The following is a 57,671-nucleotide window of genomic DNA, read 5'->3' on the forward strand; positions in this document are numbered from 1 at the left end:
ACCCTCCCCTCCACGAAGGATTGAGGTCGTTTTACTGACCTGTTCCGTAGGCGATTTCTACATCAGATCCTTTTGGCGATACTCGTACATAACCCTGCATCTCTTGGTGCAGTGCTGAACAGAAGTCCGTACAGTAGAATGGGAACACGCCTTCTTTTTGAGGCTCCCACTTAAAGGACAAGGTTTCGCCGGGCATAATAAGCAGTTCTGCATTATTAGCACCCTTTATGGCAAAGCCGTGGGGTACATCCCAGTCCTGCTCAAGATTTGTAATGTGGAAGTACACTTCATCTCCCACTTTCACACCTTCAATATTATCCGGAGTAAAGTGACTTCGGATGGCGGTCATGTAAATGTGAACCTCATTGCCGTCACGCTCAACTCTTGCCTGCTTTTCGCTGGTTATAGCATCTGGGTGACCATTATCTTCAAGCTTGTAGAACCGCTTTTGGTTCTCAATCACTTTCTCAGCAGCAATACCCTGCGCATAGTGCGGCTCTCCCTCTGTTGGGAAGTCGAGCAAAAGCTTCATTTTTTCACCGGAAATATCGATCAACTGTGCAGAGTGGAACATCTCAGGACCTGTAGGCAGGTAACGATCCTTGGTAATCTTATTCAGAGCTACCAGGTATTTACCATCAGGTTTCTGACTGTCTCCACCGGGAATCATCAAGTGACCGGGAGAGTAATACGTGTTGATACGGTCGACAACTTCTGTCTTTTCAATATCCCATTTTACAATCTCAGAAGAGATAAAAGCAGTGGTATAAGCATTGCCTTTGCCGTCAAACTCGGTGTGTAGCGGTCCGAGGCCCGGATTCTCAACTTCACCGTAAAGAATAGAATCATAGTTAAGAACAGGAACGCCCATTACTTCACCTTCAAACTCTTCGTTCTCAATTGCTTTTTTCATTTTAGCAAAAGAGTGTACCGGAATAACAGTAGAAAGCTTACCACCGGCTACTATGTACTTCCCTGAAGGATCTACATCAACCCCGTGCGGAGACTTAGGAGTAGGCAAGAAATATACTAACCCATCAAGTTTGCGAGGATCAAGAACGCGTACTTCTTCAATTGTTTCGCTTTTGGCAATACCGCCTTCTTCGTGATCAATATAGTTGCGGACGTGCTCACCGGGCATCATGGTACCTTTACCCTGTTTCACATACTCCGCAGCTTTCTTCCAGTTTACCGCTGCAATAAAGTCCTTATCATTCTTAGAAGCGTTAATTTCCAATAGTGTATTTGCTTCTTCACTGTTGTAGCTTGTAAAGAACGACCATCCATCAGAAGGACCTTTACCGGCATGAGACAAGTCATAGTCAAAGCCCGGCATCAAGATCTGAAAGTCTATATTCATCTTACCTTTATCAGAAACCTTAATAAAGGAGAGTGTACCCCTGAAGTTCTCTTTATAAGAATCAATTGGCACATCCATATTCTGCATATCTTTATCATCCATCGGGATACTAAAGCGTGTTGCTGCAGAAATGTACTCCGTATTAGGAGTTACAAAAGGGGAAGCGTGGTTACCTGCAGAGTTGGGGATCTCAATAATCTCCTGCGTCTTAAAATCATCAAGCCCAATACGTGCTACACGAGGTGTATTGTTCTCATTGATAAAGATCCAACGCCCATCGGTTTCACCGTTAGTTTGAGACAACTCAGGGTGGTGCGCATCGCCCCAAGGTACAAATCCGTGCGAGGTGTTCAGCATCGCCTTGGTTTCTTCACTGTACCCGTATCCATTTACAGGAGCCTGAGAAAATACAGGAACCGTAAACAGGTGACGCCCGGAAGGCAGCCCGTAGATTCCCAATTGTCCGTTATATCCCCCGGAAAAGAATCCGTAGAATTCGTCATGTTCACCCGGAGCAACATATACTTTTGATGCTGCGTCATCTGATGAACCGATCTGTTGACCGTTCTGGCATCCTGCCAGCAACACTCCTGATACTACCAGAAGAGGTAGCGCCCAGGTGCCTATTATTTTATGTATGGTATTCATAGTAGTTATTATTTGTGTTTGATTAATTGAGATAACTCTTTGTTTAAAAGACTCTTAAATTTCGTCCACATCCTGGTTCTTATTCATATACCGCAGAAACTCTACAATAGACCGAGCTTCTTCTTGGCTCAGATTCTGATTCGGCATCGGAGTCATAAATTCAGCCAGCTTTTTCTTTGCTTCGGGATGTTTTTTGACCATTTCGGCCGGATTCAAAATCATATTCATCACATATTCGGGTGTTCGCTCCTCCGTAGTATTACGTAGTTGAGGGCCCACATATCGCTCGTCCATTTTGTGACATGCCGAACATTTGGTCTCAAACATATTTTGACCTTTTTTTGCCAGCTCTTTATCGATCTCACCCAGATCTAACTTTTCTGTTACCGGACCTATACCATTCTTTTGCTCAAAAGAACTAAGTCCATTTTCATTTTCTTGTGATGACTGATCGGATGCCTGGTCGCCATTTCCGGAACCGCCGCAGCCTACGAACAGTACACTTGCCATTATGGCCAATCCTATTATTTGTTTAATGCTATATTTCATAACTACCTGTTGCTGTTTGTAGATTTAAGAGTACTTTATCTTTTATTGTTATTGCAAACAACTTCTGTGCCAATCTTTGTGTTTACCTCAGATTAATCTAAAAGAAGTTTTCTGCAGATGATTATTGCATCAATGCAATACTTTTCAATTTAAAAGAGTGTACATTTGCAACACCCTTTTACTAAATCCATTCGAACCCGCCGTCCTCAGTAATCCTTAAATTTTGTTTCTTACCCTTTTCAGCCAATTCAAGCAAGTTGGTGTCTTCTAACATCTGGCGAATACCGTCGCGCGTTCCGGCCCACTTATCGTGCAGGGGACAAGGTTTTTTAACACCGCAGCCCGGCAACCCTAATGCACATTCGGTAAAGAGCTCTGTTCCATCAATAGCTGCAACGATCTCGTACAAACTCACTTCAGAGCCTGCTTTGGTAAGTCGCACACCGCCCTTTGGACCTTTGTGAGACTCCATCAACCCTGCACCAGTTAGCTCCTGTAAAATCTTAGTTAAAAAATGAAAGGAGATATCCAACTGATCGCTCATTTCTCGAATAGAAGTATATCCATCTCCTTTACAGGAAGCGAGAAAAAGCGAGGACCTCAATCCATAAACACACGCTTTTGATAACAGCATTTTTGTTAAAAAGGGTTTAAGAGTATTTTGTCTTAATTTAAAGCTGTTTTAGTAAAGCCCCAAATATTTTTTTCGTTTTTTTCTGTACCCACTCTTTTTAGCCTCGAATCAATGATTAACAAAAAGCCCTTCCCGACCGGCTTTATGCAGCGTATGCCCTTATTTCAATCCATATTTATTAATATAGTTCTTGAGTTGTATTCTGCCCAAACTTTATTTAAGATATAAGTGTCTTAAATTCCTATTTTGTGTTCCGGGACTTTTCTTCCCTCCCTACGGACTAAATAATTACTGACCGTAGCAACAATCAGAACTTTAATCTCAAATATTAATAACGAAATGACTACTGAAAACAAGAACCGTTCTTGGGCCGAGCCCTATCGGATTAAAATGGTTGAACCTGTTAAAATGATCTCACGTGAAGAGCGGGAAGAAGCCATTAAGGAAGCCGGGTATAATACTTTTCTTCTACGGTCCGACGAAGTATATATCGATCTACTTACCGACAGTGGTACTTCTGCAATGAGTGATCGCCAATGGGCCGGCATGATGATGGGTGATGAAGCCTATGCCGGAAGTAGAAACTTTTATAACCTGGAAGAAGCAATACAAGAATATTACGGTTATGACTATGTTGTGCCTACCCACCAAGGCCGTGCTGCTGAGCATATCATCTCACAGCTCTTAATTAAAGAGGGAGACTACGTCCCCGGAAACATGTACTTCACTACCACCAAACTGCACCAGGAGTTGGCAGGGGGTACTTTTACCGATATCATTATTGATGAAGCCCATGACCCGGAAAACGAACACCCTTTCAAAGCAAATGTGAACCTGGAAAAGTTAGAGAACCTCATTAAAGAAAAAGGGGCAGACCGTATTCCATATGTATCTATTGCCACCTCGGTAAATATGGCCGGCGGACAACCGATCTCTATGAAGAATCTAAAAGCCCTGCGTGCACTGACCAATAAATATGATATCCCCATCATTCATGATATGACGCGCGTAGCCGAAAATGCTTATTTCATTAAACAGCGTGAAGAGGGCTACGAAGATGTCCCGATAAAAGAGATAGTTCATAAAATATGCTCACTTACCGATGGAGCAACAATGAGTGCTAAGAAAGATGCCCTTGTAAACATAGGCGGGTTCTTGGCACTCAATGACAAAAAGCTCTACGAGCAGGCTCAAAATATGGTAGTAGTTTATGAAGGGCTCCATACCTATGGCGGAATGGCGGGCCGTGATATGGAAGCCCTGGCTATTGGTATTACGGAATCGGTAGATGAAGATCATATTCGAGCCCGAGTAGGACAGGTACAATATCTGGGCGAAAGGCTGATTGAGATGGGCATTCCCGTCGTTCGTCCGATAGGCAGCCATGGGGTTTTCCTTAATGCCAAGAAGATCTTGCCACATCTCAGTCAAGATGAACTTCCTGCACAAGCACTGGCTGCGGCTCTGTATGTTGATTCGGGAGTACGAAGCATGGAGCGGGGCGTGGTTTCGGCCGGACGAAATCAGGAAACGGGAGAACACAACTACCCAGCGCTTGAACTGGTACGGCTTACTATACCTCGTCGTGCTTATACCCAGGCACACATGGATGTAGTTGCAGAATCTGTCGAAGCAGTGTATAAGAATAGAGAAAATGTATCCGGACTCGCATTCGACTATGAGCCGGAATACCTACGATTCTTCCAGTCTCGCTTCAAAAAAGTATAACCCTTTTATTTACATCTGATAATAATATGCAGCCGAGCAGCTATAGCTCGGCTGCCTTTTTTTGTACCCTTCCTAAACTTTATTTCTTATTGAGGCCCAATCGTTTAAGAAATTACACCCTTCTGCCGATAAGCATATCTCTGAATTAATAAACTGGTACTTTATTTGGGGAGGAAGCCTCCCAGCTCTATCATAACGAACCGAATATTTTATCTTAGCAAACTTATTCATTTCAATGAATTTATTCTTACGAATTTTTCTGGCTGTTGTAATCGTACCATTCTTAACTTTCTGCAACAATAGCACCAGCCCTTCTCCCGAACCCACTTCCGGCACTTTAAAAGTCATTACTGCCACCGGCGGTGAAGATTTAGATGCAGAATATACTGTTACTGTAGATGGGCAATCTCTCACAGTCTCTTCAAACGATACCATTCGTGTTGATCTAAGCAAAGGAACCTACAGCACCGAACTCAGCGACATCAATGCCAACTGTGAAAGTAGTAGTAACAACCCCGATAATGTAATTATAACGCTTGGAGATACGACCGAAACAAAATTTGATATCGACTGTAAAAAGATGATTCGTAATAAAATTGTCTTCTCCTCTGATAGAATGTCAAATGATAACGACAGAGACATTTTCATCATGAATGCTGATGGGGCAAATCCAACCCGCTTAACAACAAGTACTTATACTGATGAATTTCCCACTATTTCTAATGATGGCACCCAAATTGCTTTTCACAGCTACAGAAATACCGGATCATACAATGTTTATATCATGGATGCGGACCAAACGAACCTCCGAAAAGTAACCAATATTGAATCACACGTATATGGTGCTATCAGCTTCTCACCCGATGATTCTAAGCTGGTTTTTAAAAGTAATCATGAAGGTGATATGGAAATATATAGTATCAATGTAGATGGAAGCGGCTTAACAAACTTAACTAATCACCCGGCTATTGATGAATCTCCCGAATGGTCACCAAATGGCAATAGAATATTGTTTGAGAGCTATAGGAGTGGAGAAAAACAGCTACATACAATGAACCCGGATGGCACTGGGGTTAAACAGCTAACAACCACGAGTTTTACAGAAGCAGCCGAAACCCCTTCATGGTCTCCGGATGGAGAAAAAATTGCGTTTTCAGGATATCGAAACGGTCAACAGGATATCTATACTATGAACAAAGATGGGGCCGGAATTACTCAAATAACTAATAACCCCGGGCTAAATATTAATCCCGCATGGTCTGCAGATGGTACAGAAATTATTTTCACAACAGATCGTGACGGACAGGCAGAAATTTACAAGGTCAATGCGGGTGGCTCTGGCATCCCCACCAATATGACAGCAAGCCAAGCTGCAGATGTATCAGCAAATTGGAGCCCGGTTGGCAGCTAATATATTTTCTAACAGAATTACCTGCGTAACACAAAAGCCCCAATGCCATTACAAGCATTGGGGCTTTTTTATTTCTGTTAATCATATAGTTTATCCCAACGGTTGCAGCCGAGCGGAAAAGTGTCGCAGTACCTCCGGCCCTTCTACAATCTCGTAGCCCGTAAGTTGGTCACGCTGTTGATAAGCTGCAATTATCACCTCGGCCAAGTAATCAACATGACTTTGGGTATACACGCGCCGCGGAAAGGCGAGCCGCACCAGCTCCATGGCCGCGGGTTTTTCCGAACCGTCCGGCTGCTTACCAAACATTACCGAACCAATTTCTACCCCGCGTACGCCACCCAGCAGATATAGAGCATTATTAAAAGACCACGCCGGGTACTCCAGTGAATCAATGTGGGGCAACATCTCTTTGGCATCGATATACACCGCATGTCCGCCGGTAGGCTGAACAATAGGAACCCCCGCTTCCATAAGCTTATCCCCCAAATACGCAATAGAACGCACGCGATAGCGCAGATAATCTTCATCCAGGGCCTCATATAAACCGGTAGCCACTGCCTCCATATCGTAACCGGCCATGCCGCCATAGGTGGGAAATCCTTCTGTGAGAATCTCCAGGTTTCGACACTCCGATGCCAACTCATCACTATTCAAAGCCAAGAACCCACCGATATTTGCCATTCCGTCTTTCTTGGCACTCATCGTACAACCTTCAGCATAATTAAACATCTGCCGGGCGATATCTATGGGGGATTTATCCGCAAAACCTTCCTCCCTGCTCTTAATGAACCAGGCATTTTCTGCAAAACGACAAGCATCAATAAAGAAGGGGATACCGTGGTCGCGGGCAATCTCAGACACTGCCCGTATATTTTCCATACTCACCGGCTGACCGCCACCCGAATTATTCGTAACGGTAATCATAATCACCGGGATATTTTCAACACCAACTTCCCTAATGGTTGCTTTTAGTTTTTCCAGATCCATATTTCCCTTAAAAGGATGTTGGCTGCGGGGCTTTTTACCTTCTTCGATGACCAGATCGCGTGCTTCGGCTCCCGCATGTTCTACATGGGCCCGGGTAGTATCAAAATGCGTATTACTGGGGATCACATCACCCTCAGAAGCGATAGTAGTAAAAAGAACATTTTCGGCCGCACGTCCCTGGTGCGTGGGAATAAGATGCTCAAAACCGGTGATATCATGCACAGCCGACTCCAACCGGTAAAAGGAAGAGGACCCGGCGTATGATTCGTCGCTGGAGATCATCCCCGACCACTGTTGAGACGACATCGCCCCGGTACCGCTGTCGGTCAACAGATCAATAAGCACATCATCGGCCCTTAACAAAAAGGGATTATACCCCGCCCGGGCAAGCAGCTCTTTTCGTTCGGCCATTTCAGTGAATCGAATGGGCTCAACAGACCGAATTCGAAAGGGTTCAATAATAGTATCCGATTGAAATTCTTTAAGCTCCATAGCAAGTATTTCCTAATTAATATTTTTGGGGATTTTGCAAAATGATTTCTTCTTGTCATTCTGAACTCGTTTCAGAATCTCTTTTGTGTTTGTTAGTGTTTAAACGCAGATCCTGAACTAAATTCAGGATGACAAGCTAAGCTTTACAAAGGGCCCAGTTTTGAATTTCCAGCATCTCTAAAAAGAGAGCCACTTATGTAATTAACATTGATAAATAACAAAATTTAAGGTAAAATAAGATAAAATACTCTTAAATACTTAATTAGTTCTAAAATGCTTGATCCTTTCTTCAAACCCAAAGGGGTTGCCATCATCGGTGCCTCTCGAAATCCCCACAAATTAGGGTATGGTGTTGTTCGCAATCTTAAAGAGTACCACTACCAGGGAGAAATATATCCTGTGAATCGATCGGCCACCGAAATACTGGGCGAAAGCTGTTATTCCAGGGTGGGCGAAGTGCCCGACCCCGTTGATTTAGCTGTGCTCATTGTTCCCGCCACCGTTGTGCCCGAAACACTCAGAGACTGTGGCGAGCGGAGCATCAAGCATGCAATTGTAGTAAGCGGTGGATTTAGTGAAACGGGAGAAGAAGGAGAAAAGCTGGAAAAAGAGTTGCAGGCTGTCGCAGATGAGCTGGATATTCATGTCATTGGACCAAACTGTATTGGCACAATCGATACCCACACCCCGGTAAATACTACTTTCGTGACCGGCATGCCCGAATCCGGGGAAATTGGGTTCTGCTCGCAGTCGGGGGCAATGGTAGCCTCTGTAATCGACTGGGCAAGAGGGGCGGGCGTGGGTTTCTCGCGTATCGTAAGCCTGGGCAACCAAGCCGGAGTGAATGAGACACAGATGATTGAAGCCCTGCGTGAAGATCGTCAAACGAAAGTAATTACCGCATATATTGAAGGGGTATCCAACGGAGAGAAGTTTTTAGAATCAGCAAAAAAGGCGGCCTTGGAAAAACCTTTTGTAGCTCTTAAAGGAGGTCGGGGAGAAAGCGGAGCCAAAGCAGTAGCCTCCCATACCGGTGCCCTGGCCGGTAGTGCTGAAGCCTACGAATCTGCATTTGAACGCAGTGGCGTACAACAGGCCGATACTATGGAAGAGATGTTTGACTGGGCCCGTGCCCTGGCATGGCAACCCCTGCCAAAGGGGAAACGCGTAGCTGTGTTAACAAACGCGGGCGGACCAGCAATTCTGGCTGTTGATGCCCTTGAAAGTGCGGGAATGGAACTGGCCGACCTCACCGAAGAAACCAGAGATTATTTACAATCGCGCCTGCCCAAAGCAGCAAGCATTAAAAATCCCGTGGATGTGTTAGCCGGATCGGGACCCGGCACCTATGCCGTAGCCCTCGATGCTATTCTTACGGATGAAACCGTAGACTCTGTGGTCGTTATCCAAGCGCCACAAGATTGGTTTTTGCCTGCTAGTTTAGCTGAGGTGGTCGGCGAAGTAGCCAGCACGCATGACAAACCGGTTATTGCTTCTATTATGGGCAAGGCCTCTGTGGAAGAGGCACTCAATATTTTACACAAACGAAAAGTACCCAATGTCTCTTTCCCCGAGCGTGTGGCATCGGTACTGGCAGCAATGGTAAAACGCAAAGAATGGCTGGAAATGCCCAACGGCACTCCTGATCCTTTTGAAGATATCAACACAGAATCCGCCCAAGCGTTAGCCAACCAACAGCAGTGGCAGCAGTTACTCACTGAGTACGGTATCGCCCTGCCGCCTCAAAAACAGCTGTCATCAAAAAACGAAGCTATTACATTTGCTGATAGCATTGGCTATCCGGTCGTTCTTAAGTTAGTCTCCGATTCTATCTCGCATAAGACTGAGGTAAACGGAGTAAAGCTAAACTTGCACAATGGCCGGGAAGTTGAAGAGGCGTGGAATGAGATAGCCCGTTCTGCAAAAGAAGCCGGGGCTACGATGGATGCCGGTATGGTGCAAAAAATGCTAACAGGTGGACAGGAAGTAATAGTTGGTATAAAACGAGACCAACAGTTTGGGGCACAGGTACTCTTTGGTACGGGCGGGACGGATGTTGAGCTCTTGAAAGATGTGGCATCGGCACTGGCGCCCCTTAACCGCCAGCAGGCCGAACAGCTTATTGATGCTACCCGCGCCGGCACAAAACTGAGGGGATGGCGCAATCAACCGCCGGCTGATCGTGAAGCCGTAATCGATTACTTGATGAGACTTTCACAGCTGGCAAAAGATCTACCACAGGTTGATGAGCTGGAGATCAATCCGCTTTATGTGCTTCCAAAAGGACAGGGTGCATATGCCGTTGATGTTCGGGGATTCCTGGCCGAATCAATGCCTGAGGAACTCTCTGTATAGGCAGAGTGTCGAACTAAGAGATGATAATAATACTACTAATAGTACGAGCGAGACGCTCGCACTATTAGTGTGTTTATAATAACTCAAATAAACCTGTCAGCACCTCCTTCGGTTTACACTACAAGCCCTGCTACCGGCAGAACCACAAAGAGTCCATTAGATCCTACGCGGACCTATATAAGGAGATCCTGAAACAAGTTCAGGATGACATTTCTTTTAAAAGGGTTTAAAACGGGGGTCTGGGGCGAAAGCTTGGGAAAGATGCTTTAGGACAATGACTAATGAGGAAGAGCACTCCCTGCTTTAGAACTGCAAAAAGACCACAATCTAGCTTTCCCCAGCGAAGTCCTACGAAGCTATAGCGCAGGAGGGCAGTTTTTTCGTCTATTTTTTGCTGACAAAAAATGGACATGCCTATAATCAGCAGCTCATTCTAATACATAACATTGGTATGAGATAAACGTGGTCATCCTCCTTCGGTTTCCGTTGGTAGCTCCATCTGCGTTATAGCCACAAAGAGGACTTTTTTGCTCTATCAACGTCTGTCATCGCGAGCGGAGTGAAACGAAGCGCGGCGATCTCCCTGTCATAGCTACTTGATGTGTTAAAGGATATCCTTTAGATCCTACGCACACCTATGGCCTCGGGTTCGGTGCACTTCCCGATCTAAGAATAAGAGACTGTCACGGTCTCCCGAAAAATCACCGGAATCCCTCGCAGTGATACTGCTTTTAATTTATAAAACCAACGCCTGTCATTGCAAGGAGTGCCGTGGGTTGGCGGGACGACGCGGCAATCTCCCTGAAAAAGCTGGTTGATGTCTGAAGGATGTCCTCCGATGCTACGTACTATCTATGTTTAAGCTTTGGTGCACTCTGCATATCTATTCAAGGAGATCCTGAAACGAGTTCAGGATGACAAGAAGGTTTTTAATTATTCTATGAAACTGATGCCCGACCTTAGGGTAGTGAGAGTTCTGGGAATACGGATGGGCGGTGAGGAGCAGGGCAAATGTTCTATCCAAAGCTCCGAGTATCGAAGCAAGTATTATATTTGTTCCCGAACCACTAGGTTGCATAAACCCGAAGAACCCACAACCAGTGTCGTTTTAAAAAATGGAACAAACAAGATCAATGCTATCATCTCTTTTCCAGCTTGCGCTGGTTCGACATGACCTATGGGCTATTTACTGCTCTATACTATCAATTTTCCCGGACAAACCTGGACCAGTGTCGGAATATATTCGTTCCGACGCAGAGCTCAACTATGCTAAAGCTTCGTTGAACAAGGCATCGGAACGAGATAAAAGTAACCATCCTCCGCCACTACGTTAAAACTTCGAGGCGCATAGCTACACCTCCTTCGGTTCACACTGACAATCCTTTCAACTATAGTGCCAAAAGGAGGACCTTCCCGGGGCAAATTTGCAGATCAAGAAAACACCTCTATTCCTGTGACTTGGGATACCACTGGAAGCCGTCGGCTCGGTTGAACTTAATTACCGAGCGGTGGTTGTCTTTAAATACCACTTTCTTCTGGTCGGTATACAGCCACTCTTCGCTGGTTGTATCTCCCAGGTAAACCTCCACAGTATGTGCCCCTGCTTTAAGGGGGATGTATTCCACGGCTCCACTCATCCCATCGTTATACAAGCCGCTGGGTTCGTACTTCTGTTCGTGCACCGTCTCACCATCTACATCAATACGTAAGCGCACATCAGAACGCTCACGTTTAGCCGGGGCATTCCTGGACTGCATATGCGATTGCAGATTCTGTTGTTCTGATTCTTTTTTGACACTGCTATCCACAGGACGACCCGGCATGGTAAAGGATACCACAAGCTCTGAGTCATTTTGTATAGGTACGCTGTAAGGGGCATTACTAAAGAAGTAGGTAAGGCTGCTCAACATGAGCACTAAAAACGCACCCATAATATATTTCTTCATCTTAGTTGAAGAGCTCTCATCCTGTTTCAACGTGAATTTACTTGTATTTCGCTGTAGCTCTCGGGCCTCTTTGATAAAGCCATCATAATCAGTTCGGTCGTACTGCAGGTAATGGATTCGAGATGAGTCCACTTTTTCATTTCGTAACTCGGGATGACGTCCTCCGCTAATACGCTCCTCGGTCCACATGGCCCCCAACCGATAATCCGGCTCGCTCTGGCAACCCACAATAAGCACTCCTTCCGCCCCTTTGCGCAGAGCACGCTCTATCATAAGCGGATGTACCCATCCCACACAAGGAATAGATCGAACGATATAGCCCGGCAGCTCTTTACAACGACCGGTAGCCTCATCAATATGCAGATCTGCCCCTGCAGAGTTAGAACAGATATAGGCTACATCTACCGAAGACTCTTCTTCCAGGCGTTCATGGAGCCAGCTATCTATCTCTCTGCGTACATCCATGGCCGGGAGTCGGGGAAATTCGATACCCACCGGATCACATGATCCTACACAAATACCACAGGCAATACATTTTGAGGGATCTATGGAAGCATAGAAGTCGCCCCGCTTTTTATCGTCCTCTGCACGAGGCAGCATTGTAATGGCATTAAAGGGGCAATCTTTATAGCACTGCTCACAACCGTTACACCGATCAGCATCTACTTGTGGCTTGGGACGTCTCTTCTTGACAAGAACCCAGGGCACGCTTACGAAGGCGATAAATCCGATTAGGGTAATGGCCCATAGTGCTCCACCTTCCAGACGATCGGTAAAATACATCGGCAACATGTAGAAGTAATCGAGAGGCATCGTCTGCTGGATCTCCAGCATTTTAGCCGGCTTTGCCAATCCGGCCGGCAGGGCAGCTGATAAAACTCCTAACGACCCCAACACAGCTATTGTCATCGGCTTTTTTGTAATAAAGTGGGCCTTATTAAGCCGTGAAACATGTAGCCATAAAGCGATCCCCATCGCAAGGGGAATCAGCATATGGAAGAAAAAGACCAAAAAGAATAAGAGAGAGTCAAAACTGTCGTCCGTCAAAAATGATCGACTTAGAGGCTCAGCAAAAATAGGGAGCTGGTCCAACATTTTTGCCGTCCCTACTGCAACCTGATTTGCTGCCTCATCCCATACCAGCCAATAACCCAGCCAGCCATCAAACCAAAGCAGGGCCAGGGCCACTATCCCTGTTACCCACGCCAGCCATCGGGCACCACTAAATCTGCGCGCAAAAAACATCTTAAAAGCATGAAACATGATAAACAGCATGCAGGCATCAGAGCTGTAGCGGTGCAATGATCTGAAAAAATCGCCCAACGGACTTATTTGATCTAACGAGCTGTAGGCTTGATGTACACTGGGCTTATACCAGAATAACAACACAAATCCTGATACGAGCGCAATAATAAAGGTGGTATTGGCTATGGCTCCCGACTGCGTAAATGGATTAAGATTCTGCGGAATATATCGCTCTACAAGACGATCAAGCTGATGAAACCAGCGATCGATAACGCGTAAAACAGATTCTCCGCGAACCGGTGGATCGGGACGCTGATCTTTAACTTGTGAAGAGAAGTCGTTTTCATCGGTATTCACTTCCTGCTTTCCGGATGCGAGTTCTACCAGATTAATTTCCTGTTTCTCAGTATTCATTTTCAATCCTTTTTTTATGTACTACAAAAGCGACTATATTTAAACAGTCGGTATTTCTTTTATCAGCGTTTCTACAGCTTTTATTAACCACTTTTTTTGCCGATCGCCCAGCGTAAAGCGATAAGCGACTTTGCCGTCTTTATCAATCAGAATAAAAATATTTGCATGATCAATAGCCCCGTCGGCACGGCGCTTACGGGGTATATTTAAGTTGTCCAGCAGTTCATCTACATACTGCTTTTCACCGGTTAATAGGTGTTGTTTAGGATCAGCGAGCTCATAATGCTCTGCCGTCATCTTTAACATTTTAGGGGTATCCTTCTGGGGATCCATGGTGACAGCCATCAGTTGAAGTGGTAGCCGTTCATTGGATCTGTTTAATTCTTGCATAACTTCCCGGGCCTGATCTAAAATCACAGGACACGTTTCTGAACAGGAAGCATATACTGCTGTTATCATTATTACATTATCACGATAATCGGAAAGAGAGATCTGCTTCTTATCCTGGTTGATGAGCGTAAAATCGGGAGCCTCAATTTCCGTTCGTAAATCCTGAGCAGGAAATGGTAGCTCACCGCTCTCGCCATCGGAATAAAGGGAAGGCAATGTGCTTCCTAATAATATGATGATAAGTAATCCCGGAAAGATATAGGGAATAGCTTTCTGAGGATAATTCTTAAGCATTTCTGTTATTGGCTTGTACCAGAAAGCGAAAATAAACAGGCTTAACATCGTCGGTTGCACCAAAAACATCACCAGGTAGATAGATTCGATTTCTCCGGTAGCCGGATCATAACCGAGACACCATTTTTTGAATTCACCGGCAAACGTACCCAGTGTTGACTCTGAAACCGGTATCAGGGTAACGACAATAACCAGAATGGCTAAAAAGAATAGGATAGAAAGCATGAAGACAGGAAATCTCCACGACGAAAAGAACGACTCCAAGTTGGCCAAAAAAATCTTAAAACGCTTCCTTGTTCTTTCCTTATTCATATCATTGCTTCTCTTAGCTATGAAAGCCGGCTCGGGGCAATATCCCCGAACCAGCCTTTATGCATAGCGAAATGTTAGCCGTTATCGCACGAACCAGAGATCTGCTAATGCTTTCCAGTTGGCGAAATAGTAGACCGCAAATGTCAGCAAGAATATGATGACTACGGTTAACGTACCGGGTGTTTTAATGTGTTCGTAATCTTTACCTTCTTCTTCGTAACCTTTTTCAATGAGCTCGTCTTTCATACGAGTAGAATGCTCATCTTGCCAGCTCTCCATCGGACGTCCTTCATTGGAACGACCAAAGAAGACCGTTGCTACCGTTAGGCCAATAAAGAGCAAGAGACCTAAGAAGGCAATAATTCCACCGATTCCTACCAGTCCCAACATAACGTGGGCAATAGGATCAAAACCAGCACTTAGGATAGAACCTGAGAAATCTACATCCCAGTGACGTCGTGGTACACCGTACGACCCGGCAAATGACATTCCCAATGACATTACTACAATACCACCTCCAAAAACATATGGCTGAATGCGTGCCAATCCTTTGAGATAAAACTCTTTCTGGAAAATCAGGGGTACCAGATAGTAGGCAAGCCCCATAAATGCCAGCGATGTTCCTCCTACCACAGTGGCGTGGAAGTGACCGGGAATACGCAGTGTATTATGCGCAATAATATTGATCTGCTCAGTACCCAGTGTTACACCGGTGATACCGCCCATAAATCCAAAGATGATAATAGACAGCATTACTGCAGAAAATCCGGGATCTTTCCATGGTAGTTTTGAAAACCAGCCGAAAATCCCTTTCGTAAATCCTTTACGTCGTTGAGCGACCTCCAGTGAAGCAGGAACAGTATATCCGTGAATCATAGATGCGAGAACAGCAAGATACATCGCATAAGAAGTGTTCCAGATTTTCCATCCGGGGCCAACGCCTGGATCTACCAGTAAGTGGTGGGCAGAAGCCAAATTGATAAACAGGATGTACAATAGAAATGCTCCTCGACATACGGTTTCGTTCAACGGCTTGGCGCCCGTCGTCATAGTACCCATGAAGTACCAAACCGAAACCATGGCACAGACGTTAATCTGCTGCGACATGTGACCAAGTCCCCACCAAAGCAGGCGATATAGGCCGGGATCTACCGGACCGATCCATCCCATAGACCACATGAACGTTGGTATCAGAGCTGCAGCACCGTGTGCCAAAGCAAGCACTGCAATAATAGCTGCTGCCATGGCTCCAAAAGTAACCAGCGGCATTGACCCTTCATAGGTTTCGTCTCGCTTGGCTATGTAGAGCGTTGCAAAGAAGTTAAAACAAACAATTAACGCTCCTACCGCAAATAATATGATTCCCAAATAAAACATCGGGTGTGCTTTCAAGGGCACATATGAGGTCAACAGTACATCTGCCTGACCGGCAAGAATAATGTAGTTGGTCATCAACGCACCTATGCCCATTAACGCAAGAGATATCCATCCCAGCATCTTCGAGAATAAGCGACTATTCAACAGGGTCGTACATGCAAAGTAGAGTATCCCCATCTCCATAAAAATGATCCAAAATACCAACATATTTACCCCGTGCAGAGTAAGCATGCGATAATAATAAACGCTGCCTAATAGGTGAACAGCAGTCCATCGTGTTAAAGCCAGGCCAATAGCGGCGATGGCTCCAACAAGCAGAAAGACAACGGCCAACACCGCATTGACCTTCGTAAAGAACTCTGCGTTACGGAATACGCGAAGACCGGTTGTCTTACAGGTTCGAAATTTTGCTATAGCTTGTGTAGCATTCATATTCTTGTATTGTTTTTAATTATTCGACTATGATTTTACCGGTCATCATATGGTGTCCGATACCGCAAAACTCATTGCAGATAATTTCGAAATCACCGGTTGAGGTAGGTGTTATGGTAAGCACGTGATCGTAACCGGGCAGAATATGGAAGTTCATATTCATAGGCAGCAACGAAAACCCGTGCTGCAGATCCGGAGATGAGATATGCAGACGGTACGTTTGACCTTTCTTAAGTTTAAGAATGGGGTACCAGCGCCACATCTCTCCCACCAAATATGCATCTCCCCCGGGAGACGGCTCTACGATAGGAACACCTTTTTCTTCTCCTACTTTATTAGATTCGATAAATTGATTGGCCCGGTCCAGAAAAGCTGATGCTTCAACTTTATAGGATTCACCGGTACTATTCTGCTTTCCTTTGAAGTGCCAGTACGGCATCGTAACGGACATGATCAAGCACCAGGTGAGCGCCAGACCTACCCAGAGCCGCTCGGTACCGGTCGGGGCCTTAAACCAATTTCCAACAGGACTAAAAATACTCATGATAATTTATTAGTTAAGTGAATTTTAAATTCGGTAATCAAGGTAACGTGGCATCACCCATTGAGATTAATTCTATAATGCCCCAAAGGGTGTACGATATGGTTGGTACAGCCAGTCCCAGTGCCAGCAAAAGCCACATGTTATCTAGAATGCGCTGTCCCAATGGTGGTTTTCTTTCTTCTTCCATGGTGATTAAGGGTTTGATTGAAATGGTGAATTTTTTCTATTCATCCAGGCTTTTACTACGATCCATAAGAATAGTAAACCGCCGGATACGGCCAGCAATCCGCCAACCGTCATAAAACCAAGTCCTACAAATGCTTCTATAGAACCGATATGTTGTTCAGAACCGAATGATTTTCTTGCCAGTCCATGGGCTCCCGCATAGCCAAAACCGGCTGCAAAAATAGCTTGCCCCAATCCAAACAACAGGGGCTGTATGGCAGCAAGCTTTTTGAGTCTTCCTTTTGGGATTGGCACCCCGTGGACTTCCAGTAAGAAATATGTTATAGCCATAAAAGCTACGGTGATACCGCCAACGGCTGCATGGTAGTGGGCCGGCACCATTGTGTTAGAGCCGCGAATCATAGCTCCTAAAATGAAACCAATAATTGTGAGTAGCATACTGGTGACCAATCCCCCGAAATATGGATTCCTTAAAATTTGTTTCGGGAGCTCATTATTGGCCCGGGCTCTCACCAGTTTTGTTACAATAATGCCTACAAAAATTGTGACTACAGGAAATATGCCCCACTGCATAAAGCGTGTGAAGCCCCAGTGATAAAGCAGGTCGCCCGTTCCATTCATAGTCAAAAGAGGAGCAGCAAGCAGAGGTAGCGTATAAATACCAAACAGAACGGCAGACACCCGGTAAGAAATTGGGTTTTTACCAAGAAGTTCTCCCAACAGAATAATCCAAACTGAGAGCATGGCCGCTACATTAACAAACTGCAGCAAGTGTCCGCCTCCCCAAATTGTCAATTCATAATAGGTTAGCACTTCTAATCCCATGGGGGTAACCAGCCAAGAACTGAAAAAAGTAATAAGGCTTATCAATAAAATTACAGCAGCAGATCTAAAACCCGGGATTGAAGAGGCCGGAAATATAGTATTAGTCGTAAAAGAGGACTGATTTGAAGAAGGAATAATACGTGTGTTAAACACCGTACACGCTACCCCTCCGGCAAAGAAAAGAAGGCCCCCTATAAACAACGGGTGATCTAGTACCGGTATATAATTAGAGAGAACGGGCTCCGCCGAGGGTACAAAGATTGAAGCCACCAACATACCAACCCCTGTTACTGCGAGCGCATATCCCATTGGCAATAATCGATTTCCATTTTTTCGCGTTGGCACCAACACAAAGAGGCCACACAAAAAAGCATAAATCCAGATCAACAATGCCAAATCAACATGCACCACCAACCCTCGCTTTGCAAATAGAGGATCGGATATTAACTCGCTGATTATCGGAGCCCGTCCTAAAACGATAATTACTGAAAAGAAACCGGAGAGCAGCAGCGTACCGATACTCATGAGTATCCATAGCCTCGACTGAGTCTTTGAATCTACCTCTACCCGGTCTAGCAGTGATGCAACCGGCAACGTCAATATTTTTTTAAGAGCAACCAACATATTTAAACTCCAGTTTTTCAATAGATGTCTATGTCTATAATCGATATTTTTTAATAGATATACAAGTCTATTGATAAATTTTTTTTATATATTATATGGTCCAAGCTTCTTACCAAAACCGTAGGTAAGCTTCACATAATCACAATTGGTTTATAACACAGATCCCTTATTTTTGTAATCATATTTAGTATATATAGATGACTGACATCAGGGATCAGCCAGTACTGAACAACTGATACTTACAAACCTGATCAATTACTTATGCATTTACCTCAGACTGCAGAATACGCATTGCGAGCAATGGCCTGTATTGCCCTCAAAAAAGACGGGCGCCCTGTTCCATCAAAAGTACTCGCACGTGCTACCGGTATTCCCAGCCATTACTTATCTAAAATTTTACGCAAGATGGTTGAAGCCGACCTTGTGACCTCTCAAAAGGGGCACGGTGGCGGGTTTCGACTTGCTAAAGATCCCAGTGAAATCAAATTCAGAAGTATTTTAGCCACGGTAGATTATAAAATTGAACCTAACAGCTGTGTGTTTGGCTGGGATGAATGCGACAGCGATGATCCGTGTCCACTACATAACACCTGGAGCCAACTTAAAGACTCATTCCAGTGGTGGGCCGAAAACACAACCCTTCAAGATGTTATTGACGACCCCGGGAAAGCGGAATCACTCCTTAACCCCATAAATGCCACCAAGGCAGACTAACCCTTCTTGTTTAAAACAGCCGGGCAAGCAGAATTACTGCTTGCCCTACTATCGTTTTGAATAACGGGCTGCAGGGATCTACACCTTTTCTTACTTAATAAAACTGGGTGTAACAGATAACATTACCCAACCCCAGTGCTGTGTTGATTCAGCTCCAGGCACACCCTTGATACGTTCCATTGAATCGGTAGAACTTAACAGAGAGTATCCCATCTTTAATGCAATATCATCACTAAAACTGTGAGACAGATTAAAATCAAACTCAGCCCCTAGCCCTTTATCCAGAGAAGACGTTGCTGAAACCTCCTCTGCAAGTGCAAAGTTGTGATAGGTCAATGACAGAGTTGTCTTTTCAGAGGCAGTATAAGTTGCCTTCAGATAGATATCCTGGAGACCGCCCAGCTGCGTATCATTTGGCACATTCAAGAAGTAATCCATATTACCATAGAACTTGTGGTTTGTGGCATACAACGTATTGAATACGTTTCGCTGGGGATTGTTATCATTCACGCTACCCCCAGACAAATAATCATAGCCAGCTGTTAGTCCGAAGCTACCAAAGTTATATCCTGCCTTAACTGCATACATCCAGGCAGAGATATCAGTTCGCATATTATCATCTCCATTCTGCAGATAGATACTTCCGGATGCATTAAATGCATCCTTGTTATAGGCTAAATGCGTACCATAGGTATAACGAAAGTTAGTGGCATCAGTAACTTGGAAACCATCAGTAATACCTATGACAGAAATATTAAATGCATCCATCTTTTTATGTAACCACAAGTACGATAACACCTTGTAGTTATTCATGGTGTAAGTATTTCCAATAACGTTTTGAGCCTCTTGGTTATAAGCAGCTCCCAAATCCAACTTAAAGTTATTGTTATCTACCTTCACCACTAACGCATCGTGACTACGGGCCTGTTGCGTCCAATTAACGCTGCCTAACAGGCGATGGTCGTCATAAATAAGTTCTTGGCGACCAAGTTTTAGATCCATTGCATCTGTGACCTTTAATTGGGCCCAAACTTCATGGATATTGACATTGGGATTATCTTGCAGCTGCGCTACCTCACCCCAGGTACGTACATCCTGTCCGGCAACTTTAATTTTGTACAGATCCGTTTTGTATTGTAGAGTAAGTCGTGCTCTTTGCGAGGTAAAAAATGCGGGATCCATATCCGCAGTTCGTACTGTTCTATATCCATTCCGATATTCCGTTCGTGGTCGTAACTCCCCATCTAAAGAAAGTTGTGCCTGTACCAACGCCGGAATTGCAAATAGTACAGATGAAATAATTGTTAGTCGGCGAATAGCTTTATAAAATTTCATTGCTAATAATTTTTAAAATTCTTGTATGTAAGTTATTCTGCCACCTTTAATTAAAACCGGAGAGAACTGCCTGATGCAATCCTCTCCAGTCTTTAAGATGGAAACCCAGAATTACGATAAACTAGGTTGCCTTATTATTTAACCGTGAGTACTCCTTTCATACCCCCAGCAAAGTGGCCGGGAAAACTACAGATGTACTCATAATCACCGGGCTCCTCAGGAGCCGTAAAGGTGACCTCTACTGTTTCGCCGCCACCGGCCAAACCTGTGTAAGCAATGATCTGATCTTTCATATCCGCAGGGATATACTCATTGTCTGAGGCTTTGGCTGAGGCACGAGCAACAGCTGTTACATCAGCATCAGCTGTAAGGAGCACAAAATTGTGAGCCATTGCTGCCTTCGGAAAGTCACTAACAGTTGTGAGCTTAACCGTAATCTCCTGTCCTGGCTGCGCTTCTATGTTCGTTACCGTAAACTTCATCTGGTTAGTACCATCCATTTCGATAACCTTCGGTGCTGTGTCGTTAGCCATGACCACTTGTGCCATGAACATGATCAACAGTACGGGTAGTATTCGCTTTATTGTTTTCATAGTTCTAGTATTTATGATTTAAAATTCTTTGTTGTTTAGGTGATGTCCGGATCGAAAATATCGGCTTCTTTAGCACCCTCTACATTAATAATGCCGAGCATACCTTTCTTCGCTACACGGGTGAGTGCGTGATCTACCATCTTAACCGGTCCGGGCACGGGGAAGTCCATTTCAAAAATCCCACAGCTTCCCGGAGGCACCTGGCAAGTTTGAACGTAACGCTCTGGTTCACTTGCAATAGCTCCTTCTCTCCAAGCCTTGGTAAATACGTTGCCAATGGGGTGGAAATTACTGGTCACGTTAGGGCCACCTGTTACAAGGTATACACGTGCAGTATCTCCTTTCTTCACCGTAAGCGCACCATGACGATTTCCTGTAATAGCGTACTTTTCGCCATTCAGCACGACATAGGTCGGATCTTCTGCCTTCATCCGCTCGGTATCAAAGCCGTGTAATCCTTTAGTACCAGCTGCCTTGTCGGTATAAATTTCGTTCTGACCGAAATAGAACTCGTGGTCAACTTCTGGTAATCCTTCTTCAGGCTCTACCAAAATCATTCCGTACATACCACTGCTGATGTGATAATCCATACGAGGTACCGCACAGTGATAGATATATGCTCCGGGATACATCGCCTTGAACTTCACTTTCTTGGATTGACCGGGAGGGCAAATTGTAGCATCCGCAGCGCCACCGGGGCCATAACAAGCGTGGAAGTCCACGTTGTGGATCATCGTGTTGTCAGTAAGATTCTTATGGTTCAAAATAATAGTATCACCGCGCCGTACACGAAGCATGGGACCGGGAACCTGTCCGCCGTATGTCAAATACTTAAACTTCACACCGTCCTCGATTTCAGCAACAACCTCTTTACTCTCAAGCGTAATATTGTGTGTCTTTGAGCTGCGACGCTTGATAGGAGCAGGAATATCCGTTGGGTCAGCTGCCACTCTATTCACTTTTGGTAGAGAGAATATTGAGGTAGAGGCCGGATCAGTATTAGTCGGAGCTCCCAGATCATTAGCTTTAGACTGGAATGGAAATCCCATACTTGCCAGAAAGCCACCGGAGAGTAATGCTGCACCGGTATTTCTCAAGAAGTTCTTGCGAGACTGCTTTTTATCTGTGGTTATATTTTTTTCTTCAACCGTTTTATCGTTTTTCGTTTCCATCTTATTCAGATTTTTTGATTTATATTATAGAGTTATTTGTCTATAGATCAATTTGTCTACTAAGATAGATGCAAGAGTTATACCAGATTCAGAATTTTTTGAAATTTTTTATAGAAAAGGTGATTTAAGGCTCAAAGGAGGGTAAAAAATAAAACCCTAGTAATACACGGGGAGCAGTATTGCAGACTTGCAACAGTTTGACATTCGACTACTGCAGATTTACAAGAATATTTTATGACCTATGAGATCATAACCCATTCCAGTTACAGGATATATCCATTAATAAACAGTTTTAAATTTCACTGGCATTTATATCACAATTCCCTTACCTAACAACTTAAACTGCTAACTGAGGCAGACCACTGCAGTCGTATTATATGGATTCACAGTTGATTACTTTTTTTATACAATGCCAATTAAAAAATAGTATCACTAAATAAGTCAACGGACATTAACTTATAAGAAGGGCTTCTAAAAACAGTATCTCTATGCAACAACAGTATCGCTCCATAATTACCGGCACCGGATCTTATATTCCCAAAACAAAAGTTCCAAACAGTCATTTCTTAGACCGTACCTTTTTAAATGCCAACGGCACTCCTTTTGACAAGGAAAATGAGGAAATTATTGAAAAGTTTGCAGAGATCACCGGCATTAAGGAGCGCAGATATGCCGAAGAGGATATGCTTGCTTCGGATATGGGGGCCGAAGCAGGCCAGATGGCCATCAAATCAGCGGGACTAGAAGCCGAAAACCTCGATTATATTATCGTCGCTCACAATTTTGGAGATGTCAGAGCTAAAAACCCCAAAGTGGATATGGTACCAAGCCTGGCTTCACGGGTTAAAAATAAACTGGGCATAAAAAATCCCGGCTGTATTGGCTACGATCTTCCCTTTGGATGTCCCGGTTGGTTGCAAGGCCTCATCCAGTGCCACTACTACCTTCAAAGCGGTAATGCTTCTGCCGGACTTATTATCGGCACCGAAACCCTCTCCCGCATTTGTGACCCCCACGATCGTGATAGCATGATTTATGCCGATGGAGCCGGAGCTACTATATTGGAATCCCGAGAAACCAGTGAAAAGACAGGCCTACTCAGCCATGCCGCTCGCACAGATGCTGATCAAGCTTACTTTTTACGCATGGCTCCTTCATTCCACCCCAATAGCGACGATACGCTTTACCTTAAAATGGACGGGCGAAAACTTTATCAATATGCACTACAAAATGTGCCGGGAGTTGTTAAAGCCAGTATTCAGGATGCCGGAATCAAATTTAAGGATATCAAGAAGGTTCTTATCCACCAAGCCAATGCCAAGATGGATACTGCAATTATGGACCGGCTCGCTAAACTCTACGGTTATGACAAGGACCCAAAGGATATCATGCCCATGACCATATCCTGGCTTGGGAATACCTCGGTTGCTACCGTCCCTACGTTACTGGATCTTATACTACGAGACCAAATGGAAGGGCATCAAATTAACAAGGGCGACCACATTGTATTTTCTTCAGTAGGAGCAGGCATGAACATCAATTCTGTCATCTACAAGATACCTTCAACTGAATAACGATTACTCTAAAGGCGATCGATCACTTTTTGGAGCAATCCTTGTACGTTCCGGGCGACCTCTCCCAATCCTTCATTTTCGATTGCCTGCATGGAAGCAACCGGGTCAACGGCTGATACCTCTACTTCTCCATTCTCATGTTCCTGTACTATAACATTACATGGTAACATTAGCCCTATATGATCTTCGGCAGTTAGGGCCTTATGGGCAAGAGGGGGATTACATGCTCCCAATATCTGATACTTCTTAAAATCTACGTCCAGCTTCTTTTTTAGGGTCGCCTTTATATCAATTTCTGTGAGCACCCCAAAGCCCTCTTTTTTAAGCTCCTCCGTTGTTTTTTCAATAGCCTCTTCAAATGGTAAATCAATAACAGTACTGTAATAATAAGACATGACACTAGAATTTATGTTGTATTAAGATTTTAAATACCGGATACAACAGCTATCTAAAAGTGATAGCTGCTCCATCCACACTTGCACTTATTGATCACTTATATAGGATGAATACATCCAAACCTTTTTTTCCTGTTCACTGATGTAATCACTCATCAAAGCATTTGTACCCTCATCACCAAGTTCGTCAGAAAGTTCTAAAATTTCTCGCTGGAGTTTTATAATTGACTTATATGCATTTAAAATTTCTCGAACGGCTTCTTTTCCATCTGTTACCTGCTTGCTTTCTTTAATTACAGACTGTGTGATATAAGCAGAATAGTTATGATTAGGAGTTCCCCCCAATGTTAAAATCCGTTCGGCGACATCATCAATTTTTATAAAGAGATCGTTGTACAGTTCTTCAAACTTCTGGTGCAGCTCAAAAAACGTATCTCCCTTAATATTCCAGTGATAACCGCGTGTATTTTGATAAAAGATCGAATAATTTGCCAACAGTGCGTTGAGTTTCTCGCCCAATTCTTTCGATTTATCTTTATCTAATCCAATATGATTTAACTTGCTCATAACTAAGTGTTTTAAAATTTAATTTTAGGCAATAACCTGAATATCAGGGTTAAGTAATATTTCTGTACTGACTGATCGCGAAATTAAACAAGCTTTTTCAGCTTTTTCCAATATTCGTAATGCTTTATCTGATCTCTTTTCATCCGCAATAACAAGTTGGGGGCGTAATATAATTTCTGTTACCTCAAATTTACCGTCTACCTTACCAACCTTGGCCGTAGCATTAACGTCCAATTCTTTAAACTCCAGCTTTGAATATTCTGCAATAGCAATAAACGTAGTCATAAAACAACTGCTAACAGATGAAGTAAACAGGTGCTCCGGTGACCAGATTCCTTCTACACCTCCGGGAAACTGGGGTGGCGTTGCCACCTCTATTTCTTGCTCTAATTCGTTTGACCGTAATGTTCCAATTCTATCTTTTTTCCAGGAAAGGTCCACTTCATACTTATGTTCTGCTTCACTCATCCGCTTGTAATTTTCTGGTTGATAATCTGTTGCAGCTGCTTAGCTTGCACAACCCCTGACTGCTGCCATAATATCTGACCATTTTTAAACAGAATGAGAGCAGGTACACCGCGGACATTATATTTAATAGCCGCATCTGCGTTTTTCTCAGCATCTACCTTTATGATATTAATACGGTCTCCCATCATCTTTTTGAGTTTCTTCAATATGGGATTCATTGCCTTGCAGGGGCCACACCAATCGGCATAAAAATCGACCAGTACCGGTGTTTCTCCGCTTATTAATTCCGAAAATGAACTGGATTGCTCTGTTTTATCAGCCATATCATCTTTCCTTTATTTCTGTGTATTCTATTGTATCGGCATGCGAAGACTCAGCATCATTTGCATGTGAAGCCGAGCAGTTTCGTCCAACCAAACAACCTTTGTTAGTAATTGCCTGATATAACATAAATCCACCAAGCAGGGCAGAAAGCGCATCCATATAACGAATAGCCTGGATTGCCATAAACAAGCCGGCTACAAAAACCACCCACCGCATGGGATACCAATTACTAAAGAAGTCTTTTTCCATCATTTTGTCATTACTTCAAATTCTTACTATACCCTCAATGTCAGGCAGTGACTAAATATAACAAATAAAAGAGTTAATTGTCCTAAATTGCCGATAGAAACATTTTATCAACTTCATAGGATGGTACAAACCGGTTTTTGGTTTGGAGATCGTTATAACTCTAACACTCACTTATTACTTTAACGGATGTATAGCTTTCTCAGGACTGTCATCCAACAGACTTTGCAAAGCCTTCCTATAAACAAGAGAGAGAGTTTTAAAATTACTACTTAGTAATATCGAAAACAGTGGACCGGGGCCGAACCGTTTCCCTGCCCTCTAACTTTTCTTTTAACAACAACGATTGGGCTTTGTCAGACTCAAAGACCTGTTTCAAATTTTTTATTCTAGCAGCAGGCACATGATGGTTTCTGCACTCTTTCAACAACTCCCCACACTCTAATGCCTCCACCTTTTCCTGGATTTTTTCAGCCAATAATTCACGGTTTTCTACCCTGTCGGTATTCTCTTGAAATTCCTTTTGTTGTGATAGGATTTGTGCGTCTAAAATAGTACACAAATCCTGAAACTGGCGATCACTTCCTATTGCAAACGTAACTGACGCCCCATCATCAGTAGTGAATACCTCTCCATAAGGGGCTATATTCGGATGCAAAGAGCCTATACGTTGAGGGATATTTCTATTCATTAACCAGTTAGTTGCCTGATTAATCAGTGAAGACACAGCGCTGCCGTAAAGACTTGCCTCAATTTTAAATGGTTGGTTAGGCTGATCCTTTTGCTTCAGTAGGGCACATAAAATGCCCTCTTTGAGCTGGTGCGCTGCTAACAGATCAATCAAAGCCAGCGGCATTTTAGTAGGCGGACTTTCGGGCTGCCCGTTCATCGACATAAACCCTGTTTCGGCTTGCAATATTAGGTCATAAGCCAGCCGATCACTTTCGCTTCCGAAGCCCGAAATATGTCCGTAAATGATAGTTGGATTTATTGCCTTTACATCATCATAGGTGAGATCAAACTTTTCTCCATCTCCCTTTTTAAAGTTGGATATCACGACATCCGCTTCACTAAGCAGCTGTCGAACGACTGCCTGATCTTCGGGGTCCCCCAAGTCCATGAAACGTACCTCTTTATTCCAGTTTACCGAGGCATAGTATGCGGATGGCCCCTGCTCTGTTTCACCTTCCTGTCGCCATCTCCTCGTTACATCTCCATCGTTTTTCTTATTTTCTACCTTTACAACTTCAGCGCCCAGCTCCGAAAAGAAATTACCTACAGCGGGTCCAGCAAGTACACTTGCCAACTCAACTACTTTTAGATCTTCAAAGATTGGTTTCATAAATAGTATTTCAGGTGTTCATTCATTTCCGAGGGATCAGAATACTATAATATTATTTTATTCATCAGCCCCATAAACCAGTTCGATAAATTCCTCTTTGGGCACTGACCCAAAATATCCCTCAATATCTATTGGAGACAAAAGCTCTTCAACCTCTTCCCGGTCATAACGCGCTCCCTGCAGATGATCTTCCAACTGTTCCACGGGTTCTTTGCCAAAGAAATCTCCATAGATCTTAACATTTTCGATGTGTCCCTTTTCAACATCCAGCCGTAAATCTATCTCTCCGGCTTCAAATCTGCGGCTACGCTTAATGTTAAACTTCGGGGATTTGCCAAAATTCCAATCCCATTGATCATACTTCTCATTTTTAAGCTCATGAACTTCCGCCCACTCCTTTTCCGTTAGCTGGTAGGTTTCAAAATCATCGCGATACTCGTACAACCCTTCCAGCAACTTTTCTCTGAACACTGTAACAGGCATTGGCTCATCCAAAAATTCACTGATATTAGCTACACGACTGCGAACCGACTTATGTCCCTTTGACTGGATCTTACTCATCTTAACATCCAGCGCATTGGTAACCTCAGAGAGATCACTGTCAAAAAGAAGTGTCCCATGGCTAAACATTCGTTTCACACTCGAAAACTGGGCATTGCCCGATATTTTCCTTCCATCTACCTGTATATCATTCCGACCACTAAGCGCTGCATTAACTCCCATAGATTCTAATACCCTAATTACAGGATCCGTGAACTTCCGGAAATTATTCAGGTGCTTTTTATCATAATCGGTAATAAAACTAAAGTTCAGATTACCGGTATCATGATATACCGCCCCACCGCCCGAAATACGGCGAACCACGTAGATATCTTCTTGTTCTACATACTCATGGTTTATCTCTTCCAGGGTATTCTGGTTTCTGCCAATAATAATTGATGGATCATTAATATAGAACAGAAGATAATCGTGACTGTAATCGAGATTACGCAGCGCATATTCTTCAAGCGCTAAATTTAGGTGGGGATTGGTAACGCCTTCGTTATCTATAAAAATCATAAATGATGTAACTTAGATCTAATTTACTAAACAAAGGATATAGTAGGGCACTACTTTGAACGAAGTATGAAGAGCTCATGATAATATCATCGTCCATTATTCATCCATACAGTTTTAAATAGTTATAAAAAGAACTTTCAACTTGGGATTGATATTGGGATCTGATAGATTAAAAACAATTAATAAAGGATTGAAGGCGCGTTCCAACAATTAACTAAATATAGAGGAATGTTATGAATAGCTTGAGAGATAAACTAACCACCGTTTTACTCACCACACTATCTGTTGCTCTACTATACAGTTGTTCCAGCAAAGACAATTTTAACCCACAAGAAGCAGAAATTGAGGGCGAGGAAAAGGCCGAGTTAACCATGCCGCCCAATGTACCGCCTCCCATAGACAGAGACCATGCTACAAAACTAACAGTTGACCTAGAAGTGGTTGAAAAAGAGATGAAACTGGCTGATGGAGTCACTTATACCATGTGGACCTTTGGCGGTTCGGTGCCGGGAAAGTTTATCCGAGTCCGCGAAGGAGATATGGTTGAGTTTCACCTGAAAAATCATCCCGACAATAAACTGCCCCATAATATTGACCTGCACGCTGTTAATGGCCCGGGCGGCGGTGCCGAATCTACCTTTACTGCACCGGGACGTGAAACCGTCTTTTCTTTCAGAGCGCTGAACCCCGGCCTCTACGTATACCACTGCGCAACCGCCCCGGTAGGTATGCATATCGCCAATGGCATGTATGGACTTATTTTGGTTGAGCCTCATGAGGGACTGCCGGAAGTTGATAAAGAGTATTATGTAATGCAGAGCGAGTTCTACACGGAAGGGGATTACGGAGAACGCGGACTGCAGCCATTTGATATGAATAAAGCTATTGATGAACATCCCGAATACGTTGTATTTAACGGTGCAGTCAATTCTATGATGAATGATAAATCCATAACTGCAGAAAAAGACGACAAAGTGCGCTTATTTGTAGGTAACGGTGGGCCTAATCTCACCTCCTCGTTCCATGTAATTGGAGAGATCTTTGACAAGGTGCACTATGAAGGAGGAGATCACGTTCAAAAAAATGTACAGACCACATCGGTACCCGCTGGGGGAGCCAGTATGGTTGAATTCACTACTGAAGTACCCGGTAACTTTATACTTGTTGACCACGCTATTTTCAGAGCCTTTAACAAAGGGGCACTTGCAACACTTTCGGTATCAGGTGAAGAAGATGAAAATGTATATACCGGTCAACAGCTTGATCGGGTTTACCAACCCGAAGGAGGAGCTATACAAGAGATGCCTGAAGAGAAAGAGCGTGAAATACCTACTGCCCAAACAGTGGAAGAACGTATTAAGTTTGGCCAAGAAACCTACATGTCTGTCTGTCAATCTTGCCATATGAAAGATGGATCGGGAGTAGAAGGAGCATTTCCTCCTGTCGCTGAATCTGATTATCTGAATGATGATCCTAAGAAAGGTATTAGTGCTGTTGTACACGGCCTGTCAGGGGAAATTACTGTAAATGGAGAAACGTATAAGGGGATAATGCCCAAACAAAACCTCACGGATGAGGAAGTTGCTAATGTTATTACCTATATATTAAATAACTTTGGTAACGATGGTGGTACTGTTACTCCTGAACAAGTTGCTGAAGTCAGGGAACAAGGTCCGGTAAAATAAGTAGCCATTTACACGTATGAAAACTTCCTGTAGACTCTTATTCATTGTGTCATTAGTTAGCCTTTGGGGAGTGGCTTCTGCCCAACCCAAAGGCATGGCACATATAGAACGAGGCACCTATATGCCGTTCTACAGTAGTAGCGGAGACAGCGTAACTGTTGAACCTTTTTTTATGGATAAATATCCGGTAACAAATGCTGATTTTCTGGCTTTTGTTAAAGAAAACCCTGAATGGCGTAAATCTAATGTAAAATCAATTTTTGCCGAAGAAGGATATCTTAAACACTGGCAAGGAGATCTTAACCTGGGACCTAAAGCTGAGAAAATAAGAAGCAGCCCGGTTACAAATGTTTCATGGTTTGCTGCCAGGGCCTATGCCAAATGGAAAGGGAAACGTCTGCCCACCCTCGACGAATGGGAATATGTAGCCTCGGCAAATCAGCAGAAACCTCTGGCCAGCAGGGACAAAGAGTTCGTGCAAAAGATCTTAGACTGGTACAGTAAACCTAACCCCGATACCATGCCCAATGTGGGACAAAAAAAGCCTAATTATCATGGAGTTTACGATATGCATGGCCTGATATGGGAGTGGGTCCAGAACTTTAATACCGTTTTTATCAGCGGAGCCTCGCGCAGTGACCAAGGTGAACTTAAACAGTTTTACTGCGCGGCAGGCAGTTCGGCCGCCACTGATGCTGACAAAGAAAATTACGCTGCCTTTTTACGCTACTCTTTGCGTGGTAGCCTGGAAGCAGATTTTTCGGTTGGGAATCTTGGATTTCGGCTTGCTAAAGATATTGAATAAAATAATAAAGCCTATGAAAAACGTAACGATTTTAACACTTTTTGTGGCTGGCAGCCTATTCTTTAGCAGTTGTTCAGAAGAAGAAAAAAAACAACAAGATAAGGACACCAAGGATAACCATTCTGCCCATTCCAATATGGATATGGGTACCTCAGAACCTTCTGACGGATCGATCTATCATATTAACAGCAGATGGAAGAATCGCTATGGTACCACTATAAATATCGACAGCCTTAAGGGCAAGGTACAGATACTGGCCATGGTTTATACCAGTTGCGAATATGCCTGTCCCCGAATCCTGGCCGACATGAAGCGTATACAAGATGGGTTACCCGCTCAGGTGCTCGGGCAAACAAATTTTACCATTGTTTCCATTGACCCCGCCCGCGACACTCCCGGCAAGCTTAAGCAGTTTGCAGAAGAGAATGATCTGAATAATGAACACTGGACATTACTGCACGGGAACAACGGCAACATTCTTGAACTTGCTGCCCTGCTTGGCTTCAGGTATAAACGAATTAGTGAAACTGACTTTACCCATTCCAATCTTATAACTATCCTCAACAAAAAAGGGGAAGTAATATACCAACGAAAAAAGCTTGTTGAGAAACCAACAGAAACAATTAAAAAAGTTATTGAAGCTGCTTCGGGGTAACCCCACCAGTAATTATGCCCATTTAAACTCGCCCTCTTCGGTAAGCCGCAAATTCCCGGCCTTGCCCCGATCCACCAAATTACGAAGTGTAGTTTCTGTTAACATTTGACGGATCTCATCACGGGTATCGGCCCACTGGTCGTGGATAGGGCATGGCTTAGCCGTGCCACAACCGGGCAAACCAAGCGCACATTCTGTTAATATGTCCATGCCGTCAATAGCAGCAACAATCTCTAACAGTACGATCTCATCACCCGGACGAGTAAGTCGCACACCGCCCTTTGGCCCCTTCATCGACTCCATGATATCGTTATCTGTCAGCTTTTGTAGCACCTTTGTCAGAAAGTGACGCGAGATATCCAACTCCTCACTAATCTTGGTGATAGAGACGTAAGAATCATCAGAAACAGACGCCAAATAAACCGACGCCCGCAATCCATAAACACAAGCACTTGATAGTAACATGAAATCAACAAATAACAATTAAGGTTTTAAGATGTAGTACTCTTTTAATAAAAGAACACTTAGGGTATTTGCAAACTATTTTTACTACCGTAAAAAGACAAAATACTCCTTAATCTATATTGTGTTTAAATAAATTCCTTCGTAAAATCTAACCTTGATATTAGAATAAAGATATAGGATTAATAAAAACCCCCTGTTTCGTAGATGAAGCTGTTATCTCAAGGGACTCAGTACGCCCTGTCGGCTGTTATTGTACTTTCGCGACAACCGAAAGGCACAACAATATCTGCTGCAGATTTGGCAAAGCCATTGAACTGTCCGGCACCGTATCTCTCTCAGGTTTTATCAAAGCTTAAGCCCTCGGGCATTTTAGAATCGCGCCGAGGACTCAACGGTGGTGTACTTCTTGCGCGTCCCCCCAGCGACATCACACTCATGGAAGTAGTAGAAGCAATTGACGGCACCGACTTTTTTACTCGCTGCTTTATGGGCATTGAGGGATGCGGAGATATCGACCCTTGTCCCTTCCACAGCTTTTGGGCCAAGGAACGTGATAACATAAAAAAGTGGTTAATGAACACCACCTTCGACAAAATTGAAGAAAATATGTCTGACAGCTGGTTTAATCTCAGACTTCATTTTTCAAAAGACTAACATACCCAGTGAATACTGACGTACTTACATCTACAGACTGTTACCACTGCGGGGAATCCTGCGATGAAACAGCGGTATACCTGGACGATAAACCATTCTGCTGTTCCGGGTGCAAAATGGTTTATGAAATTCTTGATGAGAACGAACTCGGCACCTACTACTGCCTGGAAGACCAGCCCGGCGTTTCTTTCAAAAAGTATCAAAGCAGTAAGCGTTTCGATTACCTGGAAGACGCATCTGTAATTGAACGCCTGGTCGACTTTAGAAATAACGGTTTTATCTCTGCCAGCTTCTATATCCCCAATATTCACTGTACCTCTTGTGTATGGCTGCTCGAAAATCTTTTTAAGCTTAATGAAGGTATCACTAAAAGCAGTGTAAATTTTCTTAAGCGCGAGCTTAGCGTTTCTTTTGATGAGGAAAAGACTACGCTGAGAGAAGTGGTTGAACTCTTAGCTTCTATCGGCTACGAACCGGAACTTCGTCTCGAAAATCTAGATGAGAAAAAGGCGGCTTCTCCCAACCGTCGCCTTTGGCTGAAGTTAGGCGTTGCCGGCTTCGCCTTTGGGAATATCATGTTGTTCAGCTTCCCGGAATACCTATCGGGATCTACCCTGAATACCCAGGGTTCATTTCACATTTTCTTTGGCATACTCAATATAGCGCTTGCCCTTCCGGTATTGCTCTACAGCAGCAGTGACTACCTCAAATCTGCATGGGCAGCGATCAAGCAAGGAGGCATAAATCTTGATGTGCCCATCTCTGTCGGCATTCTTGCCCTATTTAGTCGCAGTGTGTATGAAATTACTGCAGGAGTGGGCGCCGGTTATATGGATTCATTTACGGGCCTGGTCTTTTTCCTGTTGATTGGCCGCATCATCCAGAAAAAAACATATGAACGCCTTTCTTTTGATCGCGATTACAAATCCTATTTGCCCATTTCTGTTACAGTTTTAAATGATACCGGTGATGAACAGTCCACTTCTATAGATAAGCTTACTGAGGGAATGCAGATGCTTATTCGCAACCGAGAATTGCTTCCGGCCGATGCCCTCTTACTTTCTGATAACTGCTATGTAGACTACAGCTTTATTACAGGTGAATCGGAGCCGGTAGAAGTACAGAAGGGCGAAACCGTATATGCCGGCGGTAAAATCATTGGTCCCTCTGTAAAACTGGAGACTATTAAAGAAGTTTCTAACAGCTACCTGACTAAGTTGTGGAACAATGCAGCCTTTGAAGATCAGGACCAAAATCAAAAAATAAGCTCTCTTGCCGACCGTATCAGCCCCCATTTTACATTGGCTGTAATTGGTATCGCTATCACGGCCGGCATTTTATGGCTGCCTACGAGCACCGAAATGGCGCTTACCGTATCAACAGCAGTACTTATTATTGCGTGCCCCTGTGCACTGGCATTGTCGACCCCCTTTACCCTGGGATCAGCCCTCAATATTTTGTCGAGAAACGGCCTCTATATAAAAGGAATTGAAGTTGTTGAGCAGCTTGCCAATACTACTTCGGTTGTGTTTGATAAAACGGGGACCCTTACCAAGGCCGATCGAGCAGAAGTTGTTTTTAATGGTACCATTTCGGAAAACGGGCAGGCACTGGTTGCCACTGCTTGTCGGCAGTCCATGCATCCCCTCAGCCAAAAAATTGCCGCTCACCTGGAGGGTGCTCAGCTTGAAGTAACATCCTTTAATGAACAGATAAATAAAGGAATCACAGCTGTTGTAAGTGGTAAGGACGTAATTATTGGATCCCCCTCTTTTGTAGAAGAACAGCTAAACACTAATATCCAGGCTCCTGCTCTCGATAAGGAAGTATCGATCGTACATATTGCTATTGATGGAGAATGGAAGGGATGGTTTGAAATTGGCAACAGCTATCGCGGAGGGGTCAAGGATATGCTTGGCACTTTTAAAGAGCGGTTTTCAACCTTTTTACTTTCCGGTGATAACGATTCTCAAAAGGGACAGTTTGCACCATTTTTCGGAGAAAATGCTCTCCGGTTTAATCAAACGCCCCAACAAAAATTAGACTTTATTAAAGGGCTTCAAAAAAATGGACATACGATTCTCATGGTTGGGGACGGGCTCAATGATGCAGGGGCTCTGCAACAAAGTGACTTTGGCATTGCCCTCACTGATAATGTTAGCTCTTTTACACCGGCATGCGATGCCATTATGGATGGACAATCGCTACGCCGCATGAATACTTTTATCGATTTTTCTCAACGCAGTATTACCATTATCAAATTTAGCTTCGCCATCTCACTCCTCTATAACATTGTGGGTCTTGGCTTTGCTGTTGCCGGGCAATTATCGCCCCTTGTAGCGGCTATCCTGATGCCGTTGAGTTCCATCAGCATTATGGTTTTCACTACCGTCAGTACGCACCTGACGGCAAAAAGGATGGGGCTGGCATCATGGAAGTAATATTTATGCTTGTTGGTTTTAGCCTGATGGTAGCACTGCTATTTCTGGGACTTTTCTTCTGGGCCGTCCGCGATGGACAATATGATGACGGACACACCCCGGCAATGCGAATCTTATTCGACAAGAACAAAGACAATACAAAAGAACAATCAAAAACAACAAACACTAAAAACAATACCGATTAATGGCTGTAGATACTTTTTACTACGACAATAAGATAGTCAAGAAGTTCGGGATTGCGACCGTTTTTTGGGGCATCACTGGTTTCCTTGTTGGGCTCATTGTTGCTCTAAAACTTATTTATCCCTCTTTCCTTGGCTTCATTCCCGAGCTTTCGTACGGACGCCTACGCCCGCTGCATACTAATGCAGTAATTTTTGCCTTTGCAGGCAACGCCATCTTTTATGGTGTATACTATTCACTCCCGCGTCTGTGCAAAACTCCGATGTGGAGCAATATGCTCAGTAAAATTAACTTTTGGGGCTGGCAGGGCATTATTCTGTCTGCTGTAATCTCATTGCCAATGGGCTTTAATACCAGTAAAGAATATGCCGAACTGGAATGGCCTATTGATATTGCTATTACTATTGTATGGGTCATCTTCGGCATCAATATGCTGATGACGATCTGGAAGCGCCGAGAGAAGCACCTGTATGTAGCAATCTGGTTCTACATTGCGACCTTTGTTACGGTAGCTGTGCTACACTTGGTTAACTCCGTTGAGATTCCAGCTACGTTAATGAAAAGTTACCCGGTATATGCCGGCGTGCAAGATGCCCTTGTGCAGTGGTGGTACGGGCACAATGCTGTTGCATTCTTCCTGACCACCCCCTTTCTGGGTATCATGTACTACTTTATACCCAAAGCGGCAAACCGACCAATATTTTCTTATCGTCTTTCAATTGTACACTTCTGGTCACTGATTTTCTTATACATCTGGGCCGGACCCCACCACTTGCTTTATACCGCACTGCCCGGCTGGGCTCAAGCCTTAGGTACTGTTTTTAGCCTGATGCTTATTGCTCCTTCCTGGGGTGGTATGCTCAACGGCCTGTTAACACTCCGCGGTGCCTGGGACAAAGTACGTGAAGATCCGGTACTTAAGTTTTTAGTTGTTGGCGTCACCGCATACGGTATGGCAACGTTTGAGGGGCCGATGCTCTCCATCGGAAATGTAAATGCCGTAGCGCACTACAGCGACTATATTATCGGGCACGTTCACTTGGGAGCCCTGCTCTGGAATGGCGGTCTTTCTTTTGCCATGCTCTATTACATTACGCCGCGTATCTACAATACAGACTTATACTCTATAAAGCTTGCCAATGTCCACTTTTGGTTTGCTACACTGGGAGCCATCTTCTACGTTATCCCAATGTACTGGGGCGGGATCACACAGAGTTTGATGTGGAAAGAGTTTACTTCTGAAGGTCTGCTTGCATATCCTAACTTCTTGGAGACGGTACAGCAAATTATTCCGATGTATGCACTCCGCGCCGTCGGTGGAACGCTCTTTATTTTGGGGGCCTGCTTTGCAGTATATAACCTCTACAAAACAGCCAAACAAGGCTCTTTTGTTGAACAAGAGCAAGACGAAGCACAACCTATTGCCGACCCAACCGGAGACGACAACGAGAAATGGCACCGTCGCCTGGAAAGCCGTCCGGTACAGTTTACAGTGCTAACACTGATTGTAATCCTTATTGGAGGTATTGTTGAATATGTACCTACCGCCCTGGTTGATTCCAATGTGCCAACGATTTCCAGCGTTAAACCATATACACCACTCGAAGTTGAAGGTCGCGACATCTATATAGCAGAAGGTTGTAATAATTGTCACTCGCAGATGATTCGCCCCTTCCGCTCCGAAACCGAGCGTTACGGCGAGTATTCCAAAGCCGGTGAATTTGTGTATGACCACCCACACCTTTGGGGCTCAAAACGTACCGGTCCCGACCTCCATCGCATAGGAGGCAAGTATCCAGATTCATGGCACCTGCGCCACATGTATGATCCCACATCAACATCACCGGGATCAATTATGCCGGCCTACCCATGGATGCTAACACAAGAAATGGATACCGAAACCATTGATGAGCGTATCTCGGCCCTGCGTACGGTAGGTGTTCCGTATGCGCCCGGCTATGAAGAAGAGGCCCTGGCAGATCTTAAAGCCCAGGCTGAAGAGATCACCCAAAATCTGCACCAAAGCGGGTTTAAGGAGATTGACGGCATCAAAATTGAATCTGACAAACAAATTATTGCCATCATCGCTTATCTGCAGCGGTTAGGTATTGATATCAAAGGAAATAATAATCCCTTTGAAGGCCTGCCATCCAGTAAAGCACTGAGCAAAGGCGACATGGTAAAACAAAATACAAACTGATATTACGTCATGTATAAAGAGGTATTACGATCAATAGAGGGTGTAGGCATCTTCCCCAGTATTTCACTCATACTGTTTCTGGGATTCTTCGTCCTGCTTATTATTCACTTAATACGTAAGGGACGTTCCCATTACGAAGATGCTGCCCAGCTGCCTCTCACATCGGACGATGAAATTGAAAATTACAAAAACGGATAACTATGGATGTTTATGAAGGGGAAAAAGATAAATTACTGGATCACGAATACGATGGTATCCGTGAACTGGATAACCACATGCCATTTTGGTGGCTGTGGCTGTTCTTCATCACGATCGCAATTAGTGTATTCTACCTGCTTTTTTACCAGGTATTAGGGTGGGGGCAAACCCAAATCGAAGAATACGAACAGGAAATGGCAGAGGCAGAAGCAAAGTTTGGCGGTTCTGAAGGCCAGGAACCGGCGGCAGCTTTTACCTGGAAAATCAGTGAAGATGAAGCTGACATCCAGGCCGGCAAGCAGATGTTTAACGGCTCACAACTCTGCTATACATGCCACGGAAAAGAAGGGCAGGGGATGGTAGGACCAAACCTCACGGACAACCAGTGGATCCACGGCTGCAGTCCCAAAGAGATCGCACAAAGTATCATTGAAGGATTTCCCCAAAAGGGAATGCTTGCCTATGGCAGTGGCTCAAAAATCAGCAATGAAAAAGTACAGCAGATCGTTAGCTATATGGCAACACTGCAGGGTACCGAACCCGCTGATGCCAAAGAAGCAGATCCAAACAGGGCCACCCCCTGTACCGAAGGGCCTTTTGCCTCCTCGGAATAGCAATTTAGAATTAAAGCCCGGGAAGCTAAATCCCGGGCTTTTTTAAAAAAGAAGGTTAGTTCTACAGAACATGTCTAAAGAAAAAGATCGACGAATAGACAACGATTCCTTCCGAGATCATCTCGCTACGGTCGATGAAGAGGGTAAACGAAACTGGATATTCCCCAAAAAACCCAGTGGCCGATACTATTTCTGGCGAAATATCGTCGCCACTCTGCTGCTGCTGTTTTTTTTCTCCGGACCCTTTATCACTATCAACGGACAACCGTTGCTGTTGCTGAATATCCTGGAGCGGAAGTTTGTGATTTTTGGAATGGCTTTCTGGCCCCAAGATCTGCATCTGTTGGTTTTTGGGATGCTCGCCTTTATCGTTTTTATCGTGCTCTTTACGGCCGTATTCGGCCGCCTATGGTGCGGTTGGGCTTGCCCCCAAACCATATTTATGGAGATGGTTTTTCGAAGGGTTGAATACTGGATTGAAGGAGATCGCGGCAGCCAAATCCGACTCAATAACGCCCCCTGGAACTGGACAAAGATTTGGAAAAAGTCCCTCAAGCACGGCATCTTTTTCGGATTGGCATTTCTGATTTCTAATCTCTTTCTGGCCTATATTATTGGAGCGGACCAGCTTTTTGATATTATTACAGATCCGCCTTCTCAACATTTAGCAGGCCTTACCTCTATCACCATATTCAGTGGTGTCTTTTACGGAGTTTTTGCTTTCCTCCGTGAACAGGTTTGCCATTTTATCTGTCCATATGGGCGCATGCAGTCGGTGTTGCTGGATAATAATTCTATCAACGTGATGTACGATTACCAGCGCGGCGAACCGCGAACAAAAGTTAAAGACAGGGATGATCTGGGACGTAAAGCCACACTCGATGACCTAAATTTAAGTGGCGCCGACTATGGCGATTGTATCGACTGCCACCAATGCGTGCGGGTATGTCCCATGGGCATTGATATTCGCAACGGCACGCAGCTGGAATGTGTACACTGTACTGCCTGCATTGATGCCTGCGATGACGTAATGGATAAAATTGACAAGCCCCGGGGGCTCATTCGGTACTCCTCCGAAAATGCTATTAAAGAAGGGGACAAAAAAATATTGACACCGCGCGTGGCCGGCTATAGTGCAATACTAATTGTACTGATTGCCACCTTCATTACATTTTTGAGCATACGTCCTAATACAGAAACATCTATCTTACGCCAACCGGGCACACTCTATCAAGAACTGCCCAACAACCGATATAGCAACATTTATGAGATCAAATCGATCAACAAAACATTTAAAACCATTGACCAAGAAGTGAAGTTGGTACAACCCGAAGGAGAAATAACTGCGCTCGGGAACTTTAGCTCGGTACCGGCCCAGGGATCAACAAAAGGCCGATTCTTAGTTAAGCTCAAAAATGACCAGCTAAGCGGATCCCAAACAAAAGTGGTATTTGCGGTTTATTCCAACGGCGAAAAAATTGAAACTATTGAATCCGGATTTATAGGTCCCGGCTCAAAGAAAGAACGAGAAAACAATGACTGACCAAGAACAAAAATCGAGTGGCTTTAACTGGGGTAACGGGCTAACAGTAGTGATTGTACTCTTTGTCTGTGCCACGCTCAGTATTGTTGGCTTTCTGATCACTTTAGATTATGAAATGGTTACGGAAAATCATTACGAAGAAGCCGTAAACTACCAAGAGCATATCGACCAAGTAGAACAGGCTCAAAACATGGAAAACCCCGTAACCATAGCCCTCTCAGAAGATAACAAAAACATAGAGGTTACTTTCCCATCGTCACTGGCCAATAAACCTTTAAATGGGACCATTAAACTATATCGCCCCAGTGACTCTTCACTTGATAAGACCGTTGCGCTAAATCTTGATGAAAAAGGAGTTCAACAACTAGCCACCACTAATCTACCGGATGGCAAATGGCTTATCAAAGTTAGCTGGAATGCGGCCGAAAAAGACTTCTTTACAGAAAAAACCATTTTTATTTAGGAGGCTACAAAACAGTTATATATACCAGAGAGCAAAAAAGCGGATGAGTAAAAAGGTGGTGCTTATTTAGAATAGAAGAATATCTTTTTCTTGATAACCACTTCTGACTACAACAATAAATGCTAAGAATGTACTGGCCAAAGTAATTTATGGATATCCAACTCCATATATCAACAGATGAAGAGGTAATAACACCTGTCTGTGATTTTACCTATAGCTGGTGTATCAATTGCGGACTAAATGATCCGGAAGCAACACGTTTTACTGTAGCAGTAAGCGAACTGGTAAGTGACATTATACTTTTTGCTTTTCCATATGAAAGTAAAGCCAGCTTTGACTTAACCTTCAAACAAACACTTTCTAACATTGAAGTTGTTGTCAGTGAAGCCGGCGAACCCTTTGACCCGGACCAGCATCGATACAATCCCAAGCGGGCACGTAAAGAAGGTGATTTTGAAGGAGCCGGCCTTCGATTAATACGCCGTTTTTGTGATGAATTCCTTTTTATTAATAAGGGGAAAGAAGGTAAAGAGTTTCGTCTGTCAAAAAGGTTGAACGTTCACGATATCGATGAACTCCTCGAGCTTTCCAGATCTAAAAAACCCGAGGAGCCGGACAGTAGCAAAACAGCTGTACCAGAGGATATCAGTTATACCATCAGCCAGATTACCCCTTCTGATGCCGAAGATATTGCAAAACTCATTTACCGGACATACGAATACTCCTACAGCAAAGAGGATCTTTATTATCCCAAAAAAATTGAAAAAACATTATTGGGAAAAGAAAAACTGGGCGTTATTACCCGCAACCAAAATGGAATGGCCATAGGGTATTTTGCCGTCCTTAAAAAAGAAGATTCTAATGTTGCAGAAGTGGGAGAGGCCGTTGTTTCACCCGACTATCGGCGCCGCGGAATAATGAGCAGCATGATGGAGCAACTCATTCTTACCGCAAAAGAACACCAGTTAGACGGGCTCTATGGAAAAGCCGTGACTCTTCACCCGGTAAGCCAGCGAGTAAATCACAAGTACAACTTTATCACAACTGCGCTGATGCTGGCAGAGTCCAATAATATCGTTTTCAAAGGGTTTGACGAGGAGTATCCCCAGCCGGTATCCGTGGTCATCGATTACCTTCCGCTCTTTGAAACAGAAGGTAAGAAGGTATATTTGCCAGAGCCGTATGCGGATATACTTTTGGAAACCTATAATGAATTAGGGGTATCGGTCTCCAGAGATTATGAATCTAGCCCTACAATGGCTGAAAAGTCTGACATTCAGCTGACGATAGATTACCAGGATAATACTTCGCTTATTGTGGTTAACAGATACGGATCTGACTTTAATACCGTACTTTCAAACATGCTCGAAAGCCTCCAAGAACAAGAAAACCCTAATGCCGTTTATATAGACCTTCCACTGGAAAATTCAGCTACCCCCGAGCAATTCGACATCGTTAAATCACTCGGCTTTATCTATTGCGGGCTTGCGCCCATGTTTCACCAGGATTCTGATTATCTGCGACTTCAAAAAATTAATACTGCTCTTGAGCTTGAACTAATTGAAATTTTTTCTGATTTCGGCCAAAAAATAAAAGCACTTATTGCTGATGAATATTGTTAATACCCATAAAGACGGAACTACAATCCAGGTACGGGACTGTAAAACCTTTAACTTGCAGACAAAGAATGTTCTTAAAAGTCGCCTGACTGATAAGATTACGAAGCTCTACATAGATTTTAGTCATTGCAAACTTATTGACAGCGAAGGCATCATATTTCTATACGAATGGCAACATTCCGGTAACGAGCTGGAACTTAAAAATCCGCCCGAGATCATGTTTGAAATACTTAATATCTTGGAGCTTGATGATACATGGGACCTCAACTACTTTATAACTGAAGACAACTAATTCATGGCAGATCAAGAATACGAACATATGGTTGATATTACCGGGGACCCGGAACTTTGGAATCGATGTTACACCGTTCACTCCCTCGTAGTTATTGGAAGCACCGAAGAAAATGGAGATTACAATTTTGCTCCTAAACATATGAGCATGCCACTGGGTTTTGGCCCTTACTTCGGGTTTATGGGAACGCCCAGAAAAACCACCTACCAAAATATCGAACGCGAAAAAGTGTTTACGGTAAGCTATCCCAGTCCCGATCAACTTGTTTTTTCGAGCCTAATGGCCTCGCGCCGCGAAGCGGATGATTCTAAACCTGTGGTTGATGAAATCCCAACAGTAGAAGCTCAACAAATTGAAGGCAAGTTTTTAAAAGATTCCTACTTTCAGCTGGAATGTAAGTTATCTCAGATCCTGGGAAAGTTTGGTGAGTGGGAAATAATTGCGGGTGAGGTGGTATCGGCCCATGTTCATAAAGATGCTTTAAAAAGAGAAGGGCATGATATTTCTGACGATTCCCCGCTTCAAGAACACCCCTTGCTGGCTTATTTGCATCCGGGTCGCTTTAGCACCATAAAAGAAAGTAACGTATTCCCCATCCCTAAGAATTTCAAACGATAGCAGCATCGCAATGACCGAACGCGGACAGGAGTTACTCCAATATTTCCGGAACCATCAGCAGGATTTTCTCAGCCTATTAAAATCACTTGTTGAGTTAGAAACCCCCTCTGATGATCCCTCTTCATTTTCAGAAATCTTTTCTCTCCTTACAGAAGAGTTCGAGGAACTCAATTTTTCAGTAACCCGCATTGAAGGAGAAAAGACCGGAGGACAACTTTTATGCACTCCCAAAGACACCGATCCCCAAAAGCCCAACCAACTCATCCTAGGCCACTGCGATACCGTTTGGGAAACAGGCACCCTCGACCAAATGCCCTTTACCGTTGAGGGTAATGAGATTTCGGGACCCGGTATCTATGATATGAAAGCCGGTATCGCCATGATGATTTTTGCTCTCAAAGCCATTACAGAACTTAATAGTGAGATGAGCCATCAGCCCATCTTCCTGATTAACACCGATGAAGAGATCGGAAGCAACGAATCAAAAGAGTTGATCATTGAACAAGCCAAAAAATCAGCACGGACTTTTGTTTTAGAACCCTCACTCGGTTCTGAGGGAAAAATTAAAACAGCCCGAAAGGGGATCGGGGAATTCGAAGTTACCATTAACGGCACCCCTTCTCACGCCGGGCTCGCCCCGGAAGAAGGGGTTAGTGCCATACTGGGACTTTCCCATATAGTACAGCAACTATTTAAGCTTAACGACCCTTCATCCGGTATTTCGGTAAATGTCGGTACTATTGAAGGGGGAGAGCGGTCTAATGTTATTGCAGCCCAAAGTAAAGCCGTTATTGATGTCCGTATCCCTACCAAAGAGGATGGGGAGCGTATTAAAGAGAAGATCTATAACCTTGAGTCGGATATGGATGGCATAGAGCTTGAAATTTCCGGAGGCATAAACCGTCCTCCGCTGGAAAAGGGACCTGCCAATAAACAGCTGTGGCAGACTACGAAAAAACTAGGTAAAGAACTGGGTATAGAACTAGAAGAGGGAACATCCGGCGGTGCCTCTGACGGCAACTTTACCAACCTTTACTCCCCTACCATTGATGGCCTGGGAGCCGTAGGAGAAGGAGCCCATGCCTATCACGAAAAAATATTCCTGGACGAAACAATCAAACGCTTAGCCCTTTTTACCCTTCTGTTACAACAACCCGATATAGGAAAATGAAGTTATGATTTACGGTGAATCAACCTATCCTCGTTTACCTTTCGTATTTACTTTTAGGTTATTATTAAAACCTGCCAATTTATAGGTAAGATTTGAGGCAGAAATACCATCAGCAGTATTGAAGTTTAGTTTATTATCTAACGTTGAAAAAAGACAGCACAGATATTGGTGTTTTATTCTTTAGCCGGTCGGCTTCGGCTGAAGCGGGGAATAAAATATTTGCGGCAGATAACCATCACCGGAAAAACACCCGGCTAGCCCGACAACTTATTACACAGAGCCGTAAACAGGTTATCAAAACGGCATTGCCCTATATCATCTTTGATGAACAACTGCAACAAGGAAACACTTTTGGCGAACGCTTTGCCAATGCCTTTCTCACTATGTTTGAGCTGGGATATGATCATGTAATTGCCGTTGGTAATGACACCCCGGAACTACATTCCGACCATATAAAACAAGCTGCTGATCAGCTACAAACCGGGCAAGCAGATATCGTACTGGGGCCTGCGAAAGATGGCGGCACCTGGCTAACCGCATTTAGTAAAAGTGCATTTGAAGCTCAAATTTTTGAATACCAACCGTGGCAAGAAAACCAACTACTTTCATCCCTCCTCCAAAGTTTTGGCAGCCGATTTACCATCAGCAAACTAGAGTCCCTGGCAGATATTGATGATGCTCGCACTTTGCAGCACTTCGTTCGCAGAGTCAGCCACCAACTCTATGCTTTTGTCTCCTTATTACAATCTATTTTAGCGGCTCTACCTTTTTTGAGGATAAATGCTTTCCGCTCTTCCCTCTCCTTTTTCTACTATCAAAACCACCTGCTTAGAGCTCCTCCATTGGGATAAGTACAGCACTTACTATTACAACTCCTTAGCGCTATAAATACTATATCCCGATATGAAAAAGCTATTTCTTACTATTACCGGTTTATTATTTTCATGCTCAGTACTTGCACAATCCAGCTTGGAAGTTTCTGTCATCAATAAAACAAACGGACAGGCAGCCAAGAGGCTTACCATCCTGTTGGAGAATGAAAGCATTGGCTTCCAAGCCGAGCACAAAACCAACAAACAGGGCAAGGTCAATTTTAACGGGCTTTCCACATCCGGCAATTACCGGGTGACAGCTGTTGAAAATGATACATACTATGGGCTTACAGCTTCAAAAATTGTATTCCGATCCAATGCCAACAAGAGTATTACATTAGCGCTCTCTCCCAAAGAAACACAACAGCTCGATGAAATTACCGTGGAGGCAAGTAACTCCATTGCTCGCATTAACACCCTTGATGCCGAAGTATCCTCGGAGTTACAAGAAGAGGAACTCAATAATATCCCAATAGAGGGCAGAGATGTGACAAACTCATTGCACCGACTACCCAATGTCACAAAATCTACCGGCTTTTTTCCCGAGGCTCCCAATGTAACGATCAATGGAGCTAACTCACTGTACACCAGCTACCTTATCGACGGGATGGATAACAATGAACGATTTTTGGGAGGTACCCGCTTTCGTATCCCCACGGGCTTTACGAAAAATGTTACCGTGCTTGCCAATAACTTCTCAGCCGAATACGGGCAAACCAGTAACGGGTTGTTCAACATTACTACGAAATCAGGAGGTAACGAATTTAGTGGACAAGGATATTATGAAAGCCGTCCCGGCCCCGTTATTGACGCATCTTCTCCTTTTGCCCAAACCGACCTTTCCGGTAATGCCATAAAAGATGGCTTTCAACGTCACCAGTTCGGGCTCAGTTTAGGCGGACCCATTAAAAAAGATAATACCTTTTTCTATCTCAATGCCGAACAGACCATCAGCATAAAAGACAACCTGCTCAATGTTCCTGAACTGGGTGTTAACTCAACCGTACGAGGCCAAAACAACTATAGCCTGCTCTCCGGTAAGATCGATCATAATTGGAGCAACAACCTGCGCACCTCACTTCGCTTACATAAAGGATACGTTGGCATAGAACGCCAGGGCGGAGGGCTCAATGGCGGAACCACCTTTCCCGAGGCAGCCAACGAACAGCGACGTGATTCTTTTACCGCGGCAATGAATACCGTATACAACGGTAACGGCTTTACCTCTGAGACCAACTACCAATACTCAACATTCGACTGGATCTACATTCAACCCAAGACCACCGATGCCCCTTCCGTGTATGTCCGCGATCCCCAGGGTAGAAACATCGCCATACTCGGTGAATCGCTCGGCAATTTTGATATCGTTGAACGTATCCACCAGGTCCAGCAAAAATTCACCTTCTACAAAGGAGATCATACCATTAAAGTAGGCGGAGGTATTATCGGTTCTATCCATCACGACACCCGGGGCGGAAACGGCAACGGATTTTACACGGTACAATTAAATAATCAGCAACTAAACGAGCTCAAGAGTAAAAGTCTGGGTAAAGACCTGTCATATCGGGACATCCCTTCCGATGCCGAAGTTCTTTTCAACAGTGTGGAGTTACATCCCAATACTTTCGATGGCAATCAGATGATCTACAGCCTGTACGTCGAAGACCTCTATTCAGTTACCAACCGACTAAATATTAGCCTGGGGCTGCGGTACGACTATGACAATCTTTCTAAAGCAGGCGCCAGGCAGGGGGACTTTAACAACCTTGCCCCTCGCTTTAATGCCAATTATCGCCTGTCAAAACGAAGTACCTTACGCGCCGGATATGGTCTTTTCTATGATCGTATTCCCTATGCCATCTACAGCGATGCTATTGCCGGCAGTTCCAATGCTCCGGATTTTAAAGAACAGCTTCGGCTGCTTCGTGATGGCGGCTACCTGCCCAAAAACACTGACATCGACCGCATTACTTCCAACGGCAATGCCTCCGCCACAGAAACCAATGTCGATTATCTTGAAGGATCTACAAGTAGTAATTTTGCAAACTCCGACGGCTATACCTTCAGTAACCAGAAGACCATCCTAAATCCCAATGGTCTCGACAATCCATATGCCCACCATTTTAGTCTGGGATACCAAAACCAACTGCGTGAGGATATACTCTTTTATGTTGACCTGATTCATAAGCGCGGGTACAACCAGTTCCGTCTAGTAGATGTTAATACCCCTTCACCTTACGAAGTAGATAATCCCAATGCCGATGCCTCCGATATCCGTACTCAAGAAGAAGCCGATGCTAGCCGCAGAATTCCTATTAAATACGATAGCGAAGGTAACCCCTATGCACTCAGCGGCACTGATACTCTTCGAAATGTTGCCCGACGCATCACAATGACCCAAACCGGGGGAGAGTCACGATACTGGGCCGCTAACGTTAATCTGCTTAAACATCGCGGGAATGATCGCTACAGCTATCGCATCAGCTATACCCTCTCCAGCCTCCGCAATAATACCGAGGATATCAATTTTGAGGCCGAAGATGCCAACGACTTTTCAGACGAATGGGGACCTTCTATTAATGATCGGCGGCACGTACTCAGTGCGCTGGGAACACTGTATCCTCTTGATGGACTGGCTGTTACCCTTACCTCGCTCATTCAAAGCGGACAGCCTGTCAACAGAATTGCCAATGCCGAAAATTACGGTGGTACCTCAGATCTCAATGGAGATGGCACCAGTCGGGCGGTGCAGTATACCGGAAAAACCGACCGAGCCCCGGGTGCAAGCCGTAACGATAAACGCCTTCCGTGGTCTTACACTTTTGACCTGAGCCTCAAATATTCACTCTCTATTATGAATGCCCATGATCTAGCTATCCGGGCAGATGTTTTTAACCTGCTTAATACCACTAACTACAGCGGATATACCAGTAATGCCACAGCAAGCAACCAAGTGCAGGTTGGGCTCATCGATCGTGACGATTTTGAATATCGCAATGCTGCCCCGCCACGGCAGTTTCAGCTTAGCATCAGCTATCAATTTTAGCTTTATTAGGATTTAAATCTGTATCAACAAGACTTGCATGAATCTAATGATCCGTTATTTCTTTATTCTCTGCGCACTGTTGCTCCTATCCTGTAGTGGCAACGAGCAACAGCAGCCTGACTTAAGCACTCTTGGTTGGGAACAGATTCAACATAGAGCAGAAGGCCAAACCGTTAATATGATGATGTGGCAGGGCGACCCGAACATTAATGCCTATATGCAAAACTATGTCGTACCCAAGGTAAAAGAACTATATAATGTGGATCTTGAAATTGCAAGCGGACAAGGAAATACCATTGTTTCCATTCTGATGAGTGAACTCGAAGCAGGCAAAGAAGAGGGAGAGCTCGACCTTGTTTGGATCAACGGAGAAACCTTTTACCAGCTCCGGCAAATAAACGGACTCTATGGTCCCTTTGTCTCTCAACTCCCAAATGCAAAGTATATCGATTTTGATAATCCATTTATCAAATATGACTTTCAACAGCCTATTAACGGCTATGAAGTTCCTTGGGGTAACGTACAGTTCATGATGATCTATGATTCTGCGCAAGTCCAAAATCCCCCAAAAACTAAAGAGCAGCTGGCCCGATACGTTCGGTCGCACCCCGGCACTTTTACCATTGCCAATGACTTTTCGGGGATGACATTTTTAAAATCACTGCTCATCGGAATTGCCGGACCAGGTACGCTGGACGGTTCATTTGATCAGGAGAAATATCAAAAATACTCAACACAGCTCTGGGAGTATATTAATAACATAAAGTCCGATTTCTGGAAAAACGGCGAAACCTTTCCTTCTTCCGTATCAGCGATGCACCAGCTTTTTGTTAATGGGGAGCTTCATTTTACGATGAGCAATAATGATGCAGAAGTGGATAATAAAATAAGCGAGGGCTTCTTCCCGGAATCAGCCCGGGCCTATTTGCTGGACAACGGAACCATCCAAAATTCCCATTACCTGGGTATCCCCGTTAACTCATCCCAAAAAGCTGGAGCAATGGTCGTCAGTAACTTTATGATTTCTCCCGAGGCCCAGTATCGCAAAGCACGTCCTGATGTATGGGGAGACGGCACAGTATTGGATGTTCAAAAACTGCCGGAAAAGATAGCATCTAAGTTTTCTACATTACCCAAAGAAAGCCATGCGCCGAATAACAAAAAAATGCAAGAAAAAGCACTGCAAGAGCTGGCTCCAGAATATATGATTCGACTGTATGAAGATTTCCGAACTCACGTTATTCAACAATAAGGCAGAAACTGCCGGCATCGGTCTTTTTCTACTGCTGGCTGTATTGCCATTGGTACTGGGAGTATTGTATGCTCTGCTCTATAGCTTGGGCCTTATAGGTTTAATCAGTGACGGTTTTACTTTTAGCCACTGGCAGCGAGCACTGTCCGACCAAGAGTTCTGGCTATCGATCCTCTATACCTTTTACATCGCCTTAACTACGATAGCAATAAGTATAACTTCGGCTCTCGCGGCTTCTCTATACATCAACAAACCATTACAAAAGGGCATAGCAGGCTTTTCGGCCTATATCCCCCTGGCCTTTCCTGCTATTGTAGTAGCATTTCTGGCTTTTCAGTTAGGGTCGCAATCCGGATTCTTTGCTCGTCTCTTTTTCCAATTTGGAATTATCACCGACACTGCTGCCTTCCCGGAAATGGTAAATGATCCTTTTGGTATAGGGATTATTGCTGCCCACACCTTTATGGCCATGCCATTCTTTACGCTCTATTTTATGAGTCTCTATGATCAAGAAAATATATCTGAGCTTTCTCAAGTTGCTCAAACACTCGGCGCTTCAAGAACTGCCCAACTGCGCCGTATTATCGTACCCATCATTTTAAAACGGGCATTTCCCACACTTACGCTCTACACTATTTTTGTGATGGGATCCTATGAAATCCCGTTAATACTCGGCCGGCAAACACCACAAATGATGTCGGTACTTGTGATACGAAAACTTCGTCGGTTTAGTCTTTCAACAATACCCGAAGCCTATATCACAGCTCTTGTTTTTATTGCCATAATTCTCACGATTCTATACCTCCTATTTAAATCTCGCACTTTTAGCTATGACCTCGACCGTTAACATAAAATCTTTCTGGGCCAAAGTGCTTGCTGCTACTTTTATATTTCCGGTAGCCTACCTGCTTGTGCTATCTTTGGCAGAGTCATGGCTCTTTCCCGAATTATTCCCGGTATCCTTTACGGCAGAACGCTGGAGCACCCTTTTCAGTACGAACAGTGAATTATTTAACAGTTTGTTACTCTCTTTGGTTGTCGCGGTAATGGTCGCCTTTATTTCTACGCTCAGTGGATTTTATACCAGCAAACAACTTGCCTATCATCGCAAGCGTAAACTCTGGATGCGACTCTCCTATTTCCCTTTTGTACTCTCTCCGGTGATATATGCTGCTGTATTGTATTATTACTTTATAGAGTTAAACTTAGCAGGCAATATTGGGGGCGTGATCCTGGGGCATATCCTTATTGCGTATCCCTATAGTGTTATCCTTTTTAGTGGTTTTTGGGGGAATCGCACCCAACGGATAGAACAACTTGTTCAAACACTTGGCGGCAACCGCTGGCAAACATATAAACACGTATTCTTGCCACTGGCCCAAGGTTTGTTGCTCATCTGTTTCTTTCAGACCTTTCTGATCTCTTGGTTTGAATATGGTCTCACCACTATCATAGGAGTTGGGAAAGTTCAAACACTTACCCTAAAAGTATTTCAGTATATTAACGAAGCTAATTTTTATAATGCAGCCCTGGCCAGTTCTCTTCTGATTCTACCACCTATTATTTTGCTTTATTTTAACAAGAAGTACTTATTTCAAAAACGATGGTAACACCGCTGGAAACAAAACATATATCAAAATCCTATGGCAATGAACGGGTACTCTCCGATATTAACCTCAGCCTAAACAGTAACGAGACGTTAAGCATATTGGGGCGTTCGGGATGTGGTAAAACAACCCTACTTAAGGTTTTGGGGGGACTTGAATCACCAGACGGTGGAACCGTCTTCGTTAATCAAACAGATATTCAGACCCTGCAGCCCCAAGACCGGGATGTGGTCTACTTGTATCAAGAAGCCTTACTTTTTCCGCATTTAACGGTTTTTGAGAATATCGCCTTTGGACTGCGACTAAGAAAAATCGATGAAAAGAAGGTCTCCAAACGAACCCATACCATGATCAGGAAGCTACAGCTAAATGGCATGGCCGACCGTATGCCTGATCAACTGTCGGGTGGCCAAAAGCAACGGGTTTCTTTTGGGCGTGCGCTTATTACCAATCCCAGCGTGTTACTGTTAGACGAACCTTTTGGTAACCTTGATGCTTATACCAGGAGTAATATGCAGGAGCTTTTTAAACAGATTGCGAATGACCTTACTATTACTGCTGTCTTTGTCACCCACAATGTAAAGGAAGCTATACTGATGGGAGACCGTATTGGCAGTATTTCTGAGGGTGGCCTTACGATATATCCATCTGTAGAAGCGTTTGTTGAAAGTGAAAAAAATGGTGTGCAAGAAGAGATTGAATTCTGGCAATCAATCGACAAAAATACAAACTAATTAATTAGTTAATACAATATGAAATCACTAGCTGTGATACTCGGAAGTGCCTTTAAAAACAGCATTCCGGATAAATTGGGGCTCCAGCCCATTGAGGTAGATACCCGATGGGGACAGCAAACCATCTATGGTGGCACTGCTGACAATGGTCGAAAAATCTATGCTTTAATTCGGCATGGCTCTCCCCATCATTTACTACCCCACCAGATAAACTACCGGGCCCAAGCCGCTGCCCTGAAAGCCGTTAACTGCGGGGCTCTTGTTATAAACAGCTCTGTTGGAGTACTAACCGAAGAGCTACCGCTCTACCAACCCCTACTACTAACCGACCAGTTAATGCCTGAAAACAGACTCCCCGATGGTTCTACCTGCAGTATGTTTCAAGAACCTACAGAGCAGCAGGGGCACCTGGTGCTCAATGAAGGCTTATTTTCGGAGGCTTTAAATGATCAGTTGTACAACCGTCATAGTGATAGCATCTGCCAAGCTGATAATGTCGTCTTTGTTTATGCGGGCGGACCACGCAGCAAAACCCCGGCTGAAAATCGCATGTGGGCTCAACTTGGAGGCCACGTAAATTCTATGACGGTAGCTCCGGAAGTTGTACTTGCCAACGAATTGGAGATCCCGGTGGCAGGGCTCGTGGTAGGACACAAGTATTCTATGCCCGATATTGAAAATCCACCGGAAGAGGAGATCCGGGAGACGTTGGTTAAAGCCCGGACCGCCACCAAAGATATTTTAGTGGATTTCTTGGAGCACGGCAAACCTGTCGCATTTGGCAACCATATCTACCGATACTGACATGATTTCGGAGCAACAGATTTACTTAACGTTATCTCGGAACCTGCCAAATTTTAAGGCCACCTCGGATTTACAACCTGTTAACGGAGGAAACCTAAACCATGTTTGGCGAATCAAGGGCAGCGATAAAGACCTGATTATAAAATGGGCGCCCCCGTATATTGCATCAAACCCCGATGTACCACTCAGTGCCGAACGGATTCACTTTGAGGCCAAAGCCTTACAACTATTTGATGAAGGGAACGCCCTTGATGACTTAGGAGGAAATACCGTGCGCCCACCCCGATGCCTCCATTTTGAAGAGGAGCTGAACCTGCTGATTATGGAGGACATAGGCATGGCCCCATCACTCGATGAATGGCTCACCGATAACAGTGCCGCAACAGCAGGCAAAAAGCTGGGAAAGTTTATTGGACAACTTCACCGGCAAACTTTTGCAAACAAGCAGCTTTCCCGAAGGTTCCGTAACCTGGATATTCAACAAACACGACTGGAGGTGCAGTATAACCCGGCCGCCGATTATGCTATGCAAAGCGGGGCAGCGGGGGTGGACTTCAACCTCATCCAATCCCAAACAAAAACGCTGGGTCAACAACTGCTAAAAGAGGGCTCTTGCCTGGTTATGGGCGACTTGTGGCCGCCTTCGGTACTGGTTCGCCGGGGAGAAATGCGCATTATTGATTGGGAGTTTTCGCACTTTGGGCAACCCCTGCAAGATGTTGGACACTTTGCGGCTCACTGCTGGATGCAGGCGCATATGGCGCCCTCTAAAGAGCTGAAAGATAAATTTCAAAAGCTCTGGATCTTATTTTGGAAGCATTACCGGGCTTCTTTGGGTAACCGAATTATTGAGCTGAAACAGGATGAGGTGATGACCCACGCAGGAGCTGAAATTTTGATCCGGGCTTGCGGACCTTTTCAAGAGGGATATCTGTATGAAGGGCATAAACCCGGCAGCCGTTCCATCATGCAAGCTGTACAAAAAGCGCAGCAGTTTATAGAATCATCTCAAATTTCAGAATTATGGACTAATAGCTAATGGGACCTAAATAATTTATATATTTACATGCTTTTCTGTTAAATATTTACTTAATTAAAGTATACAGATTAACAAAAGAGGGGTTATTATGAGAAGATTGCTTATTATTGCTTTCCTGGTTGGTGTCTTCACTTCGATTTCTGTTGCTCAAACTGCTCTCAACGATTATAAAAAAATGGACTACATCAGTGTTGAGAAAGAAAATATACAGCAGTTTTTAAACCTTTTTGAACAAGAGTTGCAGAAGACATATAAAAAGCTTGTGGAATCGGGGGCTATAAAATCCTGGGCGTTATATCATGCCAAATTTCCCGGGGGAGAAGAAAATAACTATGATTTTATCAGCATTATTACTGCTTCTGATGTTGACTCTCTGTTAAATCTGTTTAATGATATTAAGGACCCGCCTTTTATTCCGGCTTCTTTTGCAGACAACCTCTCTCAGAAGGTTGCTCTTAACTGCAGCGTTATTAAATCTGAAATATGGAAGGTGGAAAATATAGCTTCTGGCGAAAAAGCGGACAAGGCACCGGGCAAATATGTAAGTATGGACTATATGGAGGTTGCCCCCGGTAAGGGGGCAGATTATTTGATGCTGGAAGAGGAGATCGCCAAACCTATTCATCAAGAACGTATCAATAGAGGTAAAATGGATGAATGGCATGCCTATTCGCTCATTGCCCCCAGTGGGTTACAGTATGGCTATAATTTCGGTACGGCTAACTTTTTTGAAAACGTAAGTGATTTAGAATTTGGCTTTACTGATGAGATTATGAAGCAGACAATGGATGAAAATGCTGATGTTACTGAGCTATTCGATACTATCTATGAAACGCGCGACCGAATGCGAGTAGAGCTCTGGGAGCGTTACCTGTATGTTAACTAGTTATAATGCCTCACCGCACCCTTGGTGGGTTTTCCCATCAATGGTAAGTTGTACTGTTGATGGGTACTCAATCCCATTCATAGAATCGGTACAGGGTTTATCTGTTATCTCGATGGTAAGACTGTGGGCTTCGGTCTGGGTGGTGTATGTTTTACGGTTTTTTTCTTTATCAACGACGGGTTGGGGAACGGGGACATAAACAGTATCCTGTCCGTAGTTACCAACATATTTAATCTGCTCTCCGTTAGTTATTTCAATTCGCCATCCGGGTTCTTGTCCAAGTGCCAAAAAACCTACCCCTCTTATACGGGCTGCGACTTTTGCTTTTTCTTTCTTTACTGCTTGGCAAGTCATAAACGACCCTCTGGGCTTTTGGAGAATAGCTTCATTGCCTTTGCTCCAGTAAAGGTAAGCGTTACCTTCGTATCGGGCCCCGGAGCCGGAGCGTACCGACTTGACTTTAACGGTGGTATCGGGTAAAAACAGCCAGCTGCTGTCGGGAGTTACATGGGCTGAAAACTGTAATGAATCGCCACAATTGTATACAAAAACATCGGATGTCTGTATTGATGAAAAATCCGGCAGGGCTATTTCTAAACTATCTTGGTCCGGCTTCGCAGAAGTAGATTTTTTTTCGGTATTACAGCCGGCACATAGTCCTACTGCCAAAAAGAGAAATAATAATTTATAACTCACAAACCTTCGTCAACTTTGAGTTGTTATCAACTTAAAAATTGGGAACCCAGTAAAAGGTTCCCAATCGAAATCATTTAGGCGTTGCTATCGATAGAATACTTGCCCGGACCAAACAAAAAGATTACTCCAAACACACATAGGTAAAAGAGCGCAGCTTCCATACCTCCAAATCCATCACCTGCAGGAATATGATAGGCAAAAACGGCAACTGACATATTAACAACTAAAATAGCGGCTGCTAATCGTGTCCAGAAGCCTACAATAATTAACATAGCACAAACTCCTTCGGCCAACGCTGCTAATATCATTGAAAGCTCCGGACCAATTCCGATAGGATCAAAACCAGATGGGAAATCGCCGCTGAATACAGTCATCAGCTTGCCCCAGCCGTGACCATACAACATGAAAAAAGCAGCGAAAATACGAAGTACTGCTGCAGATGTTTTAGCATCAACAAATTCACTGAGGGTAGAAGAATTTAATCGATTTAGCATAAAGTGAGAGACTTGTTTGGATTGATGAGATAGTACAATAAAAACAGATCCATACCAATAAATCCAGTGCGTTCTTTCTTTTCTGCTACTTTATTACACTATTTTACGCAATTTCCCTTTGGATAACATACTAATCCGGCCATTAAAGCCCCTGCTATATCTCTCTAAACACGGGTACAGGATGCTTTGTCCATCTCCTATGTCTGTCAGCCGATGAATTGGAATCTCTTTACCGGCTATCAGTATAAAACCCAAGATCCTGACCAAAATTCAGGATAAGATACTGGATTGTACAAAGCTCCCATTATGGAAAAACACAGCGCCCCTAAAGCGCCACCCCCTTTTCTATACACCTTGCCTATAGCGCGTATTTTATATTCCTAGCTTAGCTACAGCTCTTGCCGCTTGCAAAAAGCAAGTATCCGAACCATACCGCAAAAAGAGAGTTCAATAAAGCCAGCACAACCAATGGGGTAGCAGCAGAACTATTAATGAGATATTTTATCATTGCGATCCCGGCCATTAAAAAGTGGGCAAAGTTTCCGATTGCGACGGGACGGCTATATATCGCTCCTATAATATTACTCCGCGCCATCCAGTTGAGTAGGGCATATCCTACGTATAACCCTCCCAATACCTTAACAAGCAATACAGAGTTCCCTTTTACAGTCACGTCAAAATATGAAAGTAGTTCTTGAGGTAAAAAAGAAGCACCAACCCCTAATAGCCCGAGCAATACAGCACTTGCAACCATTAGAGCTTTTGTTTTTTTCTTATCTATCATAAAGCGTCTCTTTTATAGTTATTTATTTCGTTTAAAGAGATAAGTGCCGCCAGCTTGTTTTAACATAAACTGCTGATACTTGCCATTACTTAAAGAATCAAACTCCATTTTAACTCCTGCTGGCTCGAAGCGAAAATCTGTTTTACTGCCGGCTGTTAACGGGAATGCTCCTTGGCCTGTTGCCTGAGCTTTTAATGTCCCCTTATCGGTAAATATTTTAATATCCATCGGCAGCTGGCCGGATTCATAATTTCCGGCATATTTTTTCATCTGCTTCTCGCTCAACGTAATCGTCTTCTTATCAAAAGATGGAATTTCAAATGGCCTGTTAAAATAGATACTCAAGGTTCCCAGCAGAATATCATTCATACTGTAATTTAACGCATTAGTTGTTACAGCCAGTGCTACATCTTCGCCGGGAAAGTATGAGAGATTTGACTTAAAACCATCTATCCCACCACCGTGCCCATAGGCAAAAGTGTTATAAAAAGGAATCTTCATTAATCCCATTCCCATGCCCTGCTTGGTATTCGTCATCTTGTCAAGAGATTCCTCGGAAACAACTTTTCCTTTAAATAATGCTCGAATAAAGTCTGTCAGGTCACCGGGTGTTGATACAATGGCACCTGCTCCACCCGGAATACTCATATCTGTTTCGGGAGCTTTTGTCCACCCTTCTTGTGATGGCCTGAAGGAATAAGCTTCATTTTTATCGGAAGAAATACTTCCACCGTAATAGGTATGCTCCAACTCTAGCGGCTCTGTAATCCGCTTTTCTAACTGATCAGCATACGATTGCCCGGTAATATCCTCAATAATAAAGCCGAGAAGCACATAATTAGTATTGCTGTAGCTTGTTTGTTGTCCGGGCGAAAATTGCGGTTCGTCATTACGAAACAGTTCCAATAACTGATCTTTGGAACGCTGCTCCGTCATCCAGTCGGAATAATCTGAAGCATTCGTAAAATTATACAGTCCCGCCCGGTGAGCTAATAGATGTTCAATAGTAATACTATCGGCTTGCGGAATTTCCGGATAAAAATCAGCCAATGAGGTATTCAATAACAGCTTGTCCTCTTCAATGAGTTGAAATATCATAGCTGCTGTAAATGTCTTGGTTACAGAACCGATACGATACTTCGTATGATGTCCGGCTTCTTTTTTCTGATCCTCATCGACGTAGCCCATCGTTTTCTGGTACGCCTCACTACCGGCAGAATCGATAGCGACTGAACCCATAATTTTATCTTTCTCTGCCAGCTTATTGAAATAGGTATCTAACTTATCCTGATCAAAGCTGGATGCA

The 57,671-nt window shown here is 44.0% G+C and carries 55 protein-coding genes (1 of these 55 only partly in view); 30 read left to right on the forward strand and 25 right to left on the reverse strand.

Annotation, left to right across the window (positions count from 1 at the left end; all coding sequences use genetic code 11):
* Positions 1 to 31: 31 nt before the first annotated feature.
* From nosZ to G3569_RS10425, 3 genes are all read right to left on the reverse strand, one after another.
* Positions 32 to 2,008 carry a Sec-dependent nitrous-oxide reductase gene (gene nosZ, locus G3569_RS10415; protein ID WP_165268842.1) on the reverse strand — a complete coding sequence of 659 codons (1,977 nt, stop codon included), beginning with the start codon at positions 2,006 to 2,008 and terminating at the stop codon, positions 32 to 34.
* A gap of 54 nt (positions 2,009 to 2,062) precedes the next feature.
* The gene (locus G3569_RS10420; protein WP_165268844.1) at positions 2,063 to 2,557 is read right to left on the reverse strand and encodes a c-type cytochrome; all 495 of its coding nucleotides are present in this window, start codon (positions 2,555 to 2,557) and stop codon (positions 2,063 to 2,065) included.
* A gap of 181 nt (positions 2,558 to 2,738) precedes the next feature.
* On the reverse strand, positions 2,739 to 3,191 hold the full coding sequence (locus tag G3569_RS10425; RefSeq protein WP_205720134.1) for an RrF2 family transcriptional regulator: 453 nt from the start codon (positions 3,189 to 3,191) through the stop codon (positions 2,739 to 2,741).
* Positions 3,192 to 3,530: 339 nt separating this feature from the next.
* Here G3569_RS10425 and G3569_RS10430 point away from each other — a divergent pair, with 339 nt between their 5' ends.
* Together G3569_RS10430 and G3569_RS10435 are read left to right on the forward strand one after the other, a co-directional pair.
* Positions 3,531 to 4,919, forward strand: coding sequence for a tyrosine phenol-lyase (locus tag G3569_RS10430; protein WP_165268846.1), 1,389 nt, complete (start codon positions 3,531 to 3,533; stop codon positions 4,917 to 4,919).
* 235 nt (positions 4,920 to 5,154) lie between these two features.
* A complete protein-coding gene (locus G3569_RS10435; protein ID WP_165268848.1) occupies positions 5,155 to 6,330 on the forward strand; it encodes a DUF5050 domain-containing protein in 1,176 nt (391 codons plus the stop codon).
* 90 nt (positions 6,331 to 6,420) lie between these two features.
* On the opposite strand, the gene G3569_RS10440 is transcribed toward G3569_RS10435, so the two are convergent.
* Entirely contained in the window at positions 6,421 to 7,812 is a 1,392-nt protein-coding gene (locus G3569_RS10440) for a tryptophanase (RefSeq protein WP_165268850.1), read from the reverse strand.
* Positions 7,813 to 8,085: 273 nt separating this feature from the next.
* Here G3569_RS10440 and G3569_RS10445 point away from each other — a divergent pair, with 273 nt between their 5' ends.
* Together G3569_RS10445 and G3569_RS10450 are read left to right on the forward strand one after the other, a co-directional pair.
* Positions 8,086 to 10,167 (forward strand): acetate--CoA ligase family protein, encoded by a 2,082-nt coding sequence (locus G3569_RS10445; RefSeq protein WP_165268851.1) that lies wholly within the window; start codon positions 8,086 to 8,088, stop codon positions 10,165 to 10,167.
* Between the two features lie 1,133 nt (positions 10,168 to 11,300).
* Entirely contained in the window at positions 11,301 to 11,501 is a 201-nt protein-coding gene (locus G3569_RS10450) for a hypothetical protein (RefSeq protein WP_205720135.1), read from the forward strand.
* Positions 11,502 to 11,612: 111 nt separating this feature from the next.
* Here G3569_RS10450 and G3569_RS10455 read toward each other — a convergent pair whose 3' ends face one another.
* From G3569_RS10455 to G3569_RS10480, 6 genes are all read right to left on the reverse strand, one after another.
* Positions 11,613 to 13,772: a cytochrome b N-terminal domain-containing protein gene (locus G3569_RS10455; protein ID WP_165268855.1), complete on the reverse strand. Its 2,160-nt coding sequence runs from the start codon at positions 13,770 to 13,772 to the stop codon at positions 11,613 to 11,615.
* Between the two features lie 39 nt (positions 13,773 to 13,811).
* Complete coding sequence (locus tag G3569_RS10460) at positions 13,812 to 14,768, reverse strand: SCO family protein (RefSeq protein ID WP_165268857.1); 957 nt, start codon at positions 14,766 to 14,768, stop codon at positions 13,812 to 13,814.
* Between the two features lie 81 nt (positions 14,769 to 14,849).
* Positions 14,850 to 16,577: a cbb3-type cytochrome c oxidase subunit I gene (locus tag G3569_RS10465; RefSeq protein WP_165268859.1), complete on the reverse strand. Its 1,728-nt coding sequence runs from the start codon at positions 16,575 to 16,577 to the stop codon at positions 14,850 to 14,852.
* 19 nt (positions 16,578 to 16,596) lie between these two features.
* A complete protein-coding gene (locus G3569_RS10470; RefSeq protein ID WP_165268861.1) occupies positions 16,597 to 17,121 on the reverse strand; it encodes a cupredoxin domain-containing protein in 525 nt (174 codons plus the stop codon).
* A gap of 37 nt (positions 17,122 to 17,158) precedes the next feature.
* Entirely contained in the window at positions 17,159 to 17,308 is a 150-nt protein-coding gene (locus tag G3569_RS10475) for a hypothetical protein (protein ID WP_165268863.1), read from the reverse strand.
* 5 nt (positions 17,309 to 17,313) lie between these two features.
* Entirely contained in the window at positions 17,314 to 18,756 is a 1,443-nt protein-coding gene (locus G3569_RS10480) for a heme-copper oxidase family protein (RefSeq protein WP_205720136.1), read from the reverse strand.
* 261 nt (positions 18,757 to 19,017) lie between these two features.
* On the opposite strand from G3569_RS10480, the gene G3569_RS10485 reads away from it, so the two are divergent.
* Positions 19,018 to 19,470, forward strand: a complete 453-nt coding sequence (locus G3569_RS10485) for an RrF2 family transcriptional regulator (RefSeq protein WP_165268867.1) — start codon at positions 19,018 to 19,020, stop codon at positions 19,468 to 19,470.
* A 90-nt stretch (positions 19,471 to 19,560) separates the two neighbouring features.
* On the opposite strand, the gene G3569_RS10490 is transcribed toward G3569_RS10485, so the two are convergent.
* The 3 genes from G3569_RS10490 to nirK (G3569_RS10500) form a co-directional block, all read right to left on the reverse strand.
* Positions 19,561 to 20,805 (reverse strand): porin, encoded by a 1,245-nt coding sequence (locus G3569_RS10490; protein ID WP_165268869.1) that lies wholly within the window; start codon positions 20,803 to 20,805, stop codon positions 19,561 to 19,563.
* 134 nt (positions 20,806 to 20,939) lie between these two features.
* On the reverse strand, positions 20,940 to 21,398 hold the full coding sequence (locus G3569_RS10495; RefSeq protein WP_165268871.1) for a plastocyanin/azurin family copper-binding protein: 459 nt from the start codon (positions 21,396 to 21,398) through the stop codon (positions 20,940 to 20,942).
* A gap of 35 nt (positions 21,399 to 21,433) precedes the next feature.
* Positions 21,434 to 22,570, reverse strand: coding sequence for a copper-containing nitrite reductase (gene nirK, locus G3569_RS10500; protein ID WP_205720137.1), 1,137 nt, complete (start codon positions 22,568 to 22,570; stop codon positions 21,434 to 21,436).
* 488 nt (positions 22,571 to 23,058) lie between these two features.
* Between nirK (G3569_RS10500) and G3569_RS10505 the strand changes: the two genes are divergently transcribed.
* Positions 23,059 to 24,144: a 3-oxoacyl-ACP synthase III family protein gene (locus tag G3569_RS10505; protein ID WP_165268873.1), complete on the forward strand. Its 1,086-nt coding sequence runs from the start codon at positions 23,059 to 23,061 to the stop codon at positions 24,142 to 24,144.
* Positions 24,145 to 24,152: 8 nt separating this feature from the next.
* Here the strand turns inward: G3569_RS10505 and G3569_RS10510 are convergent, their stop codons facing one another.
* The 7 genes from G3569_RS10510 to lplA form a co-directional block, all read right to left on the reverse strand.
* The gene (locus G3569_RS10510) at positions 24,153 to 24,539 is read right to left on the reverse strand and encodes a DUF302 domain-containing protein (protein WP_165268875.1); all 387 of its coding nucleotides are present in this window, start codon (positions 24,537 to 24,539) and stop codon (positions 24,153 to 24,155) included.
* A gap of 87 nt (positions 24,540 to 24,626) precedes the next feature.
* On the reverse strand, positions 24,627 to 25,106 hold the full coding sequence (locus G3569_RS10515; RefSeq protein ID WP_165268877.1) for a Dps family protein: 480 nt from the start codon (positions 25,104 to 25,106) through the stop codon (positions 24,627 to 24,629).
* Positions 25,107 to 25,130: 24 nt separating this feature from the next.
* Positions 25,131 to 25,574: an OsmC family protein gene (locus G3569_RS10520; RefSeq protein ID WP_165268879.1), complete on the reverse strand. Its 444-nt coding sequence runs from the start codon at positions 25,572 to 25,574 to the stop codon at positions 25,131 to 25,133.
* Positions 25,571 to 25,897, reverse strand: coding sequence for a thioredoxin (gene trxA / locus G3569_RS10525; protein ID WP_165268881.1), 327 nt, complete (start codon positions 25,895 to 25,897; stop codon positions 25,571 to 25,573). The genes G3569_RS10520 and trxA overlap by 4 nt, the downstream gene beginning before the upstream one ends.
* Before the next feature lies 1 nt (position 25,898).
* Positions 25,899 to 26,150: a hypothetical protein gene (locus tag G3569_RS10530; protein ID WP_165268883.1), complete on the reverse strand. Its 252-nt coding sequence runs from the start codon at positions 26,148 to 26,150 to the stop codon at positions 25,899 to 25,901.
* A 262-nt stretch (positions 26,151 to 26,412) separates the two neighbouring features.
* Positions 26,413 to 27,486, reverse strand: coding sequence for a CaiB/BaiF CoA transferase family protein (locus G3569_RS10535; protein ID WP_205720138.1), 1,074 nt, complete (start codon positions 27,484 to 27,486; stop codon positions 26,413 to 26,415).
* A 57-nt stretch (positions 27,487 to 27,543) separates the two neighbouring features.
* Entirely contained in the window at positions 27,544 to 28,545 is a 1,002-nt protein-coding gene (gene lplA / locus G3569_RS10540) for a lipoate--protein ligase (protein ID WP_165268885.1), read from the reverse strand.
* 233 nt (positions 28,546 to 28,778) lie between these two features.
* Between lplA and nirK (G3569_RS10545) the strand changes: the two genes are divergently transcribed.
* Genes nirK (G3569_RS10545) through G3569_RS10555 form a run of 3 tightly spaced genes read left to right on the forward strand, consistent with a single transcriptional unit; the run spans position 28,779 to position 31,690 of the window.
* Positions 28,779 to 30,230, forward strand: a complete 1,452-nt coding sequence (nirK, locus tag G3569_RS10545; protein WP_165268887.1) for a copper-containing nitrite reductase — start codon at positions 28,779 to 28,781, stop codon at positions 30,228 to 30,230.
* Positions 30,231 to 30,276: 46 nt separating this feature from the next.
* On the forward strand, positions 30,277 to 31,035 hold the full coding sequence (locus G3569_RS10550) for a formylglycine-generating enzyme family protein (RefSeq protein WP_205720139.1): 759 nt from the start codon (positions 30,277 to 30,279) through the stop codon (positions 31,033 to 31,035).
* Between the two features lie 13 nt (positions 31,036 to 31,048).
* Positions 31,049 to 31,690 (forward strand): SCO family protein, encoded by a 642-nt coding sequence (locus tag G3569_RS10555; RefSeq protein ID WP_165268889.1) that lies wholly within the window; start codon positions 31,049 to 31,051, stop codon positions 31,688 to 31,690.
* A 12-nt stretch (positions 31,691 to 31,702) separates the two neighbouring features.
* Here G3569_RS10555 and G3569_RS10560 read toward each other — a convergent pair whose 3' ends face one another.
* Positions 31,703 to 32,155 (reverse strand): RrF2 family transcriptional regulator, encoded by a 453-nt coding sequence (locus G3569_RS10560; RefSeq protein WP_165268891.1) that lies wholly within the window; start codon positions 32,153 to 32,155, stop codon positions 31,703 to 31,705.
* A gap of 204 nt (positions 32,156 to 32,359) precedes the next feature.
* Here G3569_RS10560 and G3569_RS10565 point away from each other — a divergent pair, with 204 nt between their 5' ends.
* From G3569_RS10565 to G3569_RS10665, 21 genes are all read left to right on the forward strand, one after another.
* A complete protein-coding gene (locus G3569_RS10565; protein WP_165268893.1) occupies positions 32,360 to 32,809 on the forward strand; it encodes an RrF2 family transcriptional regulator in 450 nt (149 codons plus the stop codon).
* An 8-nt stretch (positions 32,810 to 32,817) separates the two neighbouring features.
* Positions 32,818 to 35,250 carry a heavy metal translocating P-type ATPase gene (locus tag G3569_RS10570; protein WP_205720140.1) on the forward strand — a complete coding sequence of 811 codons (2,433 nt, stop codon included), beginning with the start codon at positions 32,818 to 32,820 and terminating at the stop codon, positions 35,248 to 35,250.
* Entirely contained in the window at positions 35,241 to 35,435 is a 195-nt protein-coding gene (gene ccoS, locus G3569_RS10575) for a cbb3-type cytochrome oxidase assembly protein CcoS (protein ID WP_165268895.1), read from the forward strand. Before G3569_RS10570 ends, ccoS begins: the two co-directional genes overlap by 10 nt.
* Complete coding sequence (ccoN, locus tag G3569_RS10580) at positions 35,435 to 37,633, forward strand: cytochrome-c oxidase, cbb3-type subunit I (RefSeq protein WP_165268897.1); 2,199 nt, start codon at positions 35,435 to 35,437, stop codon at positions 37,631 to 37,633. Before ccoS ends, ccoN begins: the two co-directional genes overlap by 1 nt.
* A 9-nt stretch (positions 37,634 to 37,642) precedes the next feature.
* Positions 37,643 to 37,831, forward strand: a complete 189-nt coding sequence (locus tag G3569_RS10585) for a cbb3-type cytochrome oxidase subunit 3 (protein WP_165268899.1) — start codon at positions 37,643 to 37,645, stop codon at positions 37,829 to 37,831.
* A 2-nt stretch (positions 37,832 to 37,833) separates the two neighbouring features.
* Positions 37,834 to 38,445, forward strand: a complete 612-nt coding sequence (locus G3569_RS10590) for a cbb3-type cytochrome c oxidase N-terminal domain-containing protein (RefSeq protein ID WP_165268901.1) — start codon at positions 37,834 to 37,836, stop codon at positions 38,443 to 38,445.
* 70 nt (positions 38,446 to 38,515) lie between these two features.
* A complete protein-coding gene (gene ccoG, locus G3569_RS10595; protein WP_165268903.1) occupies positions 38,516 to 39,988 on the forward strand; it encodes a cytochrome c oxidase accessory protein CcoG in 1,473 nt (490 codons plus the stop codon).
* Positions 39,981 to 40,451, forward strand: coding sequence for a FixH family protein (locus tag G3569_RS10600; protein ID WP_165268905.1), 471 nt, complete (start codon positions 39,981 to 39,983; stop codon positions 40,449 to 40,451). The genes ccoG and G3569_RS10600 overlap by 8 nt, the downstream gene beginning before the upstream one ends.
* Positions 40,452 to 40,600: 149 nt before the next feature.
* Positions 40,601 to 42,073: a GNAT family N-acetyltransferase gene (locus tag G3569_RS10605; protein WP_165268907.1), complete on the forward strand. Its 1,473-nt coding sequence runs from the start codon at positions 40,601 to 40,603 to the stop codon at positions 42,071 to 42,073.
* Positions 42,060 to 42,362 (forward strand): STAS domain-containing protein, encoded by a 303-nt coding sequence (locus G3569_RS10610; RefSeq protein WP_165268909.1) that lies wholly within the window; start codon positions 42,060 to 42,062, stop codon positions 42,360 to 42,362. The genes G3569_RS10605 and G3569_RS10610 overlap by 14 nt, the downstream gene beginning before the upstream one ends.
* A gap of 3 nt (positions 42,363 to 42,365) precedes the next feature.
* Entirely contained in the window at positions 42,366 to 42,980 is a 615-nt protein-coding gene (locus tag G3569_RS10615; protein ID WP_165268911.1) for a flavin reductase, read from the forward strand.
* Positions 42,981 to 42,990: 10 nt separating this feature from the next.
* On the forward strand, positions 42,991 to 44,151 hold the full coding sequence (locus G3569_RS10620) for a M20 family metallopeptidase (RefSeq protein WP_165268913.1): 1,161 nt from the start codon (positions 42,991 to 42,993) through the stop codon (positions 44,149 to 44,151).
* 143 nt (positions 44,152 to 44,294) lie between these two features.
* The gene (locus tag G3569_RS10625) at positions 44,295 to 45,002 is read left to right on the forward strand and encodes a TIGR04282 family arsenosugar biosynthesis glycosyltransferase (RefSeq protein WP_165268915.1); all 708 of its coding nucleotides are present in this window, start codon (positions 44,295 to 44,297) and stop codon (positions 45,000 to 45,002) included.
* Between the two features lie 52 nt (positions 45,003 to 45,054).
* On the forward strand, positions 45,055 to 48,069 hold the full coding sequence (locus G3569_RS10630) for a TonB-dependent receptor plug domain-containing protein (protein WP_165268917.1): 3,015 nt from the start codon (positions 45,055 to 45,057) through the stop codon (positions 48,067 to 48,069).
* Positions 48,070 to 48,106: 37 nt separating this feature from the next.
* Positions 48,107 to 49,321, forward strand: coding sequence for an ABC transporter substrate-binding protein (locus tag G3569_RS10635; protein WP_205720141.1), 1,215 nt, complete (start codon positions 48,107 to 48,109; stop codon positions 49,319 to 49,321).
* Positions 49,287 to 50,168 carry an ABC transporter permease subunit gene (locus tag G3569_RS10640; RefSeq protein ID WP_165268919.1) on the forward strand — a complete coding sequence of 294 codons (882 nt, stop codon included), beginning with the start codon at positions 49,287 to 49,289 and terminating at the stop codon, positions 50,166 to 50,168. The genes G3569_RS10635 and G3569_RS10640 overlap by 35 nt, the downstream gene beginning before the upstream one ends.
* Positions 50,152 to 50,931: an ABC transporter permease gene (locus tag G3569_RS10645; protein WP_165268921.1), complete on the forward strand. Its 780-nt coding sequence runs from the start codon at positions 50,152 to 50,154 to the stop codon at positions 50,929 to 50,931. The genes G3569_RS10640 and G3569_RS10645 overlap by 17 nt, the downstream gene beginning before the upstream one ends.
* Positions 50,925 to 51,662 (forward strand): ABC transporter ATP-binding protein, encoded by a 738-nt coding sequence (locus tag G3569_RS10650; RefSeq protein ID WP_165268923.1) that lies wholly within the window; start codon positions 50,925 to 50,927, stop codon positions 51,660 to 51,662. Before G3569_RS10645 ends, G3569_RS10650 begins: the two co-directional genes overlap by 7 nt.
* Positions 51,663 to 51,680: 18 nt before the next feature.
* Positions 51,681 to 52,466 carry an MTAP family purine nucleoside phosphorylase gene (locus G3569_RS10655; RefSeq protein ID WP_165268925.1) on the forward strand — a complete coding sequence of 262 codons (786 nt, stop codon included), beginning with the start codon at positions 51,681 to 51,683 and terminating at the stop codon, positions 52,464 to 52,466.
* Entirely contained in the window at positions 52,441 to 53,505 is a 1,065-nt protein-coding gene (locus G3569_RS10660; RefSeq protein ID WP_165268927.1) for a phosphotransferase, read from the forward strand. Before G3569_RS10655 ends, G3569_RS10660 begins: the two co-directional genes overlap by 26 nt.
* A gap of 88 nt (positions 53,506 to 53,593) precedes the next feature.
* Positions 53,594 to 54,391: a hypothetical protein gene (locus G3569_RS10665; protein WP_165268929.1), complete on the forward strand. Its 798-nt coding sequence runs from the start codon at positions 53,594 to 53,596 to the stop codon at positions 54,389 to 54,391.
* Here G3569_RS10665 and G3569_RS10670 read toward each other — a convergent pair whose 3' ends face one another.
* The 4 genes from G3569_RS10670 to G3569_RS10685 form a co-directional block, all read right to left on the reverse strand.
* Entirely contained in the window at positions 54,392 to 55,087 is a 696-nt protein-coding gene (locus G3569_RS10670) for an MliC family protein (protein WP_205720142.1), read from the reverse strand. It lies immediately after the preceding gene.
* 74 nt (positions 55,088 to 55,161) lie between these two features.
* Positions 55,162 to 55,581 (reverse strand): DoxX family protein, encoded by a 420-nt coding sequence (locus G3569_RS10675; protein ID WP_165268933.1) that lies wholly within the window; start codon positions 55,579 to 55,581, stop codon positions 55,162 to 55,164.
* Positions 55,582 to 55,966: 385 nt separating this feature from the next.
* On the reverse strand, positions 55,967 to 56,365 hold the full coding sequence (locus G3569_RS10680) for a hypothetical protein (RefSeq protein WP_165268935.1): 399 nt from the start codon (positions 56,363 to 56,365) through the stop codon (positions 55,967 to 55,969).
* An 18-nt stretch (positions 56,366 to 56,383) separates the two neighbouring features.
* Positions 56,384 to 57,671, reverse strand: partial view of a serine hydrolase domain-containing protein gene (locus tag G3569_RS10685; RefSeq protein ID WP_165268937.1) — the 3' portion only. Its footprint extends 80 nt past the window's final position; the window shows 1,288 of its 1,368 coding nt (coding positions 81-1,368); its start codon lies beyond the right edge, outside the window; it ends in the stop codon at positions 56,384 to 56,386.

Origin of the sequence: Fodinibius halophilus, assembly GCF_011059105.1 — a bacterium.
Classification (GTDB): domain Bacteria; phylum Bacteroidota; class Rhodothermia; order Balneolales; family Balneolaceae; genus Fodinibius; species Fodinibius halophilus.

Bases quoted from the DNA above. Each gene is read 5' to 3' on its own strand.
- G3569_RS10600 (WP_165268905.1), top strand. From the start codon at position 39,981: ATGACTGACCAAGAACAAAAATCGAGTGGCTTTAACTGGGGTAACGGG.
- G3569_RS10640 (WP_165268919.1), top strand. From the start codon at position 49,287: ATGAAGATTTCCGAACTCACGTTATTCAACAATAAGGCAGAAACTGCC.
- lplA (WP_165268885.1), bottom strand. From the start codon at position 28,545: ATGATTTTTATAGATAACGAAGGCGTTACCAATCCCCACCTAAATTTA.
- G3569_RS10450 (WP_205720135.1), top strand. From the start codon at position 11,301: ATGCTATCATCTCTTTTCCAGCTTGCGCTGGTTCGACATGACCTATGG.
- G3569_RS10485 (WP_165268867.1), top strand. From the start codon at position 19,018: ATGCATTTACCTCAGACTGCAGAATACGCATTGCGAGCAATGGCCTGT.
- G3569_RS10460 (WP_165268857.1), bottom strand. From the start codon at position 14,768: ATGAATAAGGAAAGAACAAGGAAGCGTTTTAAGATTTTTTTGGCCAAC.
- ccoS (WP_165268895.1), top strand. From the start codon at position 35,241: ATGGAAGTAATATTTATGCTTGTTGGTTTTAGCCTGATGGTAGCACTG.
- G3569_RS10480 (WP_205720136.1), bottom strand. From the start codon at position 18,756: ATGTTGGTTGCTCTTAAAAAAATATTGACGTTGCCGGTTGCATCACTG.
- G3569_RS10430 (WP_165268846.1), top strand. From the start codon at position 3,531: ATGACTACTGAAAACAAGAACCGTTCTTGGGCCGAGCCCTATCGGATT.
- G3569_RS10470 (WP_165268861.1), bottom strand. From the start codon at position 17,121: ATGAGTATTTTTAGTCCTGTTGGAAATTGGTTTAAGGCCCCGACCGGT.
- nosZ (WP_165268842.1), bottom strand. From the start codon at position 2,008: ATGAATACCATACATAAAATAATAGGCACCTGGGCGCTACCTCTTCTG.
- nirK (WP_205720137.1), bottom strand. From the start codon at position 22,570: ATGGAAACGAAAAACGATAAAACGGTTGAAGAAAAAAATATAACCACA.
- G3569_RS10665 (WP_165268929.1), top strand. From the start codon at position 53,594: ATGAGAAGATTGCTTATTATTGCTTTCCTGGTTGGTGTCTTCACTTCG.
- G3569_RS10420 (WP_165268844.1), bottom strand. From the start codon at position 2,557: ATGAAATATAGCATTAAACAAATAATAGGATTGGCCATAATGGCAAGT.
- G3569_RS10455 (WP_165268855.1), bottom strand. From the start codon at position 13,772: ATGAATACTGAGAAACAGGAAATTAATCTGGTAGAACTCGCATCCGGA.
- G3569_RS10425 (WP_205720134.1), bottom strand. From the start codon at position 3,191: ATGCTGTTATCAAAAGCGTGTGTTTATGGATTGAGGTCCTCGCTTTTT.
- G3569_RS10610 (WP_165268909.1), top strand. From the start codon at position 42,060: ATGAATATTGTTAATACCCATAAAGACGGAACTACAATCCAGGTACGG.
- G3569_RS10495 (WP_165268871.1), bottom strand. From the start codon at position 21,398: ATGAAAACAATAAAGCGAATACTACCCGTACTGTTGATCATGTTCATG.
- G3569_RS10585 (WP_165268899.1), top strand. From the start codon at position 37,643: ATGTATAAAGAGGTATTACGATCAATAGAGGGTGTAGGCATCTTCCCC.
- ccoG (WP_165268903.1), top strand. From the start codon at position 38,516: ATGTCTAAAGAAAAAGATCGACGAATAGACAACGATTCCTTCCGAGAT.
- G3569_RS10490 (WP_165268869.1), bottom strand. From the start codon at position 20,805: ATGAAATTTTATAAAGCTATTCGCCGACTAACAATTATTTCATCTGTA.
- G3569_RS10655 (WP_165268925.1), top strand. From the start codon at position 51,681: ATGAAATCACTAGCTGTGATACTCGGAAGTGCCTTTAAAAACAGCATT.
- G3569_RS10530 (WP_165268883.1), bottom strand. From the start codon at position 26,150: ATGATGGAAAAAGACTTCTTTAGTAATTGGTATCCCATGCGGTGGGTG.
- ccoN (WP_165268897.1), top strand. From the start codon at position 35,435: ATGGCTGTAGATACTTTTTACTACGACAATAAGATAGTCAAGAAGTTC.
- nirK (WP_165268887.1), top strand. From the start codon at position 28,779: ATGAATAGCTTGAGAGATAAACTAACCACCGTTTTACTCACCACACTA.
- G3569_RS10615 (WP_165268911.1), top strand. From the start codon at position 42,366: ATGGCAGATCAAGAATACGAACATATGGTTGATATTACCGGGGACCCG.
- G3569_RS10505 (WP_165268873.1), top strand. From the start codon at position 23,059: ATGCAACAACAGTATCGCTCCATAATTACCGGCACCGGATCTTATATT.
- G3569_RS10435 (WP_165268848.1), top strand. From the start codon at position 5,155: ATGAATTTATTCTTACGAATTTTTCTGGCTGTTGTAATCGTACCATTC.
- G3569_RS10645 (WP_165268921.1), top strand. From the start codon at position 50,152: ATGACCTCGACCGTTAACATAAAATCTTTCTGGGCCAAAGTGCTTGCT.
- G3569_RS10650 (WP_165268923.1), top strand. From the start codon at position 50,925: ATGGTAACACCGCTGGAAACAAAACATATATCAAAATCCTATGGCAAT.
- G3569_RS10680 (WP_165268935.1), bottom strand. From the start codon at position 56,365: ATGATAGATAAGAAAAAAACAAAAGCTCTAATGGTTGCAAGTGCTGTA.
- trxA (WP_165268881.1), bottom strand. From the start codon at position 25,897: ATGGCTGATAAAACAGAGCAATCCAGTTCATTTTCGGAATTAATAAGC.
- G3569_RS10565 (WP_165268893.1), top strand. From the start codon at position 32,360: ATGAAGCTGTTATCTCAAGGGACTCAGTACGCCCTGTCGGCTGTTATT.
- G3569_RS10510 (WP_165268875.1), bottom strand. From the start codon at position 24,539: ATGTCTTATTATTACAGTACTGTTATTGATTTACCATTTGAAGAGGCT.
- G3569_RS10630 (WP_165268917.1), top strand. From the start codon at position 45,055: ATGAAAAAGCTATTTCTTACTATTACCGGTTTATTATTTTCATGCTCA.
- G3569_RS10605 (WP_165268907.1), top strand. From the start codon at position 40,601: ATGGATATCCAACTCCATATATCAACAGATGAAGAGGTAATAACACCT.
- G3569_RS10560 (WP_165268891.1), bottom strand. From the start codon at position 32,155: ATGTTACTATCAAGTGCTTGTGTTTATGGATTGCGGGCGTCGGTTTAT.
- G3569_RS10535 (WP_205720138.1), bottom strand. From the start codon at position 27,486: ATGAAACCAATCTTTGAAGATCTAAAAGTAGTTGAGTTGGCAAGTGTA.
- G3569_RS10590 (WP_165268901.1), top strand. From the start codon at position 37,834: ATGGATGTTTATGAAGGGGAAAAAGATAAATTACTGGATCACGAATAC.
- G3569_RS10520 (WP_165268879.1), bottom strand. From the start codon at position 25,574: ATGAGTGAAGCAGAACATAAGTATGAAGTGGACCTTTCCTGGAAAAAA.
- G3569_RS10555 (WP_165268889.1), top strand. From the start codon at position 31,049: ATGAAAAACGTAACGATTTTAACACTTTTTGTGGCTGGCAGCCTATTC.
- G3569_RS10445 (WP_165268851.1), top strand. From the start codon at position 8,086: ATGCTTGATCCTTTCTTCAAACCCAAAGGGGTTGCCATCATCGGTGCC.
- G3569_RS10620 (WP_165268913.1), top strand. From the start codon at position 42,991: ATGACCGAACGCGGACAGGAGTTACTCCAATATTTCCGGAACCATCAG.
- G3569_RS10465 (WP_165268859.1), bottom strand. From the start codon at position 16,577: ATGAATGCTACACAAGCTATAGCAAAATTTCGAACCTGTAAGACAACC.
- G3569_RS10675 (WP_165268933.1), bottom strand. From the start codon at position 55,581: ATGCTAAATCGATTAAATTCTTCTACCCTCAGTGAATTTGTTGATGCT.
- G3569_RS10515 (WP_165268877.1), bottom strand. From the start codon at position 25,106: ATGAGCAAGTTAAATCATATTGGATTAGATAAAGATAAATCGAAAGAA.
- G3569_RS10475 (WP_165268863.1), bottom strand. From the start codon at position 17,308: ATGGAAGAAGAAAGAAAACCACCATTGGGACAGCGCATTCTAGATAAC.
- G3569_RS10635 (WP_205720141.1), top strand. From the start codon at position 48,107: ATGAATCTAATGATCCGTTATTTCTTTATTCTCTGCGCACTGTTGCTC.
- G3569_RS10440 (WP_165268850.1), bottom strand. From the start codon at position 7,812: ATGGAGCTTAAAGAATTTCAATCGGATACTATTATTGAACCCTTTCGA.